General features: G+C 40.5%; 64 protein-coding genes, 2 pseudogenes and 1 riboswitch (1 of these 67 running past the window's edge). Of the genes and pseudogenes, 32 read left to right on the top strand and 34 right to left on the bottom strand.

Features of this window, described 5'->3' with window-relative positions:
- A protein-coding gene (locus NIE32_RS10620; RefSeq protein WP_253076868.1) for an exodeoxyribonuclease III crosses the window boundary here: on the bottom strand, positions 1–608 show its 5' portion. Its footprint begins 160 nt before the window's first position; only the first 608 of its 768 coding nucleotides appear in the window; the start codon lies at positions 606–608; the stop codon falls past the left edge of the window.
- 16 nt (positions 609–624) lie between these two features.
- Positions 625–2400, bottom strand: a complete 1776-nt coding sequence (locus NIE32_RS10615; RefSeq protein WP_253076867.1) for an ABC transporter substrate-binding protein — start codon at positions 2398–2400, stop codon at positions 625–627.
- Positions 2401–2567: 167 nt separating this feature from the next.
- Here NIE32_RS10615 and NIE32_RS10610 point away from each other — a divergent pair, with 167 nt between their 5' ends.
- Positions 2568–3824 carry an MDR family MFS transporter gene (locus NIE32_RS10610; RefSeq protein ID WP_253076866.1) on the top strand — a complete coding sequence of 419 codons (1257 nt, stop codon included), beginning with the start codon at positions 2568–2570 and terminating at the stop codon, positions 3822–3824.
- Positions 3821–4378 (top strand): DEAD/DEAH box helicase family protein, encoded by a 558-nt coding sequence (locus NIE32_RS10605; RefSeq protein ID WP_253076865.1) that lies wholly within the window; start codon positions 3821–3823, stop codon positions 4376–4378. Before NIE32_RS10610 ends, NIE32_RS10605 begins: the two co-directional genes overlap by 4 nt.
- Before the next feature lie 318 nt (positions 4379–4696).
- Here the strand turns inward: NIE32_RS10605 and NIE32_RS10600 are convergent, their stop codons facing one another.
- Positions 4697–6169, bottom strand: a complete 1473-nt coding sequence (locus NIE32_RS10600; protein ID WP_253076864.1) for a nicotinate phosphoribosyltransferase — start codon at positions 6167–6169, stop codon at positions 4697–4699.
- Positions 6170–6524: 355 nt separating this feature from the next.
- On the opposite strand from NIE32_RS10600, the gene NIE32_RS10595 reads away from it, so the two are divergent.
- The 3 genes and pseudogenes from NIE32_RS10595 to NIE32_RS10585 all read left to right on the top strand — a co-directional run bounded on the left by NIE32_RS10595 (position 6525) and on the right by NIE32_RS10585 (position 9342).
- The gene (locus NIE32_RS10595) at positions 6525–7055 is read left to right on the top strand and encodes a phosphatase PAP2 family protein (protein WP_253076920.1); all 531 of its coding nucleotides are present in this window, start codon (positions 6525–6527) and stop codon (positions 7053–7055) included.
- 383 nt (positions 7056–7438) lie between these two features.
- A complete protein-coding gene (gene yidA / locus NIE32_RS10590; protein ID WP_253076863.1) occupies positions 7439–8248 on the top strand; it encodes a sugar-phosphatase in 810 nt (269 codons plus the stop codon).
- A 102-nt stretch (positions 8249–8350) separates the two neighbouring features.
- Positions 8351–9342: pseudogene (locus NIE32_RS10585) on the top strand (asparaginase).
- 103 nt (positions 9343–9445) lie between these two features.
- Here the strand turns inward: NIE32_RS10585 and NIE32_RS10580 are convergent.
- The 5 genes from NIE32_RS10580 to NIE32_RS10560 form a co-directional block, all read right to left on the bottom strand.
- Positions 9446–9844: a DoxX family protein gene (locus NIE32_RS10580; protein ID WP_253076862.1), complete on the bottom strand. Its 399-nt coding sequence runs from the start codon at positions 9842–9844 to the stop codon at positions 9446–9448.
- Between the two features lie 83 nt (positions 9845–9927).
- Entirely contained in the window at positions 9928–10395 is a 468-nt protein-coding gene (locus tag NIE32_RS10575; protein ID WP_253076861.1) for a MarR family winged helix-turn-helix transcriptional regulator, read from the bottom strand.
- A 121-nt stretch (positions 10396–10516) separates the two neighbouring features.
- On the bottom strand, positions 10517–11464 hold the full coding sequence (locus NIE32_RS10570) for a ring-cleaving dioxygenase (protein WP_253076919.1): 948 nt from the start codon (positions 11462–11464) through the stop codon (positions 10517–10519).
- A 35-nt stretch (positions 11465–11499) separates the two neighbouring features.
- Entirely contained in the window at positions 11500–12129 is a 630-nt protein-coding gene (locus NIE32_RS10565) for an alpha/beta hydrolase (RefSeq protein ID WP_253076860.1), read from the bottom strand.
- A gap of 294 nt (positions 12130–12423) precedes the next feature.
- Positions 12424–13674: an MFS transporter gene (locus tag NIE32_RS10560; protein ID WP_381452669.1), complete on the bottom strand. Its 1251-nt coding sequence runs from the start codon at positions 13672–13674 to the stop codon at positions 12424–12426.
- Positions 13675–13754: 80 nt separating this feature from the next.
- Between NIE32_RS10560 and NIE32_RS10555 the strand changes: the two genes are divergently transcribed.
- The gene (locus tag NIE32_RS10555; RefSeq protein ID WP_253076859.1) at positions 13755–14114 is read left to right on the top strand and encodes a winged helix-turn-helix transcriptional regulator; all 360 of its coding nucleotides are present in this window, start codon (positions 13755–13757) and stop codon (positions 14112–14114) included.
- A 91-nt stretch (positions 14115–14205) separates the two neighbouring features.
- On the opposite strand, the gene NIE32_RS10550 is transcribed toward NIE32_RS10555, so the two are convergent.
- Positions 14206–14610 carry a DUF4064 domain-containing protein gene (locus NIE32_RS10550; RefSeq protein ID WP_253076858.1) on the bottom strand — a complete coding sequence of 135 codons (405 nt, stop codon included), beginning with the start codon at positions 14608–14610 and terminating at the stop codon, positions 14206–14208.
- Between the two features lie 717 nt (positions 14611–15327).
- On the opposite strand from NIE32_RS10550, the gene NIE32_RS10545 reads away from it, so the two are divergent.
- Positions 15328–16215, top strand: coding sequence for a helix-turn-helix domain-containing protein (locus tag NIE32_RS10545; RefSeq protein ID WP_253076857.1), 888 nt, complete (start codon positions 15328–15330; stop codon positions 16213–16215).
- A 50-nt stretch (positions 16216–16265) separates the two neighbouring features.
- On the opposite strand, the gene NIE32_RS10540 is transcribed toward NIE32_RS10545, so the two are convergent.
- Positions 16266–17900 (bottom strand): M20/M25/M40 family metallo-hydrolase, encoded by a 1635-nt coding sequence (locus tag NIE32_RS10540; RefSeq protein WP_253076856.1) that lies wholly within the window; start codon positions 17898–17900, stop codon positions 16266–16268.
- Positions 17901–18106: 206 nt separating this feature from the next.
- Positions 18107–19087 (bottom strand): ketoacyl-ACP synthase III, encoded by a 981-nt coding sequence (locus tag NIE32_RS10535; RefSeq protein ID WP_290443581.1) that lies wholly within the window; start codon positions 19085–19087, stop codon positions 18107–18109.
- Between the two features lie 294 nt (positions 19088–19381).
- Between NIE32_RS10535 and NIE32_RS10530 the strand changes: the two genes are divergently transcribed.
- The gene (locus tag NIE32_RS10530) at positions 19382–19831 is read left to right on the top strand and encodes a MarR family winged helix-turn-helix transcriptional regulator (RefSeq protein WP_253076855.1); all 450 of its coding nucleotides are present in this window, start codon (positions 19382–19384) and stop codon (positions 19829–19831) included.
- Positions 19828–23055 (top strand): MMPL family transporter, encoded by a 3228-nt coding sequence (locus tag NIE32_RS10525; protein WP_253076854.1) that lies wholly within the window; start codon positions 19828–19830, stop codon positions 23053–23055. Before NIE32_RS10530 ends, NIE32_RS10525 begins: the two co-directional genes overlap by 4 nt.
- A 136-nt stretch (positions 23056–23191) precedes the next feature.
- Here the strand turns inward: NIE32_RS10525 and NIE32_RS14275 are convergent, their stop codons facing one another.
- Positions 23192–23326: a hypothetical protein gene (locus NIE32_RS14275; RefSeq protein WP_290443579.1), complete on the bottom strand. Its 135-nt coding sequence runs from the start codon at positions 23324–23326 to the stop codon at positions 23192–23194.
- 279 nt (positions 23327–23605) lie between these two features.
- On the opposite strand from NIE32_RS14275, the gene NIE32_RS10520 reads away from it, so the two are divergent.
- Together NIE32_RS10520 and NIE32_RS10515 are read left to right on the top strand one after the other, a co-directional pair.
- Positions 23606–25507, top strand: a complete 1902-nt coding sequence (locus NIE32_RS10520) for an acyltransferase family protein (RefSeq protein WP_253076853.1) — start codon at positions 23606–23608, stop codon at positions 25505–25507.
- Between the two features lie 63 nt (positions 25508–25570).
- Positions 25571–26197, top strand: a complete 627-nt coding sequence (locus tag NIE32_RS10515) for a LysE/ArgO family amino acid transporter (RefSeq protein ID WP_253076852.1) — start codon at positions 25571–25573, stop codon at positions 26195–26197.
- Between the two features lie 105 nt (positions 26198–26302).
- On the opposite strand, the gene NIE32_RS10510 is transcribed toward NIE32_RS10515, so the two are convergent.
- On the bottom strand, positions 26303–26575 hold the full coding sequence (locus NIE32_RS10510; protein WP_253076851.1) for a hypothetical protein: 273 nt from the start codon (positions 26573–26575) through the stop codon (positions 26303–26305).
- 315 nt (positions 26576–26890) lie between these two features.
- On the opposite strand from NIE32_RS10510, the gene NIE32_RS10505 reads away from it, so the two are divergent.
- Positions 26891–27799, top strand: a complete 909-nt coding sequence (locus NIE32_RS10505) for an AEC family transporter (protein ID WP_253076850.1) — start codon at positions 26891–26893, stop codon at positions 27797–27799.
- Positions 27800–27858: 59 nt separating this feature from the next.
- On the opposite strand, the gene tpx is transcribed toward NIE32_RS10505, so the two are convergent.
- The 3 genes from tpx to NIE32_RS10490 all read right to left on the bottom strand — a co-directional run bounded on the left by tpx (position 27859) and on the right by NIE32_RS10490 (position 29370).
- Positions 27859–28380 carry a thiol peroxidase gene (tpx, locus tag NIE32_RS10500; protein ID WP_253076849.1) on the bottom strand — a complete coding sequence of 174 codons (522 nt, stop codon included), beginning with the start codon at positions 28378–28380 and terminating at the stop codon, positions 27859–27861.
- 179 nt (positions 28381–28559) lie between these two features.
- Positions 28560–29015 (bottom strand): MarR family winged helix-turn-helix transcriptional regulator, encoded by a 456-nt coding sequence (locus tag NIE32_RS10495; RefSeq protein WP_253076848.1) that lies wholly within the window; start codon positions 29013–29015, stop codon positions 28560–28562.
- Between the two features lie 124 nt (positions 29016–29139).
- Positions 29140–29370: a DUF896 domain-containing protein gene (locus NIE32_RS10490; RefSeq protein WP_253076847.1), complete on the bottom strand. Its 231-nt coding sequence runs from the start codon at positions 29368–29370 to the stop codon at positions 29140–29142.
- Positions 29371–29523: 153 nt separating this feature from the next.
- Positions 29524–29627, top strand: a riboswitch (SAM riboswitch).
- A gap of 78 nt (positions 29628–29705) precedes the next feature.
- Here NIE32_RS10490 and NIE32_RS10485 point away from each other — a divergent pair.
- Both NIE32_RS10485 and NIE32_RS10480 read left to right on the top strand, forming a co-directional pair.
- A complete protein-coding gene (locus NIE32_RS10485; protein WP_253076846.1) occupies positions 29706–29888 on the top strand; it encodes a Fur-regulated basic protein FbpA in 183 nt (60 codons plus the stop codon).
- Between the two features lie 160 nt (positions 29889–30048).
- Positions 30049–30729 carry a hypothetical protein gene (locus NIE32_RS10480; RefSeq protein ID WP_253076845.1) on the top strand — a complete coding sequence of 227 codons (681 nt, stop codon included), beginning with the start codon at positions 30049–30051 and terminating at the stop codon, positions 30727–30729.
- A gap of 65 nt (positions 30730–30794) precedes the next feature.
- On the opposite strand, the gene NIE32_RS10475 is transcribed toward NIE32_RS10480, so the two are convergent.
- Both NIE32_RS10475 and NIE32_RS10470 read right to left on the bottom strand, forming a co-directional pair.
- Positions 30795–31097, bottom strand: coding sequence for a rhodanese-like domain-containing protein (locus NIE32_RS10475; protein WP_253076844.1), 303 nt, complete (start codon positions 31095–31097; stop codon positions 30795–30797).
- Between the two features lie 18 nt (positions 31098–31115).
- Positions 31116–32378 carry an MDR family MFS transporter gene (locus NIE32_RS10470; RefSeq protein ID WP_253076843.1) on the bottom strand — a complete coding sequence of 421 codons (1263 nt, stop codon included), beginning with the start codon at positions 32376–32378 and terminating at the stop codon, positions 31116–31118.
- A gap of 227 nt (positions 32379–32605) precedes the next feature.
- Here NIE32_RS10470 and NIE32_RS10465 point away from each other — a divergent pair, with 227 nt between their 5' ends.
- Positions 32606–33481, top strand: coding sequence for a DMT family transporter (locus tag NIE32_RS10465; RefSeq protein WP_290443578.1), 876 nt, complete (start codon positions 32606–32608; stop codon positions 33479–33481).
- Positions 33482–33611: 130 nt separating this feature from the next.
- Positions 33612–33918 (top strand): annotated as a pseudogene (locus tag NIE32_RS10460) (iron-sulfur cluster assembly accessory protein).
- Between the two features lie 5 nt (positions 33919–33923).
- Here NIE32_RS10460 and NIE32_RS10455 read toward each other — a convergent pair.
- The 5 genes from NIE32_RS10455 to NIE32_RS10435 all read right to left on the bottom strand — a co-directional run bounded on the left by NIE32_RS10455 (position 33924) and on the right by NIE32_RS10435 (position 36527).
- Positions 33924–34616, bottom strand: coding sequence for an alpha/beta hydrolase (locus NIE32_RS10455; protein ID WP_253076842.1), 693 nt, complete (start codon positions 34614–34616; stop codon positions 33924–33926).
- Positions 34617–34998: 382 nt separating this feature from the next.
- Positions 34999–35229, bottom strand: coding sequence for a hypothetical protein (locus NIE32_RS10450; protein WP_253076841.1), 231 nt, complete (start codon positions 35227–35229; stop codon positions 34999–35001).
- Complete coding sequence (locus NIE32_RS10445) at positions 35186–35377, bottom strand: hypothetical protein (protein WP_253076840.1); 192 nt, start codon at positions 35375–35377, stop codon at positions 35186–35188. The genes NIE32_RS10450 and NIE32_RS10445 overlap by 44 nt, the downstream gene beginning before the upstream one ends.
- A gap of 8 nt (positions 35378–35385) precedes the next feature.
- Entirely contained in the window at positions 35386–35856 is a 471-nt protein-coding gene (locus NIE32_RS10440; RefSeq protein ID WP_253076839.1) for a GNAT family N-acetyltransferase, read from the bottom strand.
- Between the two features lie 59 nt (positions 35857–35915).
- Positions 35916–36527, bottom strand: a complete 612-nt coding sequence (locus NIE32_RS10435) for a flavin reductase family protein (protein ID WP_253076838.1) — start codon at positions 36525–36527, stop codon at positions 35916–35918.
- Between the two features lie 423 nt (positions 36528–36950).
- On the opposite strand from NIE32_RS10435, the gene NIE32_RS10430 reads away from it, so the two are divergent.
- The 4 genes from NIE32_RS10430 to NIE32_RS10415 all read left to right on the top strand — a co-directional run bounded on the left by NIE32_RS10430 (position 36951) and on the right by NIE32_RS10415 (position 40665).
- Positions 36951–38096 carry a glycosyl hydrolase family 18 protein gene (locus NIE32_RS10430; protein ID WP_253076837.1) on the top strand — a complete coding sequence of 382 codons (1146 nt, stop codon included), beginning with the start codon at positions 36951–36953 and terminating at the stop codon, positions 38094–38096.
- Between the two features lie 101 nt (positions 38097–38197).
- The gene (locus NIE32_RS10425) at positions 38198–38878 is read left to right on the top strand and encodes a response regulator transcription factor (protein ID WP_253076836.1); all 681 of its coding nucleotides are present in this window, start codon (positions 38198–38200) and stop codon (positions 38876–38878) included.
- Complete coding sequence (locus NIE32_RS10420) at positions 38871–40139, top strand: sensor histidine kinase (protein ID WP_253076835.1); 1269 nt, start codon at positions 38871–38873, stop codon at positions 40137–40139. The genes NIE32_RS10425 and NIE32_RS10420 overlap by 8 nt, the downstream gene beginning before the upstream one ends.
- Before the next feature lie 58 nt (positions 40140–40197).
- Positions 40198–40665 carry a DUF2231 domain-containing protein gene (locus tag NIE32_RS10415; protein ID WP_253076834.1) on the top strand — a complete coding sequence of 156 codons (468 nt, stop codon included), beginning with the start codon at positions 40198–40200 and terminating at the stop codon, positions 40663–40665.
- A gap of 171 nt (positions 40666–40836) precedes the next feature.
- Here the strand turns inward: NIE32_RS10415 and NIE32_RS10410 are convergent, their stop codons facing one another.
- From NIE32_RS10410 to NIE32_RS10395, 4 genes are all read right to left on the bottom strand, one after another.
- On the bottom strand, positions 40837–41745 hold the full coding sequence (locus tag NIE32_RS10410; protein ID WP_253076833.1) for an RnfABCDGE type electron transport complex subunit D: 909 nt from the start codon (positions 41743–41745) through the stop codon (positions 40837–40839).
- Positions 41733–42629, bottom strand: a complete 897-nt coding sequence (locus NIE32_RS10405) for an FAD:protein FMN transferase (RefSeq protein WP_253076832.1) — start codon at positions 42627–42629, stop codon at positions 41733–41735. The genes NIE32_RS10410 and NIE32_RS10405 overlap by 13 nt, the downstream gene beginning before the upstream one ends.
- A 70-nt stretch (positions 42630–42699) precedes the next feature.
- Positions 42700–43212: an FMN-binding protein gene (locus tag NIE32_RS10400; RefSeq protein ID WP_253076831.1), complete on the bottom strand. Its 513-nt coding sequence runs from the start codon at positions 43210–43212 to the stop codon at positions 42700–42702.
- Between the two features lie 567 nt (positions 43213–43779).
- Positions 43780–45141 carry a L,D-transpeptidase family protein gene (locus NIE32_RS10395; protein ID WP_253076915.1) on the bottom strand — a complete coding sequence of 454 codons (1362 nt, stop codon included), beginning with the start codon at positions 45139–45141 and terminating at the stop codon, positions 43780–43782.
- A 302-nt stretch (positions 45142–45443) separates the two neighbouring features.
- On the opposite strand from NIE32_RS10395, the gene NIE32_RS10390 reads away from it, so the two are divergent.
- From NIE32_RS10390 to NIE32_RS10355, 8 genes are all read left to right on the top strand, one after another.
- The gene (locus NIE32_RS10390) at positions 45444–46283 is read left to right on the top strand and encodes an aldo/keto reductase (protein ID WP_253076830.1); all 840 of its coding nucleotides are present in this window, start codon (positions 45444–45446) and stop codon (positions 46281–46283) included.
- Between the two features lie 253 nt (positions 46284–46536).
- Complete coding sequence (gene comGC, locus NIE32_RS10385) at positions 46537–46866, top strand: competence type IV pilus major pilin ComGC (RefSeq protein WP_253076829.1); 330 nt, start codon at positions 46537–46539, stop codon at positions 46864–46866.
- Positions 46832–47305 carry a competence type IV pilus minor pilin ComGD gene (comGD, locus tag NIE32_RS10380; protein ID WP_253076828.1) on the top strand — a complete coding sequence of 158 codons (474 nt, stop codon included), beginning with the start codon at positions 46832–46834 and terminating at the stop codon, positions 47303–47305. Before comGC ends, comGD begins: the two co-directional genes overlap by 35 nt.
- A 106-nt stretch (positions 47306–47411) precedes the next feature.
- A complete protein-coding gene (locus NIE32_RS10375) occupies positions 47412–47618 on the top strand; it encodes a hypothetical protein (RefSeq protein ID WP_253076827.1) in 207 nt (68 codons plus the stop codon).
- Positions 47615–48070 carry a competence type IV pilus minor pilin ComGF gene (gene comGF, locus NIE32_RS10370; RefSeq protein ID WP_253076826.1) on the top strand — a complete coding sequence of 152 codons (456 nt, stop codon included), beginning with the start codon at positions 47615–47617 and terminating at the stop codon, positions 48068–48070. The genes NIE32_RS10375 and comGF overlap by 4 nt, the downstream gene beginning before the upstream one ends.
- Entirely contained in the window at positions 48042–48437 is a 396-nt protein-coding gene (gene comGG, locus NIE32_RS10365; protein WP_253076825.1) for a competence type IV pilus minor pilin ComGG, read from the top strand. The genes comGF and comGG overlap by 29 nt, the downstream gene beginning before the upstream one ends.
- Positions 48434–48958 (top strand): shikimate kinase, encoded by a 525-nt coding sequence (locus tag NIE32_RS10360; RefSeq protein ID WP_253076824.1) that lies wholly within the window; start codon positions 48434–48436, stop codon positions 48956–48958. The genes comGG and NIE32_RS10360 overlap by 4 nt, the downstream gene beginning before the upstream one ends.
- A 22-nt stretch (positions 48959–48980) precedes the next feature.
- Entirely contained in the window at positions 48981–49184 is a 204-nt protein-coding gene (locus NIE32_RS10355) for a YqzE family protein (protein WP_253076823.1), read from the top strand.
- Positions 49185–49226: 42 nt separating this feature from the next.
- Here the strand turns inward: NIE32_RS10355 and NIE32_RS10350 are convergent, their stop codons facing one another.
- The 3 genes from NIE32_RS10350 to NIE32_RS10340 form a co-directional block, all read right to left on the bottom strand.
- Positions 49227–49946, bottom strand: coding sequence for a class I SAM-dependent methyltransferase (locus NIE32_RS10350; protein ID WP_253076822.1), 720 nt, complete (start codon positions 49944–49946; stop codon positions 49227–49229).
- 70 nt (positions 49947–50016) lie between these two features.
- Complete coding sequence (locus NIE32_RS10345) at positions 50017–50655, bottom strand: MBL fold metallo-hydrolase (RefSeq protein WP_253076821.1); 639 nt, start codon at positions 50653–50655, stop codon at positions 50017–50019.
- A gap of 46 nt (positions 50656–50701) precedes the next feature.
- Complete coding sequence (locus NIE32_RS10340; protein WP_253076820.1) at positions 50702–51676, bottom strand: ROK family glucokinase; 975 nt, start codon at positions 51674–51676, stop codon at positions 50702–50704.
- Positions 51677–51861: 185 nt separating this feature from the next.
- On the opposite strand from NIE32_RS10340, the gene NIE32_RS10335 reads away from it, so the two are divergent.
- Positions 51862–52713: a hypothetical protein gene (locus NIE32_RS10335; RefSeq protein WP_253076819.1), complete on the top strand. Its 852-nt coding sequence runs from the start codon at positions 51862–51864 to the stop codon at positions 52711–52713.
- A 247-nt stretch (positions 52714–52960) separates the two neighbouring features.
- Here NIE32_RS10335 and NIE32_RS10330 read toward each other — a convergent pair whose 3' ends face one another.
- From NIE32_RS10330 to rpmG, 3 genes are all read right to left on the bottom strand, one after another.
- Positions 52961–53113 (bottom strand): hypothetical protein, encoded by a 153-nt coding sequence (locus tag NIE32_RS10330; RefSeq protein ID WP_253076818.1) that lies wholly within the window; start codon positions 53111–53113, stop codon positions 52961–52963.
- Positions 53114–53146: 33 nt separating this feature from the next.
- Positions 53147–53740, bottom strand: coding sequence for a 5-formyltetrahydrofolate cyclo-ligase (locus NIE32_RS10325; protein WP_253076817.1), 594 nt, complete (start codon positions 53738–53740; stop codon positions 53147–53149).
- A 121-nt stretch (positions 53741–53861) separates the two neighbouring features.
- The gene (gene rpmG, locus NIE32_RS10320; protein WP_253076816.1) at positions 53862–54011 is read right to left on the bottom strand and encodes a 50S ribosomal protein L33; all 150 of its coding nucleotides are present in this window, start codon (positions 54009–54011) and stop codon (positions 53862–53864) included.
- Positions 54012–54703: 692 nt separating this feature from the next.
- Between rpmG and NIE32_RS10315 the strand changes: the two genes are divergently transcribed.
- The 3 genes from NIE32_RS10315 to NIE32_RS10305 all read left to right on the top strand — a co-directional run bounded on the left by NIE32_RS10315 (position 54704) and on the right by NIE32_RS10305 (position 56430).
- Complete coding sequence (locus NIE32_RS10315; RefSeq protein ID WP_253076815.1) at positions 54704–54910, top strand: hypothetical protein; 207 nt, start codon at positions 54704–54706, stop codon at positions 54908–54910.
- Positions 54911–54915: 5 nt separating this feature from the next.
- On the top strand, positions 54916–55461 hold the full coding sequence (locus tag NIE32_RS10310) for a hypothetical protein (protein WP_253076814.1): 546 nt from the start codon (positions 54916–54918) through the stop codon (positions 55459–55461).
- Positions 55462–55932: 471 nt separating this feature from the next.
- The gene (locus tag NIE32_RS10305; RefSeq protein WP_253076813.1) at positions 55933–56430 is read left to right on the top strand and encodes a YcxB family protein; all 498 of its coding nucleotides are present in this window, start codon (positions 55933–55935) and stop codon (positions 56428–56430) included.
- A 999-nt stretch (positions 56431–57429) separates the two neighbouring features.
- Here the strand turns inward: NIE32_RS10305 and NIE32_RS10300 are convergent.
- A partial coding sequence (locus NIE32_RS10300; protein ID WP_253076812.1) for a hypothetical protein occupies positions 57430–57671 on the bottom strand: 242 nt, incomplete at its 5' end.

Raw genomic sequence — 57671 nt, 5'->3', positions numbered from 1 at the left:
AAGGACCACCAGGAATAGGCACCTTTTTTATCCGGATAGAGGGAACGAAAACTATCAATAAAGCCTTCATCTAGCAATTTACTAAAGTCATTACGTTCTTGAAGGGTAAACCCAGAGTTCTCTCTATTGTTCTTCGGGTACGTAAGATCTATTTCCTGATGGGCGACGTTCAAGTCACCGCAAAAGATGACCGGCTTGTGCTGATCAAGCCCTTTTATGTACTGGGTAAACGCCGCACCCCATTCGAGCCGATAATCAAGTCGGGTCAAATCTCGTTTTGCATTTGGGGTGTACACCGTTATTAAGTAGTAGTTTTCGTATTCAAGCGTAATCAGACGACCTTCCTGATCATGCACTTCAATACCCATTCCATAAGTGACATTTATTGGCTTCTGTTTCGTAAAGATGGCGGTGCCTGAGTAGCCTTTACGCACTGCATCATTCCAATATTGAAAATAACCTGGGCTATCAAATTGCACTTGATCCTGGTGAAGCTTTGTTTCTTGTATGCACAGTGCATCTGCACCCATTTCCTCCATCCATTGATAGACATCCATTTTTCGCTGCAAGGCGCGAAATCCATTCACATTCCACGAAATCAGTTTCATTATATTCTCCTCAATTTTATTTCTTCTCTGTAGACAAGTTAGGTTTGATCCAGAGCTTGCTAAAGTCTGCCCAGCCAAACGCATTCAATTTTATTCCCGCCAAAGCGGCGTGAAAGGTAATCTCTCGTTTACTATGGTACAAATAAATTAATAGATTTTCATCTCGTAAATAGTTCTCCACTTCTCTGAAAACGGACATTCTTTCTTTCAAACACTCTTTCTGGATAAATTCATCTATAAATTGATCAATTTTTTTCGTTTGCACTGAATCCATCATTCGCCGCACAAGACTGCTCTGATCACGGAATAAATGAATCAGTCCAAGCTCTATGTTTTCCTCAAGGACTTCACCACCAAGAACCATATCCGCATCATGAACAATAGAGTCATCGTAGAACTGCTCCAAAGGCAGAGGAATCAGTTCAAAAGAAATGCCGACTCGCTGTGCGCGATTCTTGATCCATAATGCATCATGAAGCACCGCATCATGGCTAAAATGATAAAATTTTAGCTTTTCACCATCATAGCTACTCTTTTTTAGTAGTTGAATGATCTGCGATTCTTTCTCGATCGCAGGCGGATTTTTTCTTGACTCTGATGGAAGGAAACTGTTCGAAGGCTGATAGCGGTTTCCTCCTAGGTGTTGAATCATGGTTTTGCGATCAATCAGCATACTGATCGCTTTTCTCAACCAAGGATCCCGCTGTGGCCCTTTCTTTCTAAAATTAAACACGATATAACCACTGCCGTTTTCTTCAAATTCCTGTTCCTTCTTCTCCGCGCCCGGTTGCGTATTGGACACATCATATACTTTCTGCCCACTAATTAGATTCGGAGCGTAATAAAGCTCAATACGATCAAGAAGCGCCCGTTCACGAAAATAGTCGGCAAATCGCTCAAGCACCAATTGCTGGCTTTTGTATTTTATTATTCTAAATGCGCCTGTTCCAATAATCCGCTTAGGATTGAAGCCAATATCGGAAGGCAGTATTGCAAGATTCAAAGAACTCAAGTAAAGCAGCAATGGTGTCGGCTCTGAAAAAGTTAATGTAATTGCATAGGGATGAACGACATTCATTTTCTGTAGTGCGCGAAAATACCAACGGCATGGCATTTGATTTTCAGCATCACAAATCCGTCCAAAGGAATAGCGTACATCTTGTGCAGTCAATTCTTTTCCGTGATGGAACAAAATGCCACGCCTCAAATAGAACGTCCACACTTTTTTATCGGGAGTAACCTCCCAAGAATGTGCGAGATGGGGCACAAACTTATTCGTCGAAACGTTATAGTTAACGAGGCAATCAAAAAGTTGACGCGCGATATGGGTTTCACTTGTGATGGCTGCATAAGCGGGATCCAGGGTTGCCAATGCCCGCCTCATTGGAATGCGCAGAATATCCAAGTCAAGCTGATTTTCCGTTTCAATTTTGTAGCCGAACTCTTGTTTCATACGCGCATAACACTGATGACTTAAACCTTCAGGCAGTGCGTGGGACTGAATATAATTAAGGGCTTTATCTAATTGGCCTGCATTGATGAATGTACTCATTTGTTTCTCAACCAAAGCATCAAGCGTCTGCAGAAAATTAATACGCGATTTATTTCCACGTCCAAGACCACTAGTCCAACGAATCCAGTGCAAATCTTCCATTTTATGTATGATCAGCTTGGCATTACGTTCCGAGCAATAAAAGACTTTTGCGCACTCTTTTATGCTGATCTCAATAGGCAATTCTTGCTCGTGAACGACCGCAAGATACAAATCCGTGTAATAATCCAGTGCATTCACCTTGTCACCTTCTCTCCAGATGAATGAATTTGACCGTACCCTTTTATTGTACAGTGTTCCGAATGTCAAAAAGGGGAAAGAATTAATTCCATTCTACACTTTTTACATCATTTAGTTTATAGAAAAATAGGCTTACACCTTCTTAGGTGAGATTGGAGAGCAAACCTATGAATACATTTATGGCACTTCACCCAAACATAAGAATTCGCCTTTTGACTTCTTTCATTTCGCGATTTGTCGGCAATATGGTCTTCCCATTTATGGCGATCTATTTCGCAAAAGAATTCGGGACAGCCACTGCCGGCGTTCTTCTATTAATTAATGTAATCGTATCGTTAATCACCAGTTTTTTCGGTGGTTATATTTCCGACCGTTTTGGTCGAAAAAGAGTCATGATTCTTGCTCAAATAATCCAAATGATCGCCTTTTCAATAATGGCGAGTGCAAATTCACCTTGGTTCACTTCTTCTGTTACCACTTTTATTATGATGCTCCTGCAAAGTGTCAGCAGTGGATTAATGAACCCTGCTGCTGAAGCCATGCTGATTGATGTGAGCACTAAAGAAAATCGGCAATTTATGTACAGCGTTAATTACTGGTCGGTCAATTTATCGATTGCAGCTGGAAGCATCATTGGAGGGCTTTATTTTAACAGTTATCGTTTCGTACTGTTTGTTATTCTTGCTTTGGCCTCCGTATTTGTCTTTGTTTTGCTTGCCTTTTTCATGAAAGAAAGCCGCAACGAGCATACCATACGAATGAAAACAACAACAGCATTACAGCTCATTCGAGACATGGGCAAAAGTTATAAAATCGTTGTCACTGACCGTCGCTTCCTTATCTTTTGCCTCGCACATTTGCTGATTTTATCATTAGAATTTCAGATGAACAATTATATTGCGATCCGGCTTGCTCAAGACTTTCATTCGCTGATCTTAGGTTATTCTGTAGATGGACTTAAGCTGCTTAGCTGGTTACGTGTTGAAAATACTGTGCTTGTTGTCTTTTTTACATTATTGATTAATCAATGGATGAAACACTATCAGTCAAACCATGTTTTGTTTATCGGTCTTGTACTCTATATTTCCGGTTATGTGATCTTAGGATTCAGTAATTTATGGTATCTGTTGTCCTTCATGATCATTGTGTCATCTCTGGGTGAATTAATGTACGTACCGATTTGCCAGACAATGATGGCTTCAATGACTCAAGAGAATGTCCGCGGCTCATATATGGCCGTTTATGGGCTGGTGTTCCAAGGTGCCAAGATCATGGGTTCACTCGGCGTAATCATTGGGGCATTTCTTCCATCTCTCGGCATGGCAACTCTGTATCTCATTTTGGGTATAACAGGGATCTATTGTTTTTATCGCTCAATTCGGATCGTTCATGATCCAATGAAACGTCTGGGGGTAGAGTCATGAACTTTGTACTGATTTTTGGACCGCAAGCTGTTGGAAAAATGACGGTAGGGCAGGAACTTACAAAAATTACGAATTTAAAATTATTCCATAATCATATGACCATTGATTTGCTTGTTCCTTTATTTGGATTTAGTCCGGAAATGTGGCGCCTCTGTCATTTGTTTCGGGAAGAAGTTTTTAAGTCAGTCGCGAAAAGTGATCTGGGCGGGATCATCTTCACGACTGTATGGGCATTTAATCGGCCTGAGGATCATGCGTTTGTTGAAAAAGTGTGCCAAATTTTCCGTTCAGCGGGAGGAGAGATTTTCTTTGTTGAATTGGAAGCAAGTGTAGATGAACGACTGATCCGGAACAGAACACCAAACCGTTTAAAAGAAAAACCGACCAAGCGAAATATTGAATGCTCCGAACAAAATTTGTTGGAGTCAATGGAAAAGGATCGACTAAATTCTATCGATGGTGAGATTACCGAACCTCATTATCTAAGGATCGACACAACCCATTTAAGTGCGAAGGATGTTGCTCAAATGATAAAAGATACCTTCCATTTATAATCCCTTTGTAGAAAAACCAGGCTAAGCCTGTTCCTTTCGTGTTACTCCTATGCAGCTTTGAATCTTCAATCTTGTGCTTAATCGACACTTCAGCTGCTCGCTTGCCGCAGGCAGTCCGGGAGCCTCCTCGTTCAACTTAGCACTTGCGGGGTTTCCACTGGTCTGCACTCACGCAGGCGTCTCGCACTTCGGTGTTTGAATCAGAACTTTTTTCAATGTTACACCGCTGATATGAACCCTAAGCCCATTCAAATTTTAAAAAAGAGAAGCTAGAGAAGTGTCTCAATCGTCACTTCTCTAGCTTCTCTTAATCATTACTTATTTTCCACTGAATTCTTCTGAGAAACTGTTCAACAAATTATGCTTTGCATCCCATACTTTCCGAGAAAGGTCCACAAAATAATTATGCGGATTCTCAAAGCGCAGAACTTCAGCCCATTGACGCTGCACTTGTTCTTGGGAAAATTTGCGTATAGCCACTACAGAAGGACTTTCATAGCATAACTTACCTTTTTCGAAAATTTGTTCTCTCAATAATTCCGCTTTATAACGTTTCAGTCTCTTCTTTTTCCAAGTGAAAACCGGATCAAAAAGTGTTAAAGGTTTGCTTTCATCAATCATTTCATCATGATCACAAATAAGATCTGCAATTGCTTTGTCAGCATCTTTATCGTAAATTCTGTATATTTTCTTGAAACCTGGATTTGTGATCTTTTCTTGATTTTCACTAATCTTGATTCGTGGAACAATTTCACCATTTTTTTCAACGGCTACCAACTTGTACACGCCACCAAATACCGGTTCGGATCGCGCAGTAATTAATCGCTCACCGACACCAAAAGAATCAATCTGTGCACCTTCAGCGAGTACGTCCTTGATAATATGTTCATCCAGTGAGTTTGAAATGACAATAACTGCTTTTGGAAAGCCCGCATCATCTAAAGCTTTTCTCACTTTTGTGGTTAAATAAGTGATATCCCCAGAATCAATTCGGATGCCGAGCGGTTCATGTCCCTGGGCACGCAATTCTTTGAAAACCTGAATTGCATTAGGCAAGCCGGACTTTAGTACATTAAAAGTATCAATAAGAACAAGACATTGGTCAGGGTATGCATTTGCCCATGCACGAAATGCTTCAAGTTCGCTATCAAAGAGTTGCACCCAACTATGTGCCATTGTCCCTGAGACAGGGATATCAAACATCATCCCGGCCAGTGTGTTTGCTGTTGCTGAACAGCCCCCAATGACCGCTGCACGTGCCCCATAGATTGCGCCGTCATAACCTTGTGCTCGTCGCGATCCGAATTCCATAACCGGGCGATGACCTGCCACGCGACAAATGCGACTGGCTTTCGTTGCGATCAAGGTCTGATGGTTAATTGTAACCAAAATCATTGTCTCAAGCAATTGCGCTTGAATCGCAGGTCCTCTGACTGTAACCAGCGGTTCATTTGGAAATACCGGATACCCTTCAGGAACTGCCCAAACATCACAAGAAAATTCAAAAGTTGAAAGGTAATCAAGAAACTTTTCCGAAAACGTCTTTGTCGATCGTAAATAATTAATATCGTCTTCAGTGAACCGAAGATTTTCGAGATATTCAATTAGCTGTTCCACTCCGGCCATAATACAATAGCCGCCACCATCGGGAACTCTGCGAAAATACATATCAAAATAAACAATTTGGTCGCCTACCCCTTCAGCAAGGTAGCTATTTCCCATGGTGAGTTCATAGAAATCAACCAGCATCGTGAGATCTCGGTCATTTCTCACGTCAAACCTGGATTCCATTGTCTTGTTTCCTCCAATGTGTCGGTATGTAGTTCAAATGCATACATTGAGTCGAGTATACTATTGGCACACAATCTTGTAAACTGTACCACCATTTAATGTCAAAATACATGTTTGTTTATTCTCGTTCATGCACATGCTACACTCATCATGGTTAATCCATTTACACTTAACAAACATTTTACGATGTGTTTATTCTTTCTTAATGGCTTTTCTTTACTATATAATTGAATTGAGCATACAATTGGTTCATAAAACGCCAATTCCTGTCGAAATAATTTAAGCCCTTTGCATTTATTGACAATCATGTTACAGTTTTAAATGTTTTCGAATTATTGGGAGGTGAAAACCATTGATGCCCATTCATGCTTTATATGAGATGGAATGTCGTATTTTCAAGAAAATTAATCAACATTTCGAGAAGAAAATGTTGAACGCATATTTCCGTACCATCACCAACATTGGCGGAGCCGTTTTGGAGATTTTCACTGTTCTTTTCTTGTTGATTTTCGCGCGTGGGCAACTCCGTTTAACCGCCGTTGCTTGTGCAGTTTCATTATCAATCAGTCATCTTGTCGTTCAGATCTTTAAGAAATGTTTCCCGAGAAAACGTCCTTATTTGATTTTAGACGGAACAAATTTCCCGATGAATGCACTTCAAGATCATTCATTTCCATCGGGACATACTACTGCTATTTTTTCAGTCATTATGCCGCTTATCATGTATCATCATTCACTAAGTATTATTTTATTACCGATCGGATTTAGTGTTGCGATCTCCAGAATATTTCTTGGTCTGCACTATCCTTCAGATGTACTTGCCGGTATGGTTCTCGGATGTCTTTCTGGTTATATCAGTTTCATGAAGATTGTTCTTCCCTTTTAAACTTGTTCCATTGCATAGGATTCTCAAGGCTGATACCGTCATGCGGTATCAGCTTTATTTTTTTCTAATCATCGGTTTGTATTCGTCCCATGTCCTTTCAGATCTGATAAATAGAAATTAGGACAAATTCAGGCCGTAATTTGTATCACTTGTGCTTCGATTGCTCGCTTGCCGCGGGCGCACCGCGAGCCTCCTCGTACAACCAGTAACCTGCGGGGTCTCTCTGGTACCTGATCCCGCTGGCGTCTCGCATCTGCGCTGCATGTTTAAGTAAAAAACGTTATATTTTCTTATCTTTTGAATAAAACTGCAGGAGTATTTTTATTCTTTTCTAAGAGTAAGCGCTGTATACTGAAAAAAGATGAGAAATAGGAGGGAAGAATATGATTAAGTTAATTGCTATTGATCTTGATGGAACGCTTCTTAATGAAGAAAAAAAGATTTCAGAACATACGCAAAGCGTGCTTAAGGAAGCTAAGAAACGTGGTGTTAAAGTCGTTCTTTGTTCTGGACGCCCACTTCTTGGCATCAAAAGTTATTTAGAACTACTGGGGTTAACGGAAAATGGGGATTTTGCGATTACTTATAATGGCGGACTTGTACAACGGACAGATACTGGTGAAGTGATTTCCGAGAAAATATTAACTAAAGATCAGATCCTTACTATTTATCAGCTGAGTCAAAATCTTAAGGTACCAATGAATTTCATTGATTTGGAACGCGTTTATTGCCCTCCTTCCCCCGTGAATAAACCGTCCTATTATAGCCAAATTTTAACGGCACTACCTTTTGTCGACATTGAAATGGATCAGTTATCGGATACTTTTAAAGCAAATAAGGCAATATTCTGCGTCGACCAACCGACCCTTGATGCTGCGATTGAAAGGATACCAAAAGCGTATTATGATCACTATACGATCATGAAATCTAGACCATTCTTACTCGAAATTCTAAATAAAGAAGTAGATAAAGGCAAGGGCCTCCAAGCACTTGGCCAGTACCTTAACATCGCTCCTGAAGAAATGATGACGCTTGGCGATGAGGAAAATGATATGGCTATGATTAGATATGCCGGACTCGGTGTCGCCATGGGGAATGCAATTGAGCCTTTAAAGGAAATTGCACACTTTGTGACGCGAGCCAACTCGGAAGATGGTGTTGCTTATGCCGTCGAAAAATTTGTGCTAAGTTAATAGTCACGATCAGGACCGGCATCCGTTCTTCTCTATTTCCATCGCTGAAAATCATGAAAACCAGTATAATAGGTTTACACTGATTGGAATGGGGATAGTTTGTTGAAAAAGATTCTTGTCTTAGCTACAGGGGGCACAATTGTTTCGACGCAACAAAAAAATGGGTTAGCTCCCGGACTGACACTTGATCAGCTTGCACAATATTTTAATGACCATGAGATGGATTCTGCAATTTCTTTTAAAATATTAATGAATAAAGATAGTACAAACATGCAGCCTGAAGACTGGCTAACTATCGCACGAACGATTAAAGAACAAAGTCATGACTATGATAGCTTTATTATTACACATGGTACCGATACAATGGCCTATACTTCTGCTGCACTTTCCTACCTTCTTCATGGCACCGAGAAAACAATTGTCATTACGGGCTCACAAGTTCCGGTGAGTTTCAAGAAGACAGATGCTAAAAAAACATTCAGGACGCGGTCACTTTTGCCAAAAAATCTGACCTTCCCGGTGTATTTGTTGTATTCGACGGTAAAGCAATTTTGGGAACCCGAGCAGTTAAAATGAGAACGAAAAGTTATGATGCCTTTGAGAGCATTAACTTCCCTTATATTGCTGCTATTGAGAAGGGGCATCTCAACATTGACTATCAACTAAAACCCGAGAAATCTAGTTTTCAAAATCGTTTTGATTTATGCCCGGATGTTTTTTTACTAAAGGCATTTCCTGGGTTAGCTCCAAATTTTTTCGATTATCTCAAAGATCATGTTAAAGGATTAATTATTGAGAGTTTTGGAAACGGTGGATTGCCGTGTGAACAGAGGAATTTAGTCGATGGTGTTCGGGATTTAATTGAACACGGCATTCCTGTGGTCATCACGACGCAGTGCCTTGAAGAAGGACAAGATATGCAGCTCTATGAAGTCGGTAAGAAAGTAGCTGAGGCCGGCGGGATTACAGCTGGTGATATGAACACAGAAGCAATTTTAGCCAAACTGATGTGGGTACTCGCGCATACCTCCGACCTTAGAGAGGTGAAAAGATGGATGCAGACGCCTATTGCACATGATCTCGATTACATCTGAATGGATACGCTTCTCTTGATACTTTTTCACAATCAAAAAAAGCCTTACTCGTTAGACAAGACCGAGTAAGGCTTTTCTCATATCATGAAGTCGCTACCTTTGATTAAAAGATCAGCGCGTCGATTGAATAGGTACCGGCACCAATGAACGCAACGCCAACAACGACTCCAATGATCAGTAAGTTGTATTCGAAACCGCCAGCTGTTGCCCAGTAGCCATTTTTCCCATGAACTGTAGCAATTGCGATGACCATCGTCGCTGCAATCAAAAGTCCAGCAAGTGGCGTGAGCAACCCAACGGTAAACAGAAGCCCACCAACAAGTTCAGACAAACCTGCCATCGTCGCCATTGCAACACCTGGCTTGATGCCAATGGAATCAAAGAAACCCGCTGTTGCTTTGACGCCGCCTCCACCAAACCAGCCAAATAATTTTTGCGTTCCATGCCCAGCAAATGTTAATCCTAAAACAACACGAATAATTAATAAACCTAAGCCCATCATTCCAAACACCTCATAAAACAAATATTTTTAATTCATATATTATTAATTCGAGATATATGAGATTAAATACCCTATTAAAAAACTTACTGCTTATTGATTGATGCCGCGAATAACCCTAATTCTTTAAGCTTCACAATCAAATCTTGCTTTTGCGGAGTTGTCAACCCACCAAGCAATGCATGCACAGCATCTCTGTGATCCGGGAAAATTTTTTCCATTAGCTCTTGTCCCTTAGCTGTCAATGATCCATACGTAATGCGTCGATCAGTTGGACTCGGTTTTCGTTTCAGTAATTGTTTTTTGACGAGCTGATCAATTACATAGGTTGTACTGCTGCTCGCAATGAGAATCTTTCCGCCGATTTTCTGAATCGGCTGGTCCCCTTTGTGGTATAGCAATTCAAGGACACCGAATTCCGTCAGATTCAATCCATGCTCTTTGATATCCTCTTCAATACCTTTGCGAATGGATTGGTATGCACGTGTCAGTACAACGAGCAACTTAAGAGAACTATCTTTATCGTCAACGATTCGTTCCTGTGATTCCTTCATCACTCATTCACTCCTCGCCAATTACCTCGAATTCGAGATAATTATAGATCGCAATTAAAAACTTGTCAAGTCTGCTCCTTGAGCGTTTGATCCTTTAATCATTTTCTCATCGTACTATTGATCAGTTTAACGGTTCCAATTGCTGTTCAATAAATGCGCGTTGACCTTCAAGAAATGGTGGGAGCGACAATCTTTCCCCAAGAACATCCTCATTCTCATCTGTAGCAAATCCTGGTCCATCCGTCGCAAATTCAAAAAGAATGTGGTTGAATTCGCGAACATATAGGGATTGAAAATAAAAGCGATCGACAAAACCTGAGTTCGGCAGTCCTGTTTGGTTCATGCGCTTGATCCATTCATTAAGTGCATCACGATCTGCAACACGGAAAGCAACATGATGAACACTGCCATATCCTGGTCGCTCTGGTGAGTGCGTTGTATCTTCGCGTACGATCACTTGTGCCCCATGCCCGCCTTCTCCAACCTCAAAAAGGATTTGATCTTCTTCTTCAGCAATTTCTCTAAAAGTAAGAACATCGATGAGAAAACTGCGGATTAAGGCAAGCCGTGAAACAGTGATCGATACTGGTCCAAGTCCGTAAATCGCGTGCTCGAGGGGAATTGGTCCATTTTTCCAGGGGATCCCGCCGGACACTCCCTTATTTTTCTCATCTGAAACGAAACGTAATGGTGTACCATCAAAATCTTCAAATTCAAGTACATTGTGTCCAAACAATTTGCTTACCTGTTTGTGAGGGACGTTTAGTGTATCAAAACGATTGATCCAATAGGTTAATGACTGATCACTCGGTACACGTAATGACACGCGGGAAATGGAATTTGTGCCTTTTACTGTCGCCATTGTACCTGGAAATTCAAAAAATGTAAGGTCCGTTCCAGGGCTACCTTTTTGATCTGCATAAAACAGATGATACACAGACACATCATCTTGATTCACTGTTTTTTTCACCATCCGCATGCCCAAAACATTCATATAAAACTGTGCATTCTTTTTCGCATTGCTCGTGACCAGTGAAACATGATGCAAACCGAATAACTGATTCATGATTTAACCTCCCTTATATAAATAAGTTTACCGATGATTTATTTAAAGTATTTTTCATTGTTCAGTGATTCAAACCATTTTTGTGCTGCGTGAATTTCACTTTCGATCAATTGATGCCCTGAAACTGTCCAATGATCACGCACAGTTGCTTGACTTTCCTTGAACTTGTGAATCATTTTTACCGTCGATTCTTTTGGAACTAAGGGATCATTGGATCCAGCTGAGATGAATATGGATACACCTTTGAGCTTAGGAAAATGATCCATCGGGCGATAATCAGTACCACGGAATAACAGAGCACCGTGAAACACAGGGTTCACGTGATACAGAGTACTGACAATCATATTCGCACCATTTGAGTAACCCATCGCAATGACTTTGCGTTCATGAAAACCATGACGCTCACCAAATGAAGTAAGGAATTGATGGAGGTGTTCGGTTTCTTCAACCATATCTTCCACATCAATACGGCCATCCGGAAATCGGTTAAAAAAACGATTCATGCCATTTTCTACTCGATTACCGCGTAAACTAAGCACGGCTGCATCTGGTGCAATCATTTGCATGAGTGGCAGCAGAGAATACTCATCCCCTCCTGTCCCATGTAGGAGAATAAAAATCGGTGCACGCTCTGATTTTCCCTCGTTAAAAAGATAATGATAAGCCATTCTTTCACCTCCTCATCAATTGGATTGTACAGTTTCGCATATTATTATCTCGAATTCGAGATAATAATATGCTGTTTTGTGACATTTGTCAATCATTTCATCCTATTTCTGAATTTCAAGTTGTGAAAACCCGTTCTATGGTTGTTACCGATATGCCTTTTAAGCATAAAAACCCTGCGACACGAAATTTTTTGGTCGCTGTATTACAGGACTGATGTACGACAAACCCCGAATGAAACCTTTGTCTCATTCGGGGTTCTCATCATCTTATAATTATTATTTAACTAATGCACCTTACTTCCCGGCCACCAGGTTCTTAGAAATGGGTTTGCTTTCAAGAGCATAACTCCACATACTCAAGAAAGCGGCAATAAGAACCATCAACGCTCCGATCCATGTCGTGTTGATCAATCCAAGATAAGCAACAACCTGCCCACCGATCAACGATCCTAGAGCGACTCCACCATTAAAGGCCGATATATTTACTGCTGATGCGACATCTACTCCTTCAGGCACAAAACGCTCAGCAAGGACAACCACGTATAATTGCAAACCAGGCACATTCATAAATGCAAACAGCCCCATGAGAATAACCGTCAACACACCTAATATCCTGTTCGGTGCCGTAAAATAGAGCATAAAGATTGCTGCCGCTTGAAAAAGAAACATATAGATCAAAGATTTCATCGGATTATTATTTGAAACTTTACCTCCAAACGTATTGCCTACTGCGATCGCAACACCATAAATGAATAAAATAAGCGCGACGGAACTCGGTGAGAAGCCGGTGACTTTCTCAAGAAGAGGAGATAAATAAGTGAAGACAACAAATGTTCCACCATAGCCAAGCGCTGTAATGACAAAAACAAGTAAGAGCGGACCTGTTTTGATTAACTTAAGTTGATCTCTAAATTTCATTTCTCCCGATTTCTTCAAATTGGATGGAACAAGAATACTATTTGCGATGAGCGCGAGAAGACCAATGGCGACAATAATCATAAACGCTGCTCTCCAGCCAAAGGTTTGACCAATAAATGTACCAATAGGAACGCCGGTTACTGTAGCGAGCGTCACACCGGTAAACATAATTGCAATTGCACTCGCACGTTTATTGGGCGCAACAACATCAGCCGCAATTGTCGATCCAATTGACATGAATACGCCATGTGAAAAAGATGAGATGATCCTGGCAATCAGTAACATGGTAATACTGACCGCACCAATCGCAAGTGAATTACCAATAATAAAAACAATCATGATGAGCAGCAATAATGTCTTTTTGGGAATTTTCACTGTTAGTGATGTAAGAATCGGCGCACCAATCGTTACACCGAGCGCATACAATGTGACCGTCAATCCGGCCAGCGAATACGATACATGGAATTCTTTCATAATTAAAGGCAACAGGCCCACACTGATAAATTCTGTCGTGCCTATGGCAAATGCACTAATGGCTAGTGATAGTAATGAAAATAAACTTCTTTTTGATGTCAATTTCTTGACTCCTTTCACCAAGTGATGTTCAAGATTGCTCGCACATGTTATTATGTATGGTGCATACGATATCAACAAGTACGCACTTTTATGTAATGTAGGTACTTTTTAGTAACTAAAGGAGATCTCCTATGAGTAAAAAATATAACATTTCAGTGGAAGCAACTTTAGAAGTCATTGGAGGAAAATGGAAACCGGTGATTCTCTGCCATTTAATTCATGGAAAGAAACGTACTGGAGAATTAAAACGTCTTATTCCTAAGATCACGCAGAAAATGCTGACGCAACAATTACGCGAGCTTGAGCATGATGGAATAATAAATCGAATTGTCTATAATCAAGTGCCTCCGAAAGTGGAATACGAGCTGAGTGAGTATGGAGATTCATTGCGAGAGATTCTTCATTCACTTTGCCTATGGGGCGAACATCATATTGAACGTACCTATGGAAATTCAAAGGATTATTTAGAGGATAGTGTATTGAATCAATGATACGAAAGACCGCCGAACATGATTGTCCCGGCGGTCTTCTTTGATTTGCAGTTATCGTTCATTATTCAAATAAAAATAAGTGTAGCATTCTTTAAAATTCGTCCGTTTGTTTCGGTTTTCTCACAAGCACCATTATTCCTGAAATAATCAGTAAAATGCCAGGGACTAATAGTTCGGGCAAACTAAGAATGCCGGCGATAAGCAATAGGATTCCTGCTGTTTTTGTACTTTTCGTCTTCAGGAGCAAAAACAACCCGATTACGGTTAATACAAGGATAATAATTGTGAAGAGTAAAAGAATATTTCCAAAAACCTGAGCAGCATGTACGATTTCACTCACCTGTTGTGACGTTAACTCTTGTTCTGCTCCGGCCGCTTTTAATTGCATGTGAAATGCTGAGTAATCGACGGTGAGTAATCGAACACCGACGAGCAAAAACAATAGGTTGATACAGCCGCCGATGACCGACATCGCAAGTTCTCCAGTTCGCTTCAACGATAGACCTCCTATCAAGAGCTATATATTTTAAATTGAAAAAACAAGGTACGCTCTAAATATATGCAAGATGTACTGAAACAAATGATGGTGACATGAGTGATTCGTAGATTCTTCAAGAGGAAACACACGGAAACAACATAATCTTACTATACACCATTTATTATGCAGGATACATAAACTTTCTTTTTAACTGCTCATAATTTTAAGCATAAAAAACAAGACTCTAAAAGGCGACGCCTCAACAGAATCTTGTCCCTCGTGCTTTTATTCAATTTTCCTATTGCTTAACGATTGTTTCCAAACGTTTATTGATTTCCGGTAGTGTTATAGCTTAAAAACAATCCTAATATTTGTATTTTTATGTATTTTTTTACAGATTATGTAAGTATATAGAGAAAAAATGAGTTGAGAATCTATCGAGGTAAATTCACTCAATAATGACTCTCAACTACAGCCAACCCGCAATCCATTCTTGTATGTAAGTCCGATCCACATTGAGGACACGCGATTGGTAGACTGCAACGCAGTCGAAAAATTGTAAGCTATCGTTAAGGGGAGCATCAACAATAGCAGTTATCACAAAGCTGGCCCAACACACCAAACAATATCAGGACTGAACATGGCGCTCACCTCCTTCGATATATTTATAGTAGCATGATTCGACAATTATATATTAAAATGTATAATATACTCACATCATTAGGAGGATATATTATGGTCTATCAGTTGGGTGAGGTATTAAAAAGAGTACGTCAATCAAAACGTTATACACAAAAGTATGTTGCGGGGAATGAAATGTCACGAGCAACGTATGCAAAAATAGAAGCTTGCGATATGCAACCTACTGTAGGTAAATTCATGCATATTTTGAAGCAACTTGATATTACCTATGAGGAATTAACTTATATACAAAATTCATTTTCTTTGAATGGAAAAGATCAAATTTTACATGATTTTTTTCAGCTTTCGTTCAGTACAGAATACGAGAAAATTCATTCATTGCGTGAAAAATGCGACCATTATTTAATCAACAATTCAGATAATGTAGTTCAGGATATCGCCTATGTATGTAACGCTCTCCTATCTATTCATACCGACCATACGTTTGAATACGCATTCCCTTATGCAAAAAAAGTTTGGGATCGTCTATCCAAACTAGATAATTGGTATTCTTTAGAGTTAAAACTGATAAACAATATTTTCTTCTTCTTTCCTCTTGATACAGCAATCTCAATTGCAAAGAGGGCTTTACACGAGATTGATCGATTTTCGTACATAATTAAAAATGTCGATCTAAAATCGGCATACCTATTAAACATGTCAATACTATTTATGAAAAACAAGCAATACGAAGAAGCTTTTAATTACGTAGAACAATCTATAAAAGAATGCAAAGCAATCAAACAATATGATCGATTAGCACTTGTTTATGGGCGAAAAGGAATTGCTCTTATTAATATGAATAAATTAGATGAAGGACTTGAATTTATTAGAAAAGGTCTTTCAATTTGCAAAGTTCTCGAATTAGATTTTATGACAGAGGCTATTATTCAGGAAGTGAATGAATTGACAAACATTACTTTTAGCACTACTGATATATAATAAATATTAAGTTACAAAATCTGATTGAAGCAATAAAATATATGGTTTTACTATTTATGATTGTCTCCGGCGAGGATTTCACTAATACAGTAAGACAACAGTTCTTTGAGTGAAACAAATGAAAAATCCACATCAAGCCGCTCTGTCCATTGGTGTGGGTCCCGCCCAATTGGTCCTAAATTTAATACGGGCATTGCCAGTTGTTCCATTTCAGCAAAAGGAATAGAGTAGCCACGATCCCAGATTGGCATATTTGCCGTCCATTCATTCATTGATCCGTGTTTTGCAGGCATTCCAATATAGCTGAGGTCAGAAATTCCGCTGAAATAATGCTGTTCAATAAGCTCTGTATGGTAAGCTTTGCTTGCTAGACTCTGAATCTTGTCTACGACTTGGCGAATCATGGGTTGGTGGTGCGAGTGTACAGCTGGATAAAAAGGTGGTGTGTAAAAAAGAATAATCATCGGTGCCAATGCCTTGCACAGAATGGCTAATTGATCAACAATCTCAATGGATAGACCACGATCGTCTTTGTCTCCACGCTGTGCAATTAGCGATTCAATAAGCTTGTCTACTTTTTCTCCTCCGTAAGATTTGCACGCTTCCTTCAGCAATTCCTCATAAGACAACACACGGACCTTTGGGTCAACAATTGTCGACCCAATTGCCTCTGAATAGCGTTCCGCTTCTTTGTGGTAGAATGATTCGATTTTAGCGGCCGCCTGCTCTGCTTGCTTACGAAGAATCGTGGTGACTTCTTCAATTGAGCGTTCCAACATAAATAGATTAAACAGCGTCACTGCACGATGCGGGATTTGCACCGAATAAGTATCCTTAAGCCCCTTTTGAATCAAATTTGTGGGAGGTGGTGCGAGTCTTCCTTCGTCTTGATCGCATAGATCGGTATTTAATTCGATCGCTTCGGTCACAAACGAAGCCATTAAATTCCCATTCAACCCCGAATAGGGTTCACCAACATGTGTTTCCTTTCCATAACACAGGAAACCAGGCATGACTTTACCTACTGATCCTGTATACAGATAATTCGTCTGATCACCTGGATATAAAGAGAACATTGGTTCCGAGTTGACTGCTGCTACAAACTCAAGCTGATTACGTTCCTTGAGTTGAAGTAAGTGGGGAATTGCCGCTCTCATCCCTACAGAATTCACTTCCTCATCAGGGACGGAAACCAGCAGTACGTTTCCTTCAAATCTACCTTCACTCGCCGCTTCGATCAACGACATATGGAGCGTAAGTCCGCTCTTCATATCCATCGTTCCCCTGCCAAAGATCCAGTTGCCGGTATCTAAATCTTTCTGAACTGCTTGTGGCAGTTTCTTCTTTTGTTCGTTGAAACGTTGTGTTAAAAGTTCCGGATCAAAGGCAATGTCCTTCCATTTTCCATAATCATGCACATCGACAACGTCGAAGTGACTGAAGAGAATGACCGTTCGAGAAGTTGGACGTTGTGCGCGCACGAATGCCGAGATTAAGAAACGACCATCTCCGGTCGGCACTTGATTCAACAAATCAGGATGTTCCTGAAAGTATTTTAATTCTGCCAATTTATGTAGAAGAACTTCTGGAAAATAGTTCTCCGCTTCTGATCCGGAGACGCTCGGAATTTTGACAAGTTCACACAAAAGCGCTCTTAATTGTTTTATTGTTTGCCATTTTCCCACCTAGACACCGCCTTAATTTTAAAAAGTCTGAACTATCAATCATTATACATCGAATTGCGCTCAGAAAGAAATTGATGTTCAGAAAAAAAGATTTGATTTTTCATTGTCCCTCCCTATAATGACTACCTATGGATCGTTCTTTTCAAAAAAATAGAATGGGCACACCGCAAAGTGCCCATTCTCGTCCATTGTTGTGGATCAGTAAATTATATGTCCCACCGGATGACCTGGCCACAATGACAAAGCCCTCCACCAAAACCATACAAGAGCAACCGATCATTCTTTTTTATTTTTCCCGCTTTTACAGCATCCGAAAGCGCCAATGCGATCGATGCGGATGATGTGTTTCCATAATATTCGAGACTGTATAATACGTGATCCATAGGGACATTCAACCGCTCAAAGATCGCTTCAATCAATCGAAGATTGGCACTATGCGGGATGAACCAATCGATATCAGTGAAATCCAGTCTGCTTTCCTCTAATAATTTTTGAATACCTGAGGTAACTGTCTTCACAGCCCATTTATAGACTTCTCGGCCATTTTGAACCATTTTTCCCGTGTCGACTAACTTCTCACCATCCATCTGGTTCGACAAGCCTGTGCGATAGAGCGCTTTGCCCAAACTGCCATCAGCACCCATATATGAGCCAATGAAGCATCCTTGTGTGTCATCACATTCAACCAATGCCGCTCCTGCTCCATCGCCAAGTAAGACACACGTCGTTCGATCAGTATAATCAGTCACTTTAGACATCGTCTCCGCTGCAATCACTAATACTTTTTTATTTAAGCCACTTGAAACCAGCCCATTAGCAACATGCAACGCATATTCAAAGCCAGAACAAGCCGCACTTAAGTCAAAAATACCTGCGTGTTCCAGATGGAAATTTGCCTGAACTCTTGCAGAAACACTTGGAAAGCCATAGTCCGGTGTGGTGGTAGAAACAATAACGAGGTCAACATCCGATATATCTACCGGGTATCGTTTAACGAGATCTTGAACAGCGCCACAGGCCAAGTCACTGGCAAATTCATTAGGACCTGCTATTCGCCGTTCCCTCATCCCTGTCCGTCGTACAATCCATTCATCTGAGGTGTCAACACGTTTTTCCAAGTCTTGATTTGTCATTCTGCGTTCAGGCACATAAGCACCAATCGCTGTAATTTTCGCTCTTGATTCCAATCCTAACTACCTCCTAGACAACTCCTATTAAAATTATACCAGATATTAGTACCTGATACTTGCCTTTTTCAGAATCAAATCTAAGAACTTTCATCTGAAAAAGAATCGGCCAGTCCTACATGAGTTGTTTATCACTAATCCAAATCAAATCAATCAATTTGGGAAGCATTAACCTCAAGCAGCCTATTAAATTAAATCCTCATTAAAGTCATTCCGTGATCATTTAGTTGACTGTGTTAACCAATTCTTGTTAAGCTGAAATGAGTTACTCAGGAAGCTATGGAGGTATCATTGGTGAAACGAGATTTGGTAACATCACTAATCAGTGCTTATGAAGAATTGTCACTTTTTACATCAAATAGGGTCCATGAAGCAGTTGCGGACATTATCAAATCGCATGGAATAACATTTGAACAACTCTGTTTGCTTCGGATGCTGGAAAATAATCCTGGGATCAGTCCAATTCAGATTGCTCAACTGCTCGACATTAATAAGAGTGGCGTGAGCATTCGTGTTCATCGACTCGTTGATAAAGGTTATATTGAAAAGAGGATGATTGACCGCCGAAGTTTCGGACTTTATAACACCGTTAAAGGAAAAAGAGTCTTTCTTGAAGGAGAACAAAAGATTCATAAACTTGTTGGCACATGGATTGAGAAATTAGGCGAGAAAGACAGCAAAGAATTCATTCGTATTTATTTGAAAATCAATGAAATTCTTTCGAGACAGAAGGCGAAACGATGAAAAAAATGATCTCATTACGATGGCTATTGCTTGGCGTTTGGGTAATCGGACTTGTTGTGTTGATGCTTACTGCACCAAATATGAATCAGCTGGTGCGCGACAAAGGCGGTTACGCAATGCCCAAAGATTACTCAACCAGTAAAGCCGGAATACTTGAAAAGAAATTCAGCAGCAATCAAGATACAACACCATACATTGCTGTATTCCACTCTAATCAAGAATTGTCTCCTGACAATCTGAACACCATTAAGCAAACCTTAAACAAAGTAAAGAAAGATAAGAAACAACTCAAGATTGAACAAGTAATTGATAGTTTCGAACACAAAGATTTAAAGAACCAGTTAATCTCGAAAAACAATAAAACGCTCATGGCTATTTTCCAGGTTAAGAATATAAATGAAGCATCTGTTCATCAGCTTCGTTCTAAGATGGATGCAGAAATTAAGACACAAGGGATCAAAACTTATTTAACTGGTCAACAATTAATTAATGATGATATGAATACATCAGCTGAGAATGGTTTGAAAAAAACCGAAGGAATCACCATTGTCTTCATTCTTGTTGTCCTTTTTCTTGTCTTTCGTTCGTTTATTGCACCATTTATTCCACTGTTCACCGTTGGCATGAGCTACATGGTGGCTCAAACTGTGGTTGCTTTTCTTGTGAAATTTTCCAACTTTCCTGTTTCAAATTTCACTCAAATTTTCATGGTTGCCGTCCTGTTCGGGATCGGCACGGATTATTGCATCTTGCTTTTGAGTCGATTTAAGGAAGAACTTGCTAGAGGAAAAGATAAAAGTGAGGCGACTTTGGCGACTTTTAAAACGGCAGGGATCACTGTACTTCACAGCGGCATACCCGTTTTCATTGCCTTCTTGTCTCTTGCCTTTGTTCAATTTAATCTTTATCGCAGCGCGATTGCTGTAGGTGTTGGCGTGATTTTCTTGCTCCTCGCACTTTTCACCCTGCTTCCGCTCTTTATGGTTACATTAGGGAAACAGTTATTCTGGCCAATGAATGGAAAAATTAAAGAACCGAAAAGCAACTTATGGGCAGGTGCCGGTAAACTCGCCTTTACAAGACCGATTATTGCTCTACTGATCGTTGCTCTCGTTACGATTCCGCCAATCCTTACATTTAAAGGCCAGCTCTCCTTTAATTCACCTGAAGAGTTGCCTGATCACTACGCTGCAAAAGCAGGCTTTGATGTCGTCTCCAGAGACTTTGGTGCAGGTAATATTTCACCAGCCACCATCTATCTACAAAATGATGATCCTATGCGCACAACCGATTATATTGCACTCATTGAGCGTATTTCGATAGCCTTGAAGAAGGATCCGAATGTAGATAAGGTCATGAGTGTCTCACGCCCCTTAGGCAATCGACTCGAGGATATCTATGTGACAAAACAAGCCGATACACTCCACCAAGGCTTATCTAATGCTACAAGTGGCTTAGCCACTCTACAAAGTAGTCTTCAGAACACGAGCAAGAAGATTGACGCATCTGCGCCACAACTGAGTCATGCACAAACTGGATTAGATAAGTTGCAAAGTGGAACGGTTGAAACCAAAAATGGTGTTCAAAAAATGCAGGATGTACTTTCCCAGATTTCAGATGGGATCAAGTCTGGGTCAGCTGGCACTGAGAAAATAAGAAAGAATGTCCAAGATGCTCAAACTCAGCTTAACAAATTGTACAGCGGGCAGGAACAAATCCAGAACGGTTATCAAAAAGTCGCCGATAATTTACAAAAAATCTCAGCGCAACTGGATCGTTTTTCATCCACCAGTTCTGTGAAACAACCGGCAATTGATACAAGTGAGTTAAAGCAAACGCTTGATCAGATTCAAACGAGTTTAAATGCCTATGTGCAAAATCATCCTGAGGCGATGAATGATCCAAATTTTGCTCAATTAGCTGCAGGCTTGCACCAGTTGCCTTCGGTTATGGATGATTTGCAAACGAACATTCAGGCAGAGATTACAAAGCAAACAGACAGCGCCAAATCTCAAATGAATGAATTAAACAAAGGTATTCAACAATTGGCAGACGCAATGAATCAATTGAACAAACAATCGACGAAAGTGACTCAGGGAATGAGTAGTTTCAATTCCGGTCTCTCTCAGCTCGGGAGTGGTCTTGGTGCATTAGAAAATGGCTTAAATAAGGCAAGCAATGGTCAGGATCAGGTCATCACGAGTACACCACAGATTGCTGATGCTCTGACGAAAATCGCTTCCGGACAAAATAAGCTCAAGAGTGGATTTAGTGACGTTCAAGACCAGATGAACACATTATCCGGAGGATTAGCCAAAGGCGCACAAGGTACCGAGAAGATACGCGGCGGAATCAATTCTGCGAATGACTTTATTGGACACTGGACAAAGCTTTCCTATGATCAATCAGGTATCTATGTTCCAGCTCAAATTTTCACGAACAGTGACTTCACGTCTGCACTTGACCAATATATGAGTAAAGACGGTAAAATCACAACCATTCAAGTCACCATGAAAGATGACCCCTACTCGAACAAAGGTATTTCAAATTTCCAGTCTTTGAAAAAAGAAATTCCTTCTATACTCAAGGGTACGAAGCTAGAAAATGCGCATATCGGCATTAGTGGTATTGCCAGCATGAACAGCGATTTAAAACAGCTATCCGGTTCGGATTACAACAAGGCGGTAACTTTTGTGATTATCGGTGTCTTCATTGCACTGGTTATCGTTTTGAGATCCTTAAGTATGCCGATTTATTTGATGGCTTCGTTGCTTTTAACCTACTTTTCATCGATGGGGGTTGCAGAGCTGATTTTCACGAAATTGTTCCATTACACTGGGTTGACTTGGACCACTCAGTTCTTTGGGTTCATTGTCCTTGTTGCCCTCGGGATTGATTACTCAATCTTCGTCATGACTCGCTTTAATGAATATGCACGGATTGCGATTCGTGAGCGCATGATACTGACGCTCTGGCACATGGGCAGTGTCATTTTCTCAGCAGTTTTAATTCTCAGTGGAACCTTTGCTGCGATGATCCCTTCAGGAATGCTCTCTCTTGTTGAAATCTCAACTGTTGTGATTATTGGTCTGGTCCTTTATGCAGTGGTCATGATTCCATTATTTGTTCCGGTTATGGTTAAAATCTTTGGACGAGGCAATTGGTGGCCATTTATGCGTGAAACTGCAGCACCGGGAAAGTCAGTGCATCATGAAACAATGTAGAGATCTTAGGAAAGAGCATCCATGAATTAAATAATACGTCGATTAAAGCACAAAAACCAAGCATTCGGAATGAATCCGATGCTTGGTTTTTCACGTTCCAAGAAGTCTCTATTAATCCGATTTGATCGTTCTCGAGTTAAAATTTAAATGCGCCTGAAGTATAGTAATAGATTAATGTGGCAATAACATCGATGGCGCAGATCACTCCAATGATCAGCATCAATCTGACCCGTTTTCTTTTTTCTTCACTGCTCAATTCCTTTTTAGCCATTGCGGCATCCCCCGTTCTTAACCCTATTCTATCAGTTTATCATAAATGTGCCTTTCTTTAAGAGTTAGGCATATATTCTGTATTTTTCTTTTCTATTTTAGTATTGGCAATACTTTCTATCAGATTTTAAACGGATTGTAAACTTTTATTCAGTATTTATTTGTTACTATTAAATTAACACTTTCCGGCAAAGATTACATCGATTATTTATGAATACATAGTACTCGCCAAGTAATCAGCATCTTGAAGCGAAACAACATTAATGGAGGGCGAGTTCAATTGGAATCGAAACATCGTTATATGGGCGGATTAGACGGACTGCGCGGCTTATCCGTTCTTGCCGTCATTGCCTATCACATGAACCTTTCTTGGGCAAAAGGCGGATTTTTAGGCGTTGGCATTTTCTTTGTACTTTCAGGCTATTTAATTACTGACTTGCTGATTCAGGAATGGGAACAGACAAGTACGATAAATTTGAAGACGTTCTGGATTAGGCGTGCAAAAAGGCTTTTTCCTGCAGTGCTCTGCTTACTGCTGATTTTATTCGGCTGTCTCTTTCTCTTCTACCCATCCTTAGTTCACTCAACTCGTATGGATGCTATAGCTGCACTCTTTTACTATAGTAACTGGTGGTCGATCTTCCATCATCAGTCTTATTTTGAGAATTTTGCCCATCCGGCTCTTTTAAAACACTTTTGGTCATTAGCTGTTGAGGAACAATTTTATTTGCTATGGCCACTATGTGTAATTCTTACATTACGATTATTCAGGAGCATCAAGTGGCTCTATGTTCTTACGTTAATTTTTTCAGGATGTTCTATTATTCTGATGGGATTTCTCTACCAACCCGAAATGGATCCAAGCAGGGTTTATTTTGGTACGGATACACGTGCTTTTGCTTTACTTTTCGGCGCTGCCCTAGCTTGCATATGGCCAAGTCAGCACCTTTCACAAGCGGATTCAAAACCCATTCGCCGATTTTTGGACAGTATTGGCTTATTAGCATTCGTGCTAATCTTATACTCTATTTATACAGTTAATGAATATGAAGATTTTCTTTATCAGGGTGGAATGGCACTTTTTTCGATCATCACGGTCATCTTAATTTCTGTTCTGGCACATCCTTCCACCTTTCTTGGAAAATGGATGGGGGTGGCACCATTGCGATGGATCGGCGTCCGATCCTATGGTATGTATTTGTGGCATTATCCTATTCTGCTGCTTACTACCCCTGCATCTGAAGCTTCTGATGTTCATCCTTTACGGATCGTGATGCAATTCATTTTGATCTTAACTGTTTCCTCACTATCTCTTCGCTTTATTGAGAATCCGATTCGAAGATCGGGGAAACATTTTGAAAAACTTAACGACTTCCATTTGTTGAAAAAGGTAAGTTTTGGCTTTGGTTGCGTATTTTTGATTTTTGCAGGATTAGCTGCTTACCCACAAATAGAAAAGCATCGTTCAGTGAAAACGCTAACCGCTCATGATCAAACGAATCATATTTCTAGAAATTCAGATCACAAAAATACTGAGGGAAGAAAAACCACTTCAGATCATTTAAAAGGAGCGGTAGTCACTGATTCTCCAAATAATAAGGACAAGCGTAGCACACCACAAGAGAGAATCCAGAATGAACAAAAATCAAAGCAAGCAAATGAAAAGAAAAAGAAGGCTCATTCTGCATCAGTTCCTGTTCAAAAATTAAATTTACAAGTGACAGCTATCGGCGACTCTGTCATGCTGGATGCAAAACCTTACTTAATGCAATCCTTAACAAATCTTGAAATTGATAGTAAGGTGGGTAGACAATTTCGCGAAGCATTTGGCAGGATTTCTCAATTTAAAGAAGAAGGAAAACTTGGGGCAAATGTCTTAATTGAACTGGGTACCAATGGACCATTTGATGATAGTCAAATCAATAACTTAATTGATTTAATTGGTCCCAACCGACAGATTATTTTTGTGAATACACGTGTACCTCGTCCTTGGGAATCCATTGTCAACCAGACGATTCAAAGAGCAGCAACTACCCACCACAACGTGACCATGATCGACTGGTATCAAGCGAGTAAGGGGCATGATGACTATTTTTCAACGGACGGGGTTCACTTGACAATCACCGGTGCAAAAAAATACGCATCGCTCGTGATCGATAGCCTGGCACAATCAAAAAAATAGTCGTGAAATTGTACCCTTTTTGAGCAATAATTAAATGAAAAAGTGATTGGTGGAGAAACTATCATGCTCACCGCTTGGATTCATGGTTTCTTGTTATCTTTCAGTCTGATTTTGCCGCTTGGTGCGCAAAATGTTTTTATCTTTAGCCAAGGCGCCCGATCATCAAGGGTGAGTGGAGCAGTCCCTGCGGTATTGGCCGCTTCACTTTCCGATACCTTATTAATCATTCTTGCGATAAGCGGCGTATCATTATTGGTCCTGACTTTTCCATGGCTCATGACGCTTATGTTTGTTATCGGCATCCTTTTCCTGACCTATATTGGCTGGACAATTTGGTCAGATTCATCAACACAAAAAAATGATGCTGGGATGCTTTTAAGCTCAAAGCAACAAGTTCGTTTTGCATTATCTGTTTCTTTACTTAATCCACATGCAATTCTAGATACCGTTGGCGTTATTGGCACAAATGCGCTTCAGTATTCAGGAGCAGAAAAATGGATCTTTGCAAGTGCATGTATTTCTGTTTCCTGGATATGGTTTTTCTCCCTTGCTTATGTAGGCTATTTAACAGGTCGCGTTTCAACCGGTAACCGGTACATCTTTTGGGTGAATAAGCTATCGGCATTAATGATTTGGGGCATTGCGCTTTATTTAGTTTGGCGGCTTATCTTCTCTTCACTTTTACGTTAAGGGTCCCAACTGAACGATGCATAAAACATAAAAAAGCACCCTGTCTTTTTTAGCAGCCTCAATGAAAGGGGTTACATTTACAGACGGAATGCTCAAGTGTTTTCCTTATTCATTTGACATCGTCAGCTTATCAAACCAATCTCTATCATACGTAGCCAGTGCAAGATCAATTAAGCAATTGAGTTCAGTACGCGTTAAATCATTTTGTTCAGGTATCACATCATCAAAAGCAATTTCCAGCCATTTCATCCGAGGATGATTTTCACAACGTGTCACTCGAATTTTACAGCGTTTAAAATCCGAATAGACTGATGTAACAAAACCAATACAATCATGTTTCCCCATGTACTTTGTGTGAACCCACTGTCCAACTTCCATGGCTGATCGCCTCACTCTGATTCAAGTTGTCTGGCCATCATCACACTCCCAAGGATCTGAGTATCTGATATTAGCATATGAAGGATTTCTCTTTCATGCCACAGAACAATTGCCCGAACCACATGTTCACAAAAATGATGAAATTGTCATTCACTAAACTATACGCCAGGTTTATTGATAATCAAAATAAATCAATTAAATTTCTACTCATGATATGATAGAAAAAATGATTTCGATCTTTTGATGCATTAAGAGATCACTTAATCCTGAAGAGGATTTCGTAAATCTTTTCAACATAATCTTGGAGGTTTATTCATGTTTGCGTATTTTCATTTATTGACTTCGATCAGTGTTCCAATCCTGATCATTTGTATTTGCGGTGCCCTATTGCAAAGAAAACGCCCTGTGGATACAAAACTTCTTGCAGATATCAGCTTATACATACTTGCACCTGCACTCATTTTATCTGCGCTCTCTGAATCTCATTTCACAGGTCGCAACGTCTTTCATATTTTCGCTTTCTCAATCATCATGACTGCTGTTCTATGGCTCGTCGCAATTCTAACATCAAAAATACTCAAATTGCCGGAACGCAGCACCAGAGCGTTAACTCTGACTACAGTCTTTAGCAATGCCAATAATTATGGCCTTCCTGTATTACTTCTCGCTTTCGGCCATCCCGGATTCTCTCTTGGCGCCGTCTATGTGATTGGTCAAATTATTCTTATGAATCTCCTTGGAATGTATATTGCTTCTCGCTCTGAAATGAGCGGCAAACAATCCCTTACGCATATTCTGAAATCACCGATTATCTATGCTTGTCTTGTTGGTGTTCTGCTCACATTAACTCATTTACGTCTGCCCAGTGGGATCTTTACTGCCGTTCAAATGCTTGGAACAGCTTATCCAGTACTTGTTCTCTTAATCCTTGGTATAAAACTGGCCAATACAAAATTCTCTGGTATCCACCGTCCTGAGGTCTGGATTGGCGTTTCCCTTCGATTAATTATTGTCCCAATCCTTGCGAAAGCAGTATTATTCGTGCTCGGAATAGACGGGATGCTTGCCACTGTCCTATTAGTTGAAATCTGCATGCCTGCGGCGATTAACTCTGTGATGCTGCTCGAAAAATTTAATGGAGATTCAGAACTTGCATCGTTAATTGTCACCATAACGACGATTCTCAGCTTTATCTATCTTCCGTTACTCATTGGCATCGGCTGATTTCAGTCCTACAAAAAAAGATCGTCGCGTATATGCGGCGATCTTTTTTTGTACATTCATTATTTAATTAATGCTTGGGCTGCCTCAAGCGCTGCATCATAATCCGGATGATTAGTCATTTCTTTCAGGTACTCCACATAGCGGATGGTATTCTTTTCATCGAGAATAAAGATCGAACGCATATCGAGTTGCAGTTCTTTGATCAACACGCCATAACTTTTACCAAAAGAACGATATTTATAATCCGTTAAAGTGTCCAAATTTTCAATGCCTGCCACTGAACAAAACCGACTTTGTGCAAAAGGCAAATCAACTGAAATCGTTAGTACTTTAACTTGATCACCTAATTTTGCAGCTGCTTCGTTAAACCGTCTCGTCTGTGCTTCACATACAGATGTATCAAGTGATGGTACAACTGAGATCAGCTTAATTTTTCCATCATAGTCTGACAAACTTGCTTCTGTTGTCAAATCCTTATTAATTGTAAAATCCGGTGCTTTGTCCCCAACTTTCAATTCAGGACCAATCAAAGTAATCGGGTTCCCGCCTACAGTTGCTACGCCAGTACGTTCTTCATTCATTTTATCTTCCTCCAATTTAATAGGGTATACAGGATTAAATCATTAACTAAATAATAAGTACTCTAGCCACAATAAACGCTTATTATGTGTGATCATCACCTCCTTTATTGCATTGTGTAAAATTATATTTTGCACAATTTATTAGCGAAAAAAATTTTTGTTCAAAATCCATGTTCAAATTACAACCTATGTTGGTTTTCCGCACTGAATTGTAAGACATGTTCAGTCAATCGTTGAATCTTCTCGTTCAGCTCTTTTAATTCTTCAGCCTGCAATCCGCTTGAACGAACAAGTGATGACGGGATACATACCGCCTCTCGCCAAAGCGTTTCACCTTTTTCTGTTAAAGTCACCACAACGACACGCTCGTCTTCTTCGAGGCGTTGTCGCCGAATAAGTTGCTTGCTCTCCATTCTTTTCAGCAAAGGTGTTAGCGTACCAGAATCCAAGTCCAATCTTTGGCCGAGATCCTTGATCGAACATTTTCCTCTTTCCCACAGCACAAGAAGGACAAGATACTGTGGATAGGTAATGCCTAATTGATCGAGGAGTGGCCGATACATTCGAGAGATTGCCCGAGAACATGCGTACAAAGAGAAACATAGGTGATCCTGTAAGTTCAGATGTTTTTCCAAATCTAGCCCTCTTTTTCGTATTGCCTTTATTACATTGTGCACAATTTAATTTGCAGAGTCAAATGATCTGCACTGGTTGCATTCAGATCATATATTCTGACTTTAAGCTCATAACCGAAGAGCGTCATCGCTTCGGATTGAACCCTTTCTTCATTAGTTTTGCTTTTTTCGGTGTTACATCATTACCCTTTGAATCGACAACCTTGATTTGTGAGAGTTGCTGTTTAAATCGGTTACGAAAATTAGCGAGATACTGCTCGCGAAGTTCAGCTTGCCTTTTCTTTTCTTGATCATTTAACGGACGTTCTCGTGATAATCGTGCAAGCGCATTGATTTCATCAAGTAATTTAGTCATTCGTTCTCGTTCTCTCCTTATTGATACCGTTCTTCGTGATAATCTTGTTGCATTATCGCATAAGTTCATGTTCTTTTTCAACGAAAATTATTAATCATAGTTGACAACTGTGATTAATAAGGTATATGATGTCACTAATTTAATAAGTGTTTCCGCTTATCTAGAGAGGTGGAGGGATTGGCCCTATGAAACCTCAGCAACCGGTCATTAATGACACGGTGCTAATTCCAATAAGCAATTTGCTTTGAAGATAAGTTGAGTGGTCTGAAAAGATGCCTTCTCTTCTTATTTTAGAAGAGAGGGCTTTATTTTTTGATCGAGAAAGGAGTATTACCATGGATACACTCTTAACTAATGAAGACTGGAAACGACAGAAACTCATCGATCAGCTCATCGAGGCTAACGTATATAAAATAAATGGAAAACAGCTTTTTGAATTGCCCTTAATTGTTCTAGAGGATGAGTATCGAGCCGTTCATTTACGGTTACGTTCTAGAAAAAAGTTCAATGAGTACTAACGTTTACTCACATATTGGCTAGTTACACACCCACTCATTTTTATAAACGAAAATGCTTTTTTCTCTAAATCAATGATAGCTCTTTCTCACCTTTTCATTTCTTTACTCGTCCTCAATACTCTATAATGGAGTACAATACGGAGTAAATAGGGGGCAGTTCATGATCGACACAGCTTTAGTACCAAGATTAGAAGAATTAAAAAATGACTTTCAGAAATCCAAGCCAACGTCTATGTTAGACGCGATCATGATGTCACGGGAGAGTAGAGCTCTCGTTGAGAAAAACAGCTTTGCTTTATTGATCGCGGTGATTGTCGATCAATCTGTCAAATCTGAAGTCGCCTGGAATCTTCCACATTCATTGCTGAATAGGATTGGTAAAGATCATTTTAATCCGGAATGGATGATGAATCATAGTGAACGCGTTAGAGATGCCATCGCACAGAAACCAGCACTTCACCGCTTTCCGGGAAAAATGGCGGAATATATTACCTCTCTGTCAACAATTATTGTGCATGAGTATCAATCCCCAGACCGCTTTCTAACTAATTCTTTGGACTATTTTGTTTTTGTCAATAACCTAAAGAGCGTTTCAGGAATTAGCGATAAGAAAGCCAATTTTTTATTTTTAATTCTGACTCTTGATTTTCACTTTGCATTTGACCATGTTGATAATAGTGCTGTTCTCTTTGATGCTCATCTTGAAAAGTGGTTGACTCAACTTTTGAACAAGAAAGTCACTAAGGGTGAGGCAAATGAAATCTGCAACTTTGTATCTCCAGACAATCCCGCATTACTCTGTCCATATATTTGGCATTTAGATCGATTATCAAAAGCATGAGCTATTTTTACGTGTCAAAAAAGAAGAACAGGAATTTCTCCTGTCCTTCTTTTTCTTAGCTTTATTCAATAATCAACTTCACCGGTCCACGCTAACATGCCACCGGTCATATTCTTCACCTTAAACCCGTGATCGGCCATGACTTCGGAAGCATAACTGCTTCTGCCTCCTGAATGACAAACCAAAATGTATTCTTTATCTTTATCAATGAGATTCAGCTTCTCCTCAATATGATTCACCGAAATGTTCACGGCACCAGGGATATGACCACTCTCATATTCATCAGCTTCCCGTACATCAATAATGCTTGCAACCTTTCCTTGTAGACGCAGACTTTCTACTTCTTGTGGTAAAATTTCTTCAAACATTGTATTGCCTCCATTTAATTATTTTGTTGCTCCAGATCCTTCGTTTCTTAAAAGAATCCTTCGATCAACATGTGGAATAATGAGCGCATAGATGAATGTTCCAATAAGACCGATCGAAGTAACGAACACAGCCGTAGCTAGAGTTGACAGATAAGTGCCGATAGTAATTGTCAACGAAGCGATCAGCATGGCTAAATTATATTTTAAACCATTAATCGCCATATAAATACTTCTCGCGTCTTCTGGTGGTATGGACGCTGCATAAGATTGCTCAACCGGCACGCGAAAGACTTCACCGATCGTAAGAACGACCATGAAAATGACGAGTAACCAGATATTGTTTGTATAAGATAATACACCATAACCGATCGAAAAGAGTGCACAACTGCCTACGAGTGCCGTCCGATCTTTCAGTAAGTGGCTAAAATGAGAGATAAATAACATCAACACTGCAACAAGAATTGTATTTTCACTACGCAAAAAGCCGAGCATCGTTAGTCCATTCACATGCCAAAAAAGAAACCGTTGTGCCGGCATTTCTTCACTTAATCGGATGCCGATGTAATTCGTTAGCTGCAATTCCATTGAGAATACGAGAACACCGGCAAGCACAAAAACAATGAAGAGCTTATCCTGAAAAACCCGATGATAGCTTGTAAAAATATGGTGAAGATGTTTAGCAAATACAATCTTATCCGTATGCAGTGCCTTATAAGTTTCCTCGATAAAGAAAGCGACGAGGAAAACAACGCCGAATTCAACGACACAAAGGGCTACGAATAATTCAAACAGGTAGTGCTGGAACAATAACGCGCCTAAGATCCCGCCAATCGCAATAGATAGATTGTTTGCCCAATACGTCATGGAATACATTAATTTCCGTTGTTCCGGCGTACTAACATCAATCAGCATCGCATCATTTGCAGGCCCGGCGAGTCCCCAACTAATACTGTTCACAATCATCATCAAGTATGTAATAATCGCTGATTCAAAGAAAGGAGAATTGCTGATCATCATCATGAAAAAAGCAACAAAGCGCGCACACTCGGCAAAAAGCATCACCTTTTTACGGCCAAACTGATCGGATATATACCCACCAAGAAATGAATTTGCAATACCAATAAATATAGTGATCAGCAGCAACAGTCCTGTTGTCTTCGCTCCAAAATGCTGAGCGAGATAGATTGTCATAAACGGAAAGATCATCCCACCAATAAAACGGCTGGTAAAGGTTTCAATGATCCGTATTTTAATATTTTTGTGAAAATCTCTAAATCTCAATTAGAACTCCTTCTCTCAAACAAAGATGTATGTACCCACAGTTGTCTAGATCTATAATCCACCGTACCATCTTTAGCGCAATCAGAGCTCCTAGTATACCATTAAATAGCCATTTACGTTACATTTTACCTTGAAAGAATAGATCACTTGTGGCATATCTCTGTTAAAATTAAAAACATGTCACACTTTAGATTCCTACTTTGCCTGGAGTGATCATTCTGAAAACGTTGAATCGCAAATTTTCTTATTTTCTTCTATTTTTTGCTGCATTTTCAATGGCCACATCTGCCATTTTCGTCAAACTTGCAGATGCCCCCTCTACGATCATCGCCGGTTACCGAATGCTCTTCTCAGCGCTTATCCTCTTGCCATTTTCGTTGATAAAAAAGTCCAATCGAGTGGAGATAAGGAAGTTAACTCAGAAGCAATGGCTGCTTGGTCTTCTTTCCGGAGTTTTTCTTGCGGCACACTATGCCCTTTGGTTTGAATCCTTACGCTATACTTCAGTAGCCAGCTCAACTGTTCTTGTTACACTGCAACCTTTGTTTGCATTTATCGGTGGTTATGTACTCTTCGGTGAGCGGTTAACCGTACGCGCAATTCTCGGAGGAATCCTTGCTCTTGCGGGAAGCATGATTATCGGTTGGCAAGATTTTAGAGTGAGTGGTGTTGCCCTCTTTGGTGACGTCCTTGCATTTATTGCGGCTGGATTAATCACCGGATACTTTCTCCTTGGACAAGGACTTCGAAGAAAACTCTCTCTCATCCCCTACGCAATAATTGGTTACGGGAGCAGTGCGATTTTTCTCCTTGCTTATTCGTTCATCAATGGCTATTCCTTAACCCACTACGCTTTGCAAAATTGGGTGTGGTTCCTTTGTCTGGCGTTAATTTCAACACTATTAGGCCAGACGATCTTTAACTGGTTATTGAAATGGCTGAGCACTTCAACCATTTCAATGAGTATCTTGGGAGAGCCCATTTGGACCTGCATTCTTGCGTATTTCATTTTGAATCAAGGAATTACTCTGCAACAAGGATTGGGCATCCTTGTCATTTTAACGGGAATAACTATCTTCTTATCCAAAAATAAGACGAGGTAAGTACTTAGATGATCAGAATTATTTCGTCTGCATACAAGCCACGATCTCTAAGCTCACCTACAAACGGGATTTTCTTAATAAACTATGTCATACTAAGTCAGGATTAAAAAATGAGGTAGGAGAATCGATGATGAAATGCAGGATTAACCGAAATGCGGCAAAAGTTATGAAAGAAATGCTCGAAAATGAGGATGCAAAGGGGCAAATGCTGCGTGTCATTGTGACCGAACATCATGGCGATCACGCCCACTATGCATTAACGTATAAGTACCCCAACGGAGCATGATGAGATTGTGCAGACAGAGAAAGGCATCGATGTGTTGCTCGATAAACGGGAAGAACTCCTCGATGGCGTATGGATTCAATTTTTCTACGTGCCTGAACCAGGATTTGAAATTGTGAATCCATCGAAAGGTGATCACAACCATTATTCATGAGAAAACTAGTTCTCTAAAAATGTCAGGACCATTTGAATCACTTGATCACGTTCACGCCCCTGGCAGATGTGATGGCCGGAGAGCGGGAGATAATGAAGTTCTTTGATATGGGATGAGACCGTACGATAGATGAGATCTGAACTTTTCGGATCAACGGTTTCATCCTTTTTTCCATGAATAATGCATACCGGGACTGAAATATGTTGGAAAATTCTTTTCGCTTGGCGGACAACCTTTCGGAACTGAAAAAGATTATGGATCGGTACAAATTGAGTGAATAACTGATGATTCATTATGGATTTGTCAGCTAATTTGGAATGCTGAAGAGTAACCTGAAAAAACATTCCCAGTCTCATCTTTACTACGTGAGGAGTAATCACATAAACCGCCGGAGAAAGCAACACTAAAGTAGCAATTTGATAACGACAAGCCATGATTGAGGCAATCATCCCCCCCATTGAAAATCCTATTAAATGAACGGTTCTTTTATCATCAATGGCCTTTTTCAAAATAGCTTCAACCATTTTCAACCATTCCAAAGCTTTGATTTTCTCCATCTTCCCCCTGTCCATGCTGTGTCCAGGAAGAAGCGGAGTGATTACTTCATAACCCGCTTGTTTCAGAGCATGTGCGAGTGGTTCTATTTCCCACGGACTTCCAGCGAATCCATGGATAATCACGCATAACGGTTGTGCCATGACGATCCCCCTCCCTTTTACTTCATTTTCACCTCACCTTCTGACTCATTATATTTTTGTGTATCAAGTAAAAGAATTATCCACTCATTTTCAAATGATTACTTTCGATATCCGAGGAACATAGGAGAAGTCTTCATCCCGATAGTCCAGATTCGGTTCGGGTAGCACCGGATTCGGTTCGGATTCAGCTCCATTCGGGTCGGGTCACCAGATTCGGCTCGGATTCGGATCCATTCGGTTCGGATCACGCCGGATTCGGGTCGGGTCACCAGATTCGGGTCACCAGATTCGGCTCGGATTACGCCGGATTCGGTTCGGATTCAGCTCCATTCGGTTCGGATTACGCTGGATTCGGTTCGGATTCAGCTCCATTCGGCTCGGGTCACCAGATTCGGTTCGGGTCACGTCGCATTCGGCTCGGATATGCCGAGATTCGGTTCGGGTAGCGTCGGATTCGGTTCGGATTCAGCTCCATTCGGCTCGGATTACGCCGGATTCGGTTCGGATTCGGATCCATTCGGTTCGGATTACGCTGGATTCGGTTCGGATCACGCCGGATTCGGTTCGGTTCACCAGATTCGGTTCGGATTCGGATCCATTCGGTTCGGGTCACCGGATTCGGTTCGGATATGCCGAGATTCGGTTCGGATTCGGCCGGATTCGGTTCGGATTACGCCGGATTCGGTTCGGGTCACCGGATTCGGGTTCGGATTCAGCACTAAGCGATTTTTGAAGAAGCATTTGACAAATTTTTGTTTCATGATTCTCTCTACAACTTTTTCTTCATATGTACGACTGCAATGTCAATACCATCGGGTTTATGAACAACTTCCTGATCAAATAGATGATAACCCATTGATTGATAGAGATGTACGTTTCTGGTTACATTTTTGCGTACCCTACAGGTAACAGAATGTTTGTTTTTCTTTTTTGCAACTTCTTCAAGTTCTTGCAAAATTCTTTTTGCAACACCCTGACCCTGATTTTCAGGGATTACGGACAAGCGGAAAAAATAAAGAACATCTTCCCTCACCTTAAACCGTACCATACCGACGGGAGTTGTTTCATCACAAGCAATCAGTGCTTGTTCTCCTTTTTCGAACGCAGCGTCAATTGAGGCTGTTGTTTCCTGCATTGCGCTGGATGGCGCTTTTGAATTCTGATATTCCGTAAATGCCTGAACCATAAGACTGTGGATCAATTCTGAGTCGGTCCGATCTGCACATCTAAAATGAATCATGAGTCCCTCCTGAAAACAATCTATATTTTTAATTGGAATTGGTCTGACTGACGAAACACTTACACTGGTCTTATTAAGTCAAAGGTATCGCCTAATTTTGCATAGGTACTTCCTGCTAGTCTGCTGATCGGTTTTAACCCTGTAGCATTGATTCGTCCATGCTCGTATAGATCTTCTCTAATATGATAATAAACGACCCGCCCAATTAATAAATCACAAGAAGGGTTGCCATCTGTTCCACCGAGTTCAAGTGCTCGCTCAAGCACACATTCCAGTCGAATGTTCGCTTCTTTTACCCCTTGAACACTGACCTTGATACTGTTGACAGGGGTTAGACCCGAATCTTCAACCTCACTTTCGTTTGATGACAATGGCTTTGCCGTGTTATTTATTTGATCAATATAGGATTCATCAGAAATGTGGACAACGAACTCACCTTTTTCAATCGCATTTCTCGATGTATCTTTCATCGCTCCGTTGAATCGTTGCACGGATACAGAGATCATTGGCGGTTGATCGGTAATAATCGTAAAGTAACTAAATGGCGCTGCATTTAATACACCTTCTGCTGACTCTGTTGTGACGAAGGCAACTGGTCTCGGAATAATACTTCCTGTTAAAAATTTATAATTTTCTCGCCCTGGTAGTTCGTTTGGATCAATGCTTATCAAAATTTAGCCCCCTGTTCTGCTCTCAAATCAATGATCGTAAACGTACTTCCAACTCAATTAACAATTCTAGACAATGTGCTGGAAGAGATAATCGTTTGAGCCTGGCTTAGTGCGAGGCATCTGTGGGATCGTTCCTAATGGTCGCGAACCAAATGAGCCTTCGCAGATTACTCGAATGTATGAGGAGGCGCACGGATCACCCTCGGCAAGCGAGCACCGAAAGCCCCAGCTGAGAAAAGGTTAACACATACGGTTCCAAATATAAACTTGTGGCGCGTATAATTGAGCACTCGATGCATATCTTTAGATTCAGGATAAGATATGACTCGTTAACGTGGATTCAATTACAGTGAGCTTACGTTCCAAACGAAAATAATTTATCTATAGAATACAAGTCCAGATGAAGAAGGAGCGATCGCATTGTTGATTCATGTCGTTCAAAGTGGAGAATCGCTAGGGCAAATTACGAAAAAGTACAACGTATCTGCAATTGTACTTGCTGCAATCAATGGGTTGACCGATCCTAACCGACTTGCCATTGGCCAGACATTAATTGTTCCTGTTCCAGAAGTACCCCATGGGGGACCAAAGCAGACAATTGAGGTCAATGCCTATACATACCAACCTGACTCTATTGACGCATTAACGATCCTTCAACTAGGTTACCTACTGACTTCTGCCATTCCATTTGCCTACCATGTAAAACAAGACGGAACCTTGGATGTGTTGGATGACCAGTCCCGATTATCTGCTGCTTTTGCACAAAACGTCCTGCCTACGATGGCGATCAATAACTTTTCTGCAACTGAATCCGGTGCTGACTTGTTACATCACGTACTCAACACTCCGGAATATCGTGAAAATTTACTGTCAGATATTGTCCGAATCATGCAGGAGAAAGGCTATCGCGGATTAAATGTTGATTTCGAAAATGTCCTGCCAGCTGACCGTGAGAACTACAATCAATTCCTTCAACAAGCCGCTGATCGCTTGCATCCTCTGGGTTTCTTACTCTCTACTGCTGTCATGCCGAAAACGGGGGCTGCGCAGCCATTTGCATCGTATGAGGCTTATGATTACGAGGCGCACGGTCGACTTGTTGATTTTGTTGTACTGATGACCTATGAATGGGGCTTCCGTCTCGGTCCGCCTCAGGCAATCTCACCTGTTGATAAAATGAGAGCGGTCGTTCACTATGCTCTAACCGTAATACCGGAAAATAAAATCTCATTGGGCTTTGAAACGTATGCGCGTGACTGGCTGCTCCCTCACGTTGAAGGCCAGGAAGCTGAAACATTTAGTCCACAGGAAGCGGTCGAACGCGCCATAAAATACGGGGCTGCCATTCAGTATGATCAACAAGCCCAATCCCCATTTTATCGCTATAGTGATGATCATGGCCGCAGTCATGAAGTTTGGTTTGAAGACGCAAGAAGCGCACAAGCAAAATTTGAATTGGTTAAGGAATTCAAGCTCCGCGGTCTCAGTTATTGGGCCCTCGGCTACCCCTATCCACAAAACTGGGGCCTACTCCCACACAATTTTACCGTTCACAAGTGGCAAACCTAAAGACTTCACGGGATCCTTACTCCTGTGAAGTCCTTTTTTGTAGTAGAATTTAGCTAAAGAACTAAATCGATGTCTGATTCACTGTGAAATGAGGGAGTTTAATGAAAGTGATGCTCGCTGAAGATGACCTGCGTCTTGGAAAATTAATCATGAAAATGTTCAAGAAAGAACAATTCACTGCTGACTGGGTTGACGATGGAGAAACAGCATACGACCAGGCGCTAACCGGTGATTATGATGTGATCATCCTCGACTGGATGCTTCCAAATAAGGACGGAATTGAAGTCAGTAAATCATTAAGACAAGAAGGATACAGTGGAGCCATTCTTATGCTCACAGCACGCGATGCGCTTGAAGATCGCGTTCAAGGACTTGATTCTGGAGCAGATGACTATATGATGAAGCCCTTTGCATTCGAAGAACTTTTTGCGCGTCTCCGATCTCTTTATCGAAGAAACTTTTTCCCCATTGATCAGAATGTGATTCGAACGCAAGACCTTACTCTTGACCTGAGTAATCATTTAATAAAAAAAGGTGACCAACTGCTCAACCTGACATCACGGGAATATCAGCTCCTAGTTTATTTTGTTAAAAATACCGGCAGGATTCTTTCGAAGGAGATGATTATGGCCAGAGTCTGGGAAGAAAGCAGTGAGGTCACCTTCAATACGATGGAAGCCTTTGTGAAACTTCTAAGAAAGAAACTTGGTCAGTCCAAGCAAAACAGTTATATTAAAACGATACGCGGTTTAGGCTATATGTGGGTGGATGAGCATGTTTAAAACGTTGCAAAGAAAACTAACACTAACCTACAGTCTGTGGTTTTTTCTTACACTTGCTGCGCTATTTATTGTTCTCTTTTTTGTATTTAAAAGTATGATTTATCAGTCTGTCAGTTGGCAAGTTGAGGATATTGCGCGTGACCAGGCGGTAGAGTTTGCTGAACGGCACCACCTTGAAGGCAGTCATTTCAAGCATTCTCTTTACCTGTCGGCTTTTCTTTCAGAAAATGGCGAAGATGTTGTCTATAGAGGTACTATGCCTGACCCACTTCGCCACGAATTCATTGCGCGCGTGGCTAAAAAGGAGAACTGGGGTCTAACCAAGGTTACATCCATAAAAGGTGAAAAAAATTACATGGTCTATGCCATGGAGCCGGTTATTGAGAATGGTCATCGAATTGGCTATATTGTGATCGCTAAAGGCATTAGAGGCGCCCATGAACTGATCGAACGGTGGTTCACGCTCCTCTTTGTACTTACTCTAATTGCTGCGTCACTATCGATTATGATTGCACATTTTCTAGCGCGACGGGCTGTGCTTCCGGTTAAACGTAACTATGAAAAACAAAGAACATTTGTTGCGGATGCCAGCCATGAAATGCGGACACCCCTTAGCGTGTTTTCTGCTGGACTTGAATACTTTGAAGCAGAAGAAAAAGATCGCATGTCCGAATCGTCAAAAGAAACACTTGCCGACCTAAAAGAGGAAGTCAGTGAGATGAATACACTGATTAGCCACTTACTTACTCTTGCTAAATCAGATCGTGAAGGGATAGGCGTACAACGGTCGGATTTAAAAGTGATTAACATGATCCAGTCCATTGCTTCGTACTATCATCAAAAAGCATTACTTGAAAAGAAAAAATTTGTTCTCGATTTGCCTCAACACGAACTCACTATTTATGCTAATCCGATTGAAATCAAGCAACTTCTTACGATTTTTTTAGACAATGCATTTAAGTATACAAAAGATGCAGATCAGATCGTTCTACGCATAGGAGCAGATGAAAAAAGACACAATTTTTGTTTCTCTACTAAAGACACGGGTATTGGTATTCCCGAAAACGAACAGAAACATATTTATGAACGCTTTTATCGGATAGAAAAGGGAAGAGCACGAAAGAGCGGCGGGAACGGATTGGGTCTTTCGATTGCACGGGAAATCGTTGACGCCTACAAAGGTTCAATAGTACTTGAGAGCCTGCAAAACAAAGGCACCACTTTTCACATAACGCTGCCAATACTCAAGAATATTAATTAATTCAGTTTACTTTCAGTTTCCTTTTTTAAGATGTGGTTTGTGAAAGGAGACGATTGACGTGTTCGGAACACCGCTTCATCCTCTACTTGTTCATTTTCCTATCGCTTTATTCATTTTGGGTACAATTCTACAGGTAGTTGCGCTATGGAGGAAAGATTTTTTTGACAAAGCTGCCTTGTTTCTTCTTTCCGTTGGCTTCATCTCAGGAATTGCTGCCTATTTATCTGGGGATGGTGCTGAAGAATTTGCAGCGGCACACTGGGGCAGCGCGTACCGTACAGCTGTAGAGATTCATCAATTCTATGCAACGGTTACACTGCTTCTTTTTGGGACTGCTATCGGTTTGAGGATTCTCTTCCATTTTTTCCAGAAAAAGATTCTGATCCCATTGATGCTCATCTTTTGCATTTTCGGATCAATAACACTCGCATTAACCGGACATTATGGGGGACAAATGGTTTATATCCAAAAACATGTAGATTCCTTATATTCTCCTAATACTAAGTCATCCATGCAAAACGAATGACATACTCTCTTGACGTGCCATACGTTCCGAAAAACCATGACTCGATTAGGAAAAGTAAAATGGCTGCCCATGATCAGAGAGCAACTGATGGGCAGCCGTTTTATTCTTTTTATTATTTGTCCAGTACTTATCGTTCTTCAGGAGTCCAAAACAGATCTTTCGGAGATGCGCTTAACGTGAATGCAGCGCATTACGCCGGATTCCATTCCTTTGAGTGAGTTTAGAATGCAGAGCTTTCAGGCTATTTGCAACAAATAAGCCTACAAGTAAATAGGTTAATTTACTTACGTAGAGGTACGCTGCTCCGCTTGCTAAAGCTGCAAGAAAACCGAAGATTACTTGTTCACGATATTTTGCTGGTGATGTCGGTGGATCAGAGAGCATAAAGAAAGACATGAATAATGCTGCATTAATATAAGGCGAGCGAAGGGCGTCTCCCGCACCTGAGATATTGAGTATTCCAAGTATTAGGAACAGAATCATATAAGTCCCTAGAAAAGAAAAGACAAGTGGCAACTTATTGATCCTATTAACAATAATAAAACCGCCGACAAGGAGTATGGCTGTCATCCATACTGGTGTCATAGACAAGCCACTCCACCAACTTTCCCCAGTTGAAAACAAAGTAGCACTGATAAACAACCCCACCGCAGCAGGATTAAACAAGGGCTTTCTCTTATCCTTCAGGATATGCTTTGATAATAACGCAACAATTGTGGTGAACATCACGTAGTACCAAGACACTGCAGGACTAAGCACGCCCCCTATAATAAGACCGGTTATAAGGGCACCATCAGAAAAACGCAAAGGGCGATTCATCACATAGGCAACAACATAATCAAGCAAGACACCTGTTCCCATTGCCAACACGATGTTCTTCAAACCCGAAAGACCAGTTGGATAAAATGTTCCGGCGTAAGATAAGAGAGCCAGGATAATAAAAACAATCCCTTTTGGTGATTTAATAAACTTTTGGAACGATGACTTTTTCTGCTTCTTTGGTACGCGATTTGCTCTTCCCATTCGTGTTTCAGGTTCGTTTCTGATTTCTCGGTGAATGGTCGAATTTAATCGTTCCATGATAAACGCTCCTTAAAATTTTTTGTGAACGAGCATTCTGATAAGTGGGTGATCATTATACAGTCCAAATTCATTTCCTCCATTTTTTTCATGCCTTGATCCCTTCCCATTACAGATGCAGCCGTTGAGAAAGCATCTGCAAGCATCGTGAACGGAGCAATAACCGTACAGCTTGAAAGTTCTCGGGGAGACGCATTCATGCCGGGATTGAGCAAATGACTCTCGCCAGGCGAAAGCATACTCGGACGTTCATAATCACCCGATGTACAAATTGCTCCATCCGAAATCCGAACATAGCCAACCGACGCATTTCGATCTGCTGGATTTCTTATACCGATTTTCCAAGGTTCGTTTTGCTCATTTCGTCCACTCGCATAGATATCTCCGCCTGCATTAACGATAAAATGATCAAGACCTGCATTGCGCATGCTTTTCACCGCAAGATCGACGGCCATTCCCTTCACGACCGCATTAAGATCAATAACCATAGGCTTTTTTAACAAAATGATCCTTTGTCTATCAAATAGTGTAATGTCTTTATAGGTCACGTCCGAATCGTCTGCAAAAGTGGAACATAATTTTTCTCCCGACAAATAGTTTCTATTGAATCCGCGCTGCTCCATGACTCTACCAATGGTGGGATCAAACGCACCACCTGTTTCGATCGCCGTCTCAACAGCAAAATTAATCGCCTGAAATAAAATTGGAGAAACGCTGACCTCTTCGCCCGCACGATGACAAAGGTGCATCAGTTCACTATTTGGATCAAATCGGTTGCACGCGCGTTCGATTTGATAAAAATTATGGACTGCTTCCTTAATGATCTCATCGATCAGCTGTTCATCTTGATCCGAAACAACCTTTATCGATACGGTTGTATCCATGCAAAGGAACATTCTTGTGTATGTCATCTGAAATTCCTAATGCCTCCTCACTACTGTTCATGAGAATGAATCATGCCTTTGCCTTGCTTAAGGCATCCATTACTGCTGTTTTAAAATTATCCGTACTTTCAGTTGCTCCGGATACATTGTCTACATTGGAACTTTGGCGCGAGACAACTTGCTGTGGTAGCTGATCTATTAATCTTTCAGGATAAGATGTTGTGCAGTCGGTAATTTGAACACGTTCAATCTTTCCTTTCTGAATCGTAACGCTAACCGCAACTGAGCCGATTCGATTCATCCCTTCTCCGGAGTAACTCCCATCTTTATAAATGGACTGAGTCTGGCTTGAGCTGCTACTTTGGTTCGCTTGCTTTTTTGTATTGCTCTGACTAGCCTGGCTACTTGAACTTGAGCTTGAACTCTGTTGATCATTTTTGCTTGTTGATCCCTTGAGCTGAACTTGCTGTGTTGCTGCTGAAACTGGTGCAGTTTTTGGTTCCGTAACCACATAGCCTGCTGCATAGGTTAACCCGATCGCTGCTGAACATAGTGCCATCCATTTTGGACTGATCTTGCTCATCAAAAGTCCTCCTATTCAATACGTAACTACTTTTTAGTAAAGGGTCAATTCATGATCATACTTTACGATGAGAAACTGAATTTTAGCTGAAAAAATTTTTGCATGTACGTAAACGTATGAGAAGTCCATAGTTTTGCATTCAATGCGCTTCGATTGCTGATTTGCCACTGGTGATCCGGGAGCCGCCTCGAACAACTATAAAATCTGTGTGTTTCTACTTGCTTGCTATTACGTAGAAATCTCGACTTATAACTTAGAAACATTTCTTTTTCTCGTTCACTCACAGAGATGAACCCTCCTCCCTTTTCAACATGAGAATTTTCGCAATAAAAAAGCGTTCATCAAAATTGAGATGAGCGCTTCCAATCCTATTTGTTTTAATGGCTTTGTTAAAATCATTTGTTGTTTTTTTATGGTTTATTTCCATGTGTTCGCTTGCCGCGGGCGCACCGCGAGCCGCCTCGTACAGGCTAAGATCTGCGGGGTCTCGCTGGCACCTGATCCCGCAGGCGTCTCACACATTTCCTTGTGGTCAGAAAAACAACATTAAATTTAAACAGAACTTTTTTAATAAATGACTACCGGTTCATTTTGCTCAAGGTTATCGTAAACCGTCTTCATCACTTTAGGCGGTGTATTGACACAACCACCTGATCCTTGGGTCAGATACGCATCACTTTTCCAGTTTCGGCGCCAGCTTGCATCATGAAACCCGCATCCGCTCATCGTAAACGGCGCCCAATAATTCACTTTCACAGAATAGTTCGGGTTGCCCACCTCACTACCCTCAAGTACCGAAGGTGATTCTTTATACATAACGTACCATAGACCTTTTGGTGTATCTTCATGAGTATTGTGACGTCCGGTGACTACATTTGTGGAAGTGACTAACTTTCCGTTCTTATAGATCCAGATCTTCTGCTCTTTGATCGATACTTCCGCATAGGTATTCCCAATCCCATGATTTGTTGGATTATGATAGCCAATGCCATAAGTACTGTAGCCAACGCCGTAGACATTATAAGCCTTTAATGACTTCTTCCCTTTTTCAAAAGCTTTTTCAATACGTTTCGTTTCTTGACTCACATTCAATGCCCAGCCATAGGATTGCCCTTGTACCGAAATCATTGAACCAGAATGCGTCTTAAACGTAAATTTTTTATTTAGAGTGGATTGCTTTTTATTAATTTCAGCAACTTTATTCTTGAGTACACTTGGATCAATCTTGAGTTTTCGTTTTTCGGTAACTTGGGCATTCTTTATGAGATCTTTCGCATTGAATGTGTACGTTTGATCTTGCACTTTGTAATCGACTTTTCTCTGTATTAGTGTACGTAAAGCTTCTTTTTCATTTTTCACAGTTTTACTGTTTTCTTTAATCGGTAACAGGAAATGCGCATTCAGGTGGATCTCACTGTTATATTCTTGTTGATCATAGGCCTTCATTAGCGAATTAACATTATACTGTTCCCCATTAACACTCTTGGCCACTTTAATTTTGCCATCTTCAAGATAGGCATAAGCATTCTTAGGTGCTTTCAGATGTTTATTTAACGTCTTCAGCTTCTTCTCCACTTCGTTTCGGAGTGTCACTGAACGATAGCGATCATTCTGCGCGGGATTCACGTTATAATTTCTCCTCTTAAATGAAGGAAACCACGTCCACTGCTGTTTCAAGATTTCTTGAATTGACGCTAAATCATGTTCCGTGAACTTTGTTCCTGTGTCCTTCCCATCCACGATCAATTTTTTGCCAATATACACGTCATTTTTAAGGGTATACGCAGACAAACGCTTCAATGCTTGCTCCGGCTTTAAATGACCAACCTTAATCCCATTAATCGTAACAGTTGAATTAAAGTGCGTTGCTTGAAAATAACTGATCAGTCCTAAAATAAGTGCTGCCAGAACGAGCGTACTGCTTATAATCAATACATTTCGCTTTCGAATAATAGATCACCTCAAAAAATAGCAATTTATCAATAAACGTTCCATGTTATGAAAATGTTTCACTGGATATGCGTTATCTCTACGATATACGAGTAAGAAGAATTTAACAAGAATTTATTAATAGCGAATTGTCTGACAGTTTTATAGATCCTTTTTAAAACTGGTCACCCTACCACAAAGGATACATTTATGCCTTTCACATCTCATTCATGAATGCGCTTCATTAGACGACCAATAATTGGAATGCTAAACTAAAGACGATAAAGAAGGAGGAGAATTCAGTGACAAGCATTCCAGAATTAACACTCAATGATGGCTTAACTTTGCCAGCCGTTGGCTTTGGTACCTTTCAGCTAAATGGTGCTTCAGGTGTGAACACCCTATTAAGTGCCATTGACACAGGTTATCGTTTACTTGATTCAGCTTTCAATTATGAAAATGAAGGAGCACTTGGTGAAGCTGTACGCCGTAGTTCCGTACCGCGTGAAGAATTGATCATTACATCAAAGCTACCGGGACGTCATCATAAATATGATGACGCATTAGCAACCATTCAAGAATCATTGTTTAGAGCAGGGCTTGATTACTATGATCTCTATCTTATTCACTGGCCTAACCCGAGCAAAGATTTGTATGTTGAAGCTTGGCAGGCGCTGATTGATGCGCAGAAGTGGGGATTAATTCGTTCGATCGGTGTATGTAACTTCTTACCTGAACACCTTGAGCGTCTCATTCAAGAAACAGGGGTAACGCCGAGTGTGAACCAAGTGGAATTGCACCCATACTTTTCACAAGAGAAACAACGGGCATTTGATAAGGAACATGGTATTGTCACCGAATCATGGAGCCCCCTAGGACGCGCAAACAAACTGCTCCAGGATTCAACCATTCAAAAGATCGCTGATGCGCATCAAAAATCCATTCCTCAGATCATCTTGCGTTGGCATATCCAACTGGGTGCACTACCGCTGCCAAAATCATCCGCACCAACCCGTCAGCTTGAAAATCTGTCTTTATTTGATTTTTCACTGAGTGATGATGAGATGCAAACAATTGGAAAATTGAGCCGCCCGGATGGACGAACTTTTGATCAAGATCCTGCACATTACGAAGAATTCTAATTAATAATTATAAAGGAGACTGACATCACGCGTTGTCAGTCGTTTTTTTTTAGAAGGATATACTCAAATAATGTCGAATAAAGTAATTAGCACTATCATTCCTGTTTATAAGGAGGCGATCAAGTCTTCTAAAAATCTTTTTTCCATCACCTTATGTCGCATCTCTCTGTAGTTCCTCATCTATTTTATCTCCGAAGCATTTGAATCTCTTTGTATCACCCACATCTTATCCCACGAAAAAGGAGTCCTTCGCATGTTCAAAACCTTTCGGAAATTCGTCCTCTATTCAGAACGCGGTTTCACGCTGATCGAAATGATGATCGTTTTGTTAATTATTTCCATTTTATTGTTGATTGCGGTACCAAATATGACAAAATCTAACGCTGTTGTCACAGATAAAAGCACTGAGGCAACGGTTAAGTTGGTGCAGAGTCAAGTGGCCGCCTATCAGATGGATCACGATGGTGAATTACCAGCTACACTCAATGATCTGCTTACTGGAAAATACGTGAACAGTATTACAGATTCTAAGAATAAGGAACTGACTTATGATGCAGAAACAGGTATTGTCAGCGCGCCATAAATGTAAATTTCTTACTCAATCAGGATTTACACTCATTGAACTCCTCATTGTCGTTTCTATAGCCTGTATCCTTGCACCCCTTTCCTTTCTCTCCTTCTCAAATTTTTCCGATAAAATGACAATCAAACAGTTTGCCGAAGACGTACAAGAAACGATCCATGATGCGCAAATGGAAGCGATCACGCAATCGAAAACTGTTCGCATCGTATTCAATAACCAGGACCACTATTTCTATGTATCCAGGAACAATCAAATCGAACGAAAAGAGATGAATAAACGAATCATGGTTTATAACAGTTTTGGTGAAACTGCGATTTCGATCAACCGACTCGGCCATTTTTCTCGATCGAGCACCTATACAATCTCAATGGGAACGATTCGTTATAAGTTGGTGTTACTTCTTGGGCAAGGACGATTCTATGTTGAGAAAGCTTCTTAATCACCGAGGAATATTTCTCACTGAAGCTATGGTATCGCTTTGCATTCTAACGTTGGTCGTCAGTATAGCTTTTCCGATACTCATGCACACCAATCAGGAACGGCAAATGATTAAACAAAAGAGTGAAGCAATTACTTTTCTTCGTCATCAGTTGTTACAGTGGAAATTCAATAACGACATGCAAGTACAACCCCAGTCAACCACTAATTTTCAAATGGAATGGATTGAGCAAACGGAACACTCCGCTTATCTTCGAGTCTACTGGGTTTATGGAGGACGAACACATTCACTCTATGGTGAGGCACGGCGATGAAAAATCAATCCGGGTTTACACTGCTCTCAATGATGCTTGCTCTTTCAATTTTATTGATTATTCTCAGCTTAGCTGTCGCCATCACTCAATTTATGGTGAACTCCTTCACCGCTTCTTTAATTACGCAGAAAGAAACGCAGCTCTTCTTTGCACAGACAACAACAGAATTACACCTTTCACAAGCAGTGCGCAGTTCAGAGGATCAGCACACTCTATACTTGAATAAGGGGAGTGACACGATAAGTTATCAATTTGTGTCCTCTGGCCGCATCATCCGCCAAGTAAATGCCCAAGGTTATGAAATTGTGCTTCAATCTGTTAAGGCAGCGGAATTCATCAGCGATGGTTCATTGCTCTCTATTCATGTCACTGATCAGGCTAATCGCTCTTATTATTGGGATGATTATCTTTACGTGAAGGAGGATGGTGAGCATTCATCGATTTCAAAATGAGAATGGTTTTGTTCTACCCTTAACGATCATGCTTTCTGTCATCCTTCTGGCATTTGTGATTCACTCCGTGCTGCTCCTGAATAGCGATCGTCAATTCTTCCAACAAACAAACACCCGTTATCAACTTCAACAAATTCGAGAAAGTGTACTGGTTGACATTGAAAATCAAATGAAGGAAAAAAAATTGGCCAACCAAGGGACATTCGTTTATCATAAAGGAACGGTTACCTATACTGTTAATGATAACGGAAGCCAGCTATCTCTGACACTGACGATCTCTGTTGATCACAGTCAAGAAGTAGACCGAATCATCTACTCTAAAGAAAGCGGTAAGCCATTAAGTTGGCTTGAGAGAATTGATCCATGATCTTCATAACCGGATTTATGGGTGCGGGAAAGACAACACTTGGCCGCGCCCTTGAAGAAAAAATAAATGCTCAAGTGTTCGATACGGATCAATTAATTGAACAGAAGCAGCAAACAACGATCAGCAAGCTATTCGAGGAAAAAGGTGAACCCTTTTTCAGAGCATGCGAAACCGAACTGCTCCAAGAGTTATTACCAATGGATCGTCGAACGATCGTAACGACTGGTGGAGGTATGATTTGCAATCCGATGAATCGGCAATTGATGCACGAGAAAGGGACTATTGTCTTCCTTTACTGTGACATTAAAATGATTCATCAGAGGCTTTTGAACGATCAAACACGACCACTCGCTCAGAAAAATCAAGGAACAGAATTGGACTTACTCTATCAGAAAAGGCTTCCGGATTACTTGGATGCTGACCACGTCATTAATACCACCGGCAAATCTGTCGATGCAATCGTTGATGAATATCTCGCAAAGATGTATCAAAATGCACCTCAATGGGCAAATTGTTTGTAAAAGCGATAAGGAGAACCTGCGAATGAAGTCTGAAGAATACGTTCGCTTTCTCACAGAGCAGTTTGTTCGCTATATGGAAACCCCTCGCGAAGAGCGAAAAAAAGTACGTAGGGAACACAAAGCTGCTCGTCCACCTTTACGCAATCAACTTTTTGGTCAAATACCTGACGCAATCGAGAGTTATACCTCTGATATTATCAGTCGTGTCAAAAAGCATCGCAAATAACCCGGCAACGTGCATTTGCACGGCCGGGTTATTTGCGTCAGATTAGTCAGGTTTTCTCGCATGAAAGATACGGTAGGACAGCACATGTTGATAGGTCTGTAAGGTTTGCATGTGTTCCAGCCAAACTTCAAGCACTTCTTCGTCAATTTCACTTGTTAAATTATAAGTTGGTAACACATCTTGTGAACGCTTCTGTAGCTTATCAACAGGCAAAACGCGAGTATTGGTAAAACCTGAGTCATGCCAAATCGTTAACCAATCCTCTTCTGTGAATAAAGCGTCGACACCATACACCGATTTTATCGCTTGTTTATCCTTCTCATCAATTTGCTGCTCTAATGCCATTTCAATCGCCATAAGATGACCGCCAGGACGAAGAACGCGGAAATATTCAGGAACTGAGCGTTTAACATTTGTAAATGCCGTTACAGATTCAGAAAGCAGACAATCAAAGCTATCCTGATCAAATGGAATAGCCTCCGCGGATGCTTGGATGATCCTTGGGGGCAGCTTACTGTCTTGAACGCGTTGCTTCGCGCGTTCAACCATCATTGGATGAAGATCGATGCCTGTAACATGTGCAGCTAATGTTTCGCTGAGATATGCAGCCGTTGCGCCGGTTCCACATCCCACATCAAGGACGTCACTCCCCTGCTGAATGGGGAGAAGCCTGACCATTGCTTCAGTCAGTGCATGCCCTCCTGGGTGTGCATGGTCAACAGACAATTTCGCAAGAAAATCTAAATAACGGTGCTTATGCACACGATGCACGCCCTTTCTCAATGATCTCTATCTATCCTATGAAAAAGGGCAATGAAAGTGCTTCAATAGATCAGATTAGAAAGGGGTTTGATCCTTCCTCTTTGCCAATGGTTGTCACGGAACCGTGTCCTGGACATACCACAGTCTCGTCTGGAAGTGTAAGAACTTGACGATCAATGCTCATCAATAATTGTTCCGTATCCCCGCCATATTGATCCGTACGGCCAATACTTCCCTGAAAGAGCGTATCCCCACAAAAAAGCGTTCGTTCTTTCTCAAAATAATAAGAGACCCCTCCAGGAGAGTGCCCTGGTGTATGGCGAAATTCGCATGAAAATGGCCCGATCGATAAGTGACCTTTGTCCTTATCTGAGATCAGAAATTCCGCTTGTCTGGCATGCACCGGCGAAATCATTGGAAAAAAAGCTGAACCGTTCTTAGATGGATCGTTTAGCCATGTTGCCTCACTTTCATGCAAATAGGCAGGGATGTTCCATGTATCTCGCACCTGATCCAACGCGCCAATATGATCAAAATGGGCATGAGTTAAAAGAATCGCTAATGGACTCAACTGTTCCTTCGTGATGATCGTTTCAATCTTTTCGAATTCTCCTCCAGGATCGATGATTAGTGATTGATTGGATGCTTCATCAATCAAAAGATAACAATTCGCTTGGATCGCTCCAACTGGACAAACCATCCACTTCATCTTCTCTTCTCCTTTCGAATTGTCTCAAGATGTGAGGTTAATAGATTTATGCTGTGTGCTTCTGCTCTAATTTGGTCTTAGAAAGCCACGCTGCGCCAATGACACCAGCATTATTCCCTAATGTAGCAATATCAATGGTACAAGCATCGAACACCCTCGGTAAGGCAAACCGCTTAAAATACTTTGTCAGCGGTGTGATTAGTGTTTCTCCAGCATGAGAAACACCGCCACCAATCACAATCTTTTCTGGATTAATAGTCACTGCCAAAGCACCAAGTGCAAAGCCTAGGTAATACGCTGCCTTTTCAGCGACGGTTGAGGAAAGTGGATCTTTTTTGGCTGCACAATTAAAGACGTCCTCCGCTGAAATATCTCCTTTTTCCTCAAAGAGATCACGGAGTATGCTTTCTGAGTCATTATAATCCAGCGCATCTAACGCCATTCTGCGAATTCCCGTGGCTGAGGAAACGGTTTCAAGACAGCCACTTTTTCCACAATTACATGGTGCCCCATCCTTTGGCATTACTGTAATATGACCGATCTCTCCTGCCATTCCGCTAACGCCATGCAGAATCTCTCCATCACAAATAATGCCGCCACCAACACCTGTTCCCAGTGTGACACAAATGAGGTTCTTTGCGCCTTGACCTGCTCCGAGCCACATTTCGCCAAGTGCTGCAATGTTCGCATCGTTATCAATCACAACGGGTAATCCTATGGATTGTTCCAACGCGTCTTTCAATGCGTAATTCTTCCATCCGATATTCACAGCCTGATAGATAAAACCAGTATCCATGTTAATAAATCCAGGCGCTCCTAAGCCTACACCTCTGACTGTCGATGGATCAAGACTTAGCTGTTTCATTTTCTTCAATATACTTGAACTGATATCATCTGCGATATGTTTACCATTATCAATGGTATTCGTTGCAATTGCCCACTTATCAAGCATTTTGCCCTCGTCATCAATGAAGGCCATCTTGATTGTTGTTCCACCTACATCCACACCAATGTTAATCATTAGATTCCACCGCCTATCAGTAAGGTAATACTTCTATTTTCGCCTATATTAAATAGTTTGCCAATGATAAAGATCAAAAATCAAACATAAAATTTTTTTTCAAATTTAATTATCCATTCAATCACAGTCATGATTATAAGAGAGGACGAATAGGTTGTACTATAGTTTTGTTCGGAGGTCATCTCATGCGCTTAAGAAAAGACAAATTAATCTCCTTGCTGCTTGTCTTAGCGACAGCGCTGATCACATTGGTCATTTTGCCACTTTTTTTGTCCGTGCGTCCAAGTATAACCTATTTTCCAGCTCATGAGCGCTTGCATTATCTCTATGCCAAAACCAACTTATCAATCAATAATGATGATCAGACGTTTAAATGGGTGGTTGCATCACAAACAGCCGAAAAAAATAACCTGATGCAAGATTTTTCTTTACTGTATCGAGATAATCGATTGGTTTCGGTCAATAACAATTGGCAGAAAAATGTAGCTCAACTGTACTCCGAGAAATTTCTACCCCTATCTCCCGGACATTATATCAGTCTAACGGTGCATCAGGCAGAATTACATATTGGTGAATCCATTTACGGAAAAGAAGTATTGTCTCAAGACTATCTTTTTGTTACAAGGAAAAATGGGGCATTCACTGGATTTCGGGAGCCCATAACTACGCAACAGGCCACCCTTCTCAGTACCACTTCATTAAAAACAGAAATGGCAAGGGCAGCCCTGCTTCATAAAGCTTCGCAACAATATGGGATTCAATTAGATCACTATCACATTGTCCCGCTCGATGCATTAACTTCTAAATCGATAACTCGTCTCTTTCCCTTTGATGAAAAGAAAGCAGAACGAATCACCGGCCAATTATGGGAAGGCTTGTATAAAGCCTATATTAGAGGCATCCAGATCACGTCAGAACAAGGCCAACCAGGCATTGGAAGCAGCATGCCTCTTCTATTGATTGCATCAGATCATATGCTTATTATTATCGAAAATGCAGATCACCAGATCGTATTACTAAAACAAAATTTTTCATAAGGAACCTGGTAAAAATAAGAAAACCGGGTAAAAAGCGCCTGGCCCTTAATCTTGCATCGAATTTGCTTCGATTGCTCGCTTGCAGTGGGGCGCACCGCGAGCCTCCTCGAACAGGCAAAAGTCTGCGGGGTCTCGCTGGCACGCTGATCCCACAGGCGTCTCGCATCTCCGCAACATTTTTACGAAAAAAATTATACTTTTTTATCTTTTAAAAAAAGGACATAGAAACGAATGTCTTTGTCCTTCATCAAGTGAGTTCCTTTTTTCGTATCCAAGCATATAACCACCAATGACCTAAAACCAATGCAACAAGTTCAAAGAGTACCCGGCGTCTGCGAATGATGAAAAAAGCAGTTAATGAAAACAAAACCGTTTGAATCATATCTCTATTTCTTGCCACATGATACACCCCCAGTTAATGCATAGTGTGGCTTTATTTTTCCTTTTCATTCATCGCTTTTTTCACTTGATAGCTGTTGTCTTCTGTGATCAGCCAATCGACATTTTGATCATGCTCTTCCACTGGAACTGCATCAATAAGCTGCATTTGGAGTAAGAGCGATACAGTTAATCCTGAAAATCGCTGTAAGAATCGATCATAATAGCCGCCACCATACCCAATCCGGTAACCATTGAGGTCAAATCCTACACCGGGAACAATGAGCAAATCGATCGCGTGCTTATCAACAGCCCTCGTCTTTTCTGTAATCGGTTCCATCAATCCGAAATAACCAGATTCTAATTGACGAAAAGAATCTAATTTATAAAAGTGCAAGCTTCGATCAGATGGGTCGCACTTAGGTACTGCAACTCGTTTCTTTTCCGCCCAAGCTCTTGTAATGATAGCCATTGTTTCGATCTCTCTGCCAATAGAAAGTGTGATCCCCAAGGTTTTCGTATTTTTCCAAAGATCTGAATCGAACAACCGATTTCTCACTTTTTTACATTTTTCCGTAAATAGAGTTTCATCAATTTGTTCCATCTCATGGAGTATTTGGTTGCGTATTTTTTGTTTTTGTAAGTTCATTCTATCCTCCATATTGAAAGCTGATGTCACTAGTATAACTCTCATTCATCAATGTACCCGTACATGAAAAAAAGCCGCAGAAAACCCATAAAGGTCTCTCACGGCTTTTTATTCGATGTACTTACTTTGTTTCGCGATATAGTACATGCTTTCTCAGTTTCGGGCTGTACTTCTTCAGCTCAAGACGTTCAGGGTTCTTTTGTTTGTTCTTTGATGTGATGTAATCACGATCGCCGGTTTCGGTATTTTCCAGAATAACCTTAACTCTCATATTTATCCCTCCATTACACTTGAATTCACCATGTTCAAAAACATACATCTTATCTTAACAAAAAATAAGAAAAGCTTCAACCTCTTCATCAACGATATGTTTCAAGCTTTTCTCGGAATGCCCCCTTTTGAGAAAAACCGTGCAAAATACGCCCGGTCTTTAAACCCTGCCTGGTTTTGATGACGCTCCGATTGCTCGCTTTCCGCGGGCGATCCGTGAGCCTCCTCAAACAACCAGTAATCTGCGGGGTCTCACTTGGCTCGCGATTCCCGCAGGAGTCTCGCATCTGCGCGTTTGGTCACATTACTTTGCTTCGTCAAAAATTATATACTTTCTTTACTTGTGAGAAAAACCAGGCTAAGCCTGCTCCTTGGCTATCAATCTTTATGCGGCTTTAATTCAACAAACTTGTGCTTCAGCTCTCTTGCCGCAGGCGTCTCGCATCACGCCTTCCTAAACCCTCCATGAGAAAAAACATTCGTTTTTAAACCAGGGCATTCTCGAACTTTAAATCGTTAAGCCTGGTCTACATGCTCATTTTCTCCATTTTTTTCTATTTAGTTTACATTCTTCTTTCTTTTTCGCCCTTCTTCTTTCGTAACCTTGGGAGATATGATATAAATAATTATGGCGATTGTCGTGTGTTTGTTCATAGTACATGAACCTCAGACGAAGGCGAGGGGGGTAATGAATTGGGGTTTGTCATTTTAATACTCATGATTATCGGATTAACCGCTCTGGCTGTTTCTTATTACAAACAAGACAGTATTAAACAGGTAGAAGGTCAGCTTGAGGAAAACTCGATAACCATGATGCAGGAACTGTATAAGGTCAAGAAAAAAATTCGCGTGCTCGAAGAGGAAATCATGATCGGGGACCGTAATCATTCTAAAGGGTGAATGTAGTGACAAAAAATGAAATTCGCGGTTTCGCCGCAGGTATTTTGCTGGCGTGTGCAGTCTTTGCTTTCTTCTACTACTTGATTTTTAATCAAGGTGAGCAGAAACCAGTGAAGAATGTCGTCAAGCAAACACCATTGACAGAAGCGACCGTCACTCAATATCTTGCCAGCCATCACCGAAAAGCGATTGACCTTGACGCCTATAACCAGTGGATGAAAGATACAGCTAAAGCGACTGATCAAGCGAGCAAGGAAAAATCAAAAGCTGATGACAATAAGACGAAGAACAGTGGCGACAGTAAGTCTTCAACTAAGTCAAGTGAGAAAAAGACTTATAAGCTGCATATTAAAAGCGGCATGACACCGAGCGATATCTCAAGCGATTTGGTAAGTGCTAAAATTCTCAAATCAAATAAGAAATTTGATTTTGATCAATATCTGCATAAGCACAAACTTGAAAAATATGTGCAGCTTGGCACATTCAAAGTTTCTAGTGATATGTCGATTCCAGAACTCGCACAAGTGATTACAAAAAACCACAGCAATTAATCGAATAAAAGTTAGAAAAACCAAGTTGACCTAACATTTCAACTTGGTTTTTTTGCATGTACACTGATTATTAGGTTCATATCGTTGTAAAATAATGGGGTTTATGCACTGAGGAGAGGATACATATGCACCAAATCATTTAAAAAACCTAAATTTGGCCTCGCTGAAATGCGTCCAAATGTGTAAAAGTTTGTGCTAGGATTGGTGTGGGCCTTAATAAATTCGCTTCTTTCATTAGGGTTTGGTCACTTTAATGATAACACCGGATTTTATAATGGTGTTTTATTATGCCAACCTAGCTGTCTAATTTGATTTTCCAACTGGCCTTAAAATTATTAAACATTTTTATGAGTAAATTCTTCCAAACAAAAGTAAAAGTGATACACTAATTTTTGAATGGGCATTAACTCAAGGATACTATTCAGTACATTCAATGTAGATAGAAGTAATTATAAGGAGAATATTAAATTCATGGATAATGAAGTTATGAAATTTGGCGGAAGATTAACGTATAAGGAATTTAAAAAGTTTAATCACTATCACTTAAAAAAAATATTTCAAATTACTTTTGTAGCTATATGGATAATCTGTTTCCTAATTAATTTAATAAGCATGTCATGGATTCCAGCGCTTGTTATTTCTCTAATCATTACAATCTTAGCAATTATTTTGGTCAGGATTCTTTTAATTTTTCGTGTTCGTAATGAATTTCAGAGTGACCGAGTATTAAAAAAAGAAGTTCAATTTGTCGTTCATGACAATGGTGTAAATATTTTGATTGAAAATTCCATAACTCAATATGATTGGAATGATATTATTTCTTTTCAACAGTATAAAGAAGAACTATTCTTATTGTATGTTTCAAAAAACAAAGCAATTGTTATTCCTAGAAGATATTTTAGTTCAGTTCAAGACATCCAATTATTTAAACGATTAATATCAACAAATCTTTCAAAAAAAAATCGATAATAAGTGCCATTTTTAACTCATCTATGGATTTAACTAATATTTTGGATACAAAATAGTTTAGTAGCTTTTTGATTTCGTACGTTAAGTTGTTCTGATACCGGATTATTTGATATGGACCTTCGACGGCCAGTTTTCTTTTCTGAAGAACGAAAAAGAAAAACACCTTTTGAGATGGGGATTTAGCCTACAATACCCCCATCTCAATGTCAAGCGGTGCTTGAGCCATGATACTTCTACCTCTTGGGATGTTTTGATAGTCTAAAGAGATGTGTATTCTACGGCGATTGTTGGAGATTTATCATTAAAACCAAATAGGCACCATCCATCCTTTAATATGTGGATATATGTGATATCCGCGATCCATTTTTCGTTCGGTGTTGATGTTGTAAAGTCTATTAAATTTTCTCTCTTTACTATACGTCGCTTACTTAACTTAGTGTGATTTTTTTAATAATGATGGATCGAAGATTTGCTTTTTCATCTAGCGATACATACGTTTCAGACTGACGAAATGGAAATAGCCTTCCTTTTTTAGGAGAATGATGAATCTTAGGTGCCCTGGTTCGATATCAGTGAAACTTAAAAAAGATGATCCCTATTCAATATAGGAATCATCTTCTTGTTGCTTAGTCTCTTTTTTTATAGTGTCCTTGACATAGGGGCCAGTTTTGAAAAATCCGCTCTTTTCTCTCAGCTCATTCATTTTTAGAGACTTTTGGGATAGCCTCTAATTCATTTCTACACAATATATTTTTTTAAACACTATCAATTCTTTACTACATCATTACGCAGCCACTGCAGCTCCGGCAGCCGATACAAGTACAGTAATCACAACCGCTATTGCTGCTGCCGCACCAGCACCAATTCCAATTGTTTCTGCATGTTCATCAACAAATCCATATACATTTTGTATAGCACCAATCGCTTGATATACAATTCCCGAATTTACAGCTTAGATCTCTTGCAGGTGATGGTGGGGCATAAAAAAAAGAAAACATTTTATTTCGTTACTTTATTGGCATCAAGTGACATTTTCAATACTTTATATTTTGGGAAATACTTTCTAAACAAATTGTGAGTATCTCTATAGACTCTAAAATTCAAATCATGGTTGTTGATTCTTCCAGCATAATACACATTATCGGGCTTTATAACTCCTTGCGCATCGGATAATCCAGATAATTTTTTAACCTTAGTCTTAGTTAAAAAATCATACGTTTTTTTATCTGCAGCTATTTTCT

Origin of the sequence: Sporolactobacillus kofuensis, assembly GCF_024125425.1 — a bacterium.
Lineage (GTDB): Bacteria > Bacillota > Bacilli > Bacillales > Sporolactobacillaceae > Sporolactobacillus > Sporolactobacillus kofuensis.
This window is presented reverse-complemented; position numbering and strand designations above follow the sequence as displayed.

Coding starts and splice junctions, on each gene's coding strand:
- NIE32_RS10610 (WP_253076866.1), top strand. CDS start 2,568: ATGAATACATTTATGGCACTTCACCCAAACATAAGAATTCGCCTTTTG.
- NIE32_RS10605 (WP_253076865.1), top strand. CDS start 3,821: ATGAACTTTGTACTGATTTTTGGACCGCAAGCTGTTGGAAAAATGACG.
- NIE32_RS10600 (WP_253076864.1), bottom strand. CDS start 6,169: ATGGAATCCAGGTTTGACGTGAGAAATGACCGAGATCTCACGATGCTG.
- NIE32_RS10595 (WP_253076920.1), top strand. CDS start 6,525: ATGCCCATTCATGCTTTATATGAGATGGAATGTCGTATTTTCAAGAAA.
- yidA (WP_253076863.1), top strand. CDS start 7,439: ATGATTAAGTTAATTGCTATTGATCTTGATGGAACGCTTCTTAATGAA.
- NIE32_RS10580 (WP_253076862.1), bottom strand. CDS start 9,844: ATGATGGGCTTAGGTTTATTAATTATTCGTGTTGTTTTAGGATTAACA.
- NIE32_RS10575 (WP_253076861.1), bottom strand. CDS start 10,395: ATGAAGGAATCACAGGAACGAATCGTTGACGATAAAGATAGTTCTCTT.
- NIE32_RS10565 (WP_253076860.1), bottom strand. CDS start 12,129: ATGGCTTATCATTATCTTTTTAACGAGGGAAAATCAGAGCGTGCACCG.
- NIE32_RS10555 (WP_253076859.1), top strand. CDS start 13,755: ATGAGTAAAAAATATAACATTTCAGTGGAAGCAACTTTAGAAGTCATT.
- NIE32_RS10545 (WP_253076857.1), top strand. CDS start 15,328: ATGGTCTATCAGTTGGGTGAGGTATTAAAAAGAGTACGTCAATCAAAA.
- NIE32_RS10525 (WP_253076854.1), top strand. CDS start 19,828: ATGAAAAAAATGATCTCATTACGATGGCTATTGCTTGGCGTTTGGGTA.
- NIE32_RS14275 (WP_290443579.1), bottom strand. CDS start 23,326: ATGGCTAAAAAGGAATTGAGCAGTGAAGAAAAAAGAAAACGGGTCAGA.
- NIE32_RS10515 (WP_253076852.1), top strand. CDS start 25,571: ATGCTCACCGCTTGGATTCATGGTTTCTTGTTATCTTTCAGTCTGATT.
- NIE32_RS10510 (WP_253076851.1), bottom strand. CDS start 26,575: ATGGAAGTTGGACAGTGGGTTCACACAAAGTACATGGGGAAACATGAT.
- NIE32_RS10505 (WP_253076850.1), top strand. CDS start 26,891: ATGTTTGCGTATTTTCATTTATTGACTTCGATCAGTGTTCCAATCCTG.
- tpx (WP_253076849.1), bottom strand. CDS start 28,380: ATGAATGAAGAACGTACTGGCGTAGCAACTGTAGGCGGGAACCCGATT.
- NIE32_RS10490 (WP_253076847.1), bottom strand. CDS start 29,370: ATGACTAAATTACTTGATGAAATCAATGCGCTTGCACGATTATCACGA.
- NIE32_RS10485 (WP_253076846.1), top strand. CDS start 29,706: ATGGATACACTCTTAACTAATGAAGACTGGAAACGACAGAAACTCATC.
- NIE32_RS10480 (WP_253076845.1), top strand. CDS start 30,049: ATGATCGACACAGCTTTAGTACCAAGATTAGAAGAATTAAAAAATGAC.
- NIE32_RS10475 (WP_253076844.1), bottom strand. CDS start 31,097: ATGTTTGAAGAAATTTTACCACAAGAAGTAGAAAGTCTGCGTCTACAA.
- NIE32_RS10455 (WP_253076842.1), bottom strand. CDS start 34,616: ATGGCACAACCGTTATGCGTGATTATCCATGGATTCGCTGGAAGTCCG.
- NIE32_RS10445 (WP_253076840.1), bottom strand. CDS start 35,377: ATGAAACAAAAATTTGTCAAATGCTTCTTCAAAAATCGCTTAGTGCTG.
- NIE32_RS10440 (WP_253076839.1), bottom strand. CDS start 35,856: ATGATTCATTTTAGATGTGCAGATCGGACCGACTCAGAATTGATCCAC.
- NIE32_RS10425 (WP_253076836.1), top strand. CDS start 38,198: ATGAAAGTGATGCTCGCTGAAGATGACCTGCGTCTTGGAAAATTAATC.
- NIE32_RS10420 (WP_253076835.1), top strand. CDS start 38,871: ATGTTTAAAACGTTGCAAAGAAAACTAACACTAACCTACAGTCTGTGG.
- NIE32_RS10410 (WP_253076833.1), bottom strand. CDS start 41,745: ATGGAACGATTAAATTCGACCATTCACCGAGAAATCAGAAACGAACCT.
- NIE32_RS10405 (WP_253076832.1), bottom strand. CDS start 42,629: ATGGATACAACCGTATCGATAAAGGTTGTTTCGGATCAAGATGAACAG.
- NIE32_RS10400 (WP_253076831.1), bottom strand. CDS start 43,212: ATGAGCAAGATCAGTCCAAAATGGATGGCACTATGTTCAGCAGCGATC.
- comGC (WP_253076829.1), top strand. CDS start 46,537: ATGTTCAAAACCTTTCGGAAATTCGTCCTCTATTCAGAACGCGGTTTC.
- comGD (WP_253076828.1), top strand. CDS start 46,832: ATGATGCAGAAACAGGTATTGTCAGCGCGCCATAAATGTAAATTTCTT.
- NIE32_RS10375 (WP_253076827.1), top strand. CDS start 47,412: ATGATTAAACAAAAGAGTGAAGCAATTACTTTTCTTCGTCATCAGTTG.
- comGF (WP_253076826.1), top strand. CDS start 47,615: ATGAAAAATCAATCCGGGTTTACACTGCTCTCAATGATGCTTGCTCTT.
- comGG (WP_253076825.1), top strand. CDS start 48,042: ATGGTGAGCATTCATCGATTTCAAAATGAGAATGGTTTTGTTCTACCC.
- NIE32_RS10360 (WP_253076824.1), top strand. CDS start 48,434: ATGATCTTCATAACCGGATTTATGGGTGCGGGAAAGACAACACTTGGC.
- NIE32_RS10355 (WP_253076823.1), top strand. CDS start 48,981: ATGAAGTCTGAAGAATACGTTCGCTTTCTCACAGAGCAGTTTGTTCGC.
- NIE32_RS10345 (WP_253076821.1), bottom strand. CDS start 50,655: ATGAAGTGGATGGTTTGTCCAGTTGGAGCGATCCAAGCGAATTGTTAT.
- NIE32_RS10340 (WP_253076820.1), bottom strand. CDS start 51,676: ATGATTAACATTGGTGTGGATGTAGGTGGAACAACAATCAAGATGGCC.
- NIE32_RS10335 (WP_253076819.1), top strand. CDS start 51,862: ATGCGCTTAAGAAAAGACAAATTAATCTCCTTGCTGCTTGTCTTAGCG.
- NIE32_RS10325 (WP_253076817.1), bottom strand. CDS start 53,740: ATGAACTTACAAAAACAAAAAATACGCAACCAAATACTCCATGAGATG.
- rpmG (WP_253076816.1), bottom strand. CDS start 54,011: ATGAGAGTTAAGGTTATTCTGGAAAATACCGAAACCGGCGATCGTGAT.
- NIE32_RS10305 (WP_253076813.1), top strand. CDS start 55,933: ATGGATAATGAAGTTATGAAATTTGGCGGAAGATTAACGTATAAGGAA.